Here is a 42,991-nt window from a genome sequence, read left to right as displayed (position 1 = left end):
TCGTCATGGCGCCTGGCCGTGCCGCTCGTCGGTCCCCCGATCGACGTGCGAGCGGCTCCAGGCTGAAGTACATCATCGGTTATCCACCGCCTGTGGGCAAAGGCTGTTGAAACAGCGGAATTCCGCGGTCGAGGCTGGGGATAACTGGTCTCAAACCGTATCGAAAGTCGGCCTGCCCGACAAATGCCGAGAACGTCATCCGTTCATTCGGGCGTGTCGTCGCGGCGTGTCTTCCACAGCGGATCCGCAGGCTCGTGGGATACTGTCGGTTTCGATCCGCGCCTCCCGCACCGGCGGCCGGTTTGACCGCGCGCCGTTCAGGCCGTAGTTTTAATCAGTTGACCGCAGCCCCCAGGGGCACCCTGTTTTCCCGACGTACGCACATGTGACGCGTTCGCTCGCGGAGATCCGAATCGCCGGAGAAGAAGAATGAGCAAGCGTACCTTCCAGCCGAACAACCGCCGCCGCGCCAAGAAGCACGGCTTCCGCCTGCGCATGCGCACCCGCGCCGGCCGCGCCATCCTCGCGGCCCGCCGTCGCAAGGGCCGCACCGAACTCTCCGCGTAGTCCATCGGTGCTCGCCAAAGCCAACCGCATCACGAGCGCCGACGACTATCGCAGTGTCGTGCGCCGTGGAGCGAAGGTCGCCGGTGCCCACACCGTGAGCTACATCCGCTCACGGTCGTCGGGCGCCGACGCGCGCTTCGGCTTCATCGTCTCGAAGAAGGTCGGCACCGCCGTGCGCCGTAATCTCGTCCGCCGACGGCTCAAGGCCGCCGGCCACGAGCTCGTGCGCGACGGGGTGTCGGGCTTCGACCTGGTGATCCGCGCCCTGCCGTCCGCAGCGGACGCGGATTTTCCGTCCCTGCGCGAGGAACTGCGGCACGCTGCGTCGAGCCGCGCCGCCGGCGCAGGTTCGCTCGGGTCGCTCCATGCGTGACATCGGCCGGTTCCTGCTGCTCGTGCCGCGCAACGTCGGGGTGGCGCTGCTGCTGACCTACCGGAAGGTGGTCTCGCCGCTCTACGGCGACGTCTGCCGGTACTACCCGTCCTGCTCGGCCTACGGGCTCGGTTCCATCCAGCAGCGCGGCCTCGTCTTCGGCGCACTGCTCACGGCATGGCGCATCGTCCGCTGCAACCCGTGGACCGCGGGCGGCATCGACGACGTCCGAACCGCCCGGCACGACCGCGATCGCGTGACCCGCTCGGGTTGGGTGCTCCCGGCAGCATGGGTCTCCGACCCGGCACCCGTGTTCCACTCAGCTCCCACCGCCACCCCGGATCACCCGGGGCACCAGCACGAGTCGGACCGAAGCGTGTCCGCCATCGCCCTTCGAAAGGCCTGACCCCTCCCCATGGATCCCATCAGCATCATCCTCTGGCCCATCAAGTGGGTCATCGAGCTGATCCTCGTCGCCTTCCACACCCTGTGGACCACCATCGGCCTCGACCCGGACGACGGTGTCACCTGGGTCCTCTCGATCGTCGGTCTCGTCATCGTGGTGCGTGCGGCACTTATCCCGATCTTCGTCCGGCAGATCAAGAGCCAGCGCCGGATGCTCGAGGTGGCGCCGCAGCTCAAGAAGATCCAGGACAAGTACAAGGGGAAGAAGGACCAGTTCTCTCGCGAGGCCATGTCTCGCGAGACCATGGACCTCTACAAGCGGACGGGAACCAACCCGCTCTCGTCGTGCCTTCCGCTGCTGCTGCAGATGCCGATCTTCTTCGGCCTGTTCTCGGTGCTGAACGACGCCCAGCACGACAAGGCCGGCGTCGGCGTCTTCACGCAGGACCTCGCGAACTCGTTCGCGAACGCGACCTTCCTCGGCGCACCGCTGAAGGGCACCTTCATCGGGGCCGTGAACGGCGAGTACCCGTGGCAGGTCATGGTCGTCGCCGTCGTCATGATCGTCCTGATGACCGCGTCGCAGTTCATCACGCAGCTGCAGATCGTGTCGAAGAACATGTCGCCGGAGACCAAGGCGAGCCCCATGTTCCGGCAGCAGCGCATCCTGCTGTACCTGCTCCCCCTCGTCTTCGCGTTCTCGGGCGTCGCGTTCCCGATCGGCGTGATGTTCTACTGGCTCGTCTCGAACTTCTGGACCATGGGCCAGCAGTTCGTGGTCATCCGCAACATGCCCACGCCGGGCAGCGAAGCGGCGAAGGCCCGTGAGGCGCGCCTCGCGAAGAAGGGCAAGCTCGTCATCGAGGAGCCCGGAGCCGAGGCCGAGGAGCCCGCGAAGAAGCAGCCCACCCAGCGCCAGCAGCCGGTGAGCAAGCAGCGTGCGAAGAAGAACAACCAGGGGAAGCAGTCATGACGGACGTGCAGCAGGAAACGGCCGAGCGGTCGGTCGCGCAACTCGAAGAAGAAGGCGACATCGCGGCTGACTACATCGAGGAACTCCTCGACATCTGCGACCTCGACGGTGACATCGACATCGATGCCCGCAACGGTCGCGCGTACCTCTCGGTGAACGCCGGCGACGGCGCGAACCTCCGCCTCCTCTCGAAGCCCGACACGGTCAACGCGCTCCAGGAACTCACCCGCCTCGCGGTGCAGACGAAGACCGGGGCGTTCTCACGCCTCATCCTCGACATCGGCGGATCCCGCGACGCACGCCGCGACGAACTGTCGGCGCTTGTCGCCCGTGCCGTCGAGCGCATCGAAGCCGGGGCCTCCGAGGCCGCGTTGCCGCCCATGTCGTCGTATGAGCGCAAGCTCGTGCACGACCTCGTCGCCGAGCGGTCACTCCACTCGGAGTCGCGTGGCGAGGGCGCGGAGCGCCACACCGTCATCACCCGCGTCGGCTGACGCTCCGTCCGTTTCACGTGGAACGATGACCGATCGCCTCGACCTCGAACCCGAACCTGCCGTCGCGGCGACGCTGTTCGGGGACCGCATCGCGCTCGGCCGCGCCTTCACCGAGTCGCTCGCCGAGCACGGCGAAGAACTCGGCCTGATCGGTCCGCTGGAGCTCCCCCGGCTCTGGACGCGACACATCCTGAACTCGGTCGTCGTCGCGCCGTTGCTGCGCCCGGGCCTCGTGGGCGACATCGGGTCCGGCGCGGGCCTGCCCGGGCTGGTGCTGGCGATCGCCCGCCCGGATGTCTCGTTCACGCTGATCGAACCGATGGAGCGCCGCGTCGCATGGCTCGAGCGTCAGGTCGACGAACTCGGGCTCGAGAACGTGGACGTGGTCCGAGCGCGAGCTGAGGATTCGAAGCTCCGCGGTCGCCTCGACCAGGTCACCGCGCGGGCGGTCAGCGCCCTTCGGACACTCATCCCGATCACCGCTCCCCTGCTGCGGCCCGGCGGCGAGCTCGTGCTGATGAAGGGCGCGGGCGTCGATGGCGAGATCGGTGCCGCCGAGAAGGTGCTCCGCAAGTTCCATGTGCACGACCAGGAGGTCCTGGTGCTGGGTGAGGGTGAACTCGACGAGGTCACCCGGGTGTTCCGCGCGACCGTCGGCTGAGCCGCCCGAACTCGGTGCAGGCCGGAACGCAGGCCCGTTCTCGGAGACGTTTCACGTGAAACGCCCGCGGTGCGAATCGCCACTCAGGACGTGCGCCGCCCTGCCCGATACGTCGAGGATCCACGCGGATGACCCGGCGTGCCCGCAGTCGACCGGAGTCCCGAATGTTTCACGTGAAACACTGCCCGATGTCGACCTCCACGAGGTCGTTTGCGTCGCATCGACCGCGGATCCTCGGAACGTCCGAAGTGCCGGTTAGGCTGTTGTCTCAGGTCCGTCGAACCGCTCCGAGGACGTCGGGCTCGGCACGACGGACACGGCGGGAGAGTCGGGAATGGCGCAAGGCGGGGGACGCGGCTGGTTCCGCAGACGGACGGCGTCCGCGCCGACGAATCCCGAACCAGCAGCGCACGAACCCGAGGCACCCACGACGATGAATCCCCCACCACCGACGATCACGCCTGCGCAGGAGCACCCCCTGGTGCAGCCCGCTCCGCCGACGAGTCCGAGCCTTGGTCCGGCGGCTCCCACTCCATCGGAAGCGCATGTCACGCCTGCCTACCCCCAACGATCTGAATCGGCTGTGCCGCCGATGAGCGAGCCCTACGCAGCCGGCGGAGCACCTGTCGGCGGAGGCGCAGGCGGCGATGGACCCGACCGTTCTGGGATTCTGCCTCCGGCCCTCGCCGATGCGCCCTCGAGCGATCTGCCCTTCACGACTCCGCCAGGTGTTTCCGCCGTCGCCGGCGATCATGCTCAGGTTGCTCCCCCGCAACCGTCGTCCGCGCCGTCGGCCCCGCCCACGAACGGCCCGCGGCCGGCTGGCGGCACAGCCGCGCCTACGACACGGCCCATCGACTGGGATGCCGCGACCGCGGCCGCCCTCGCCGGCGACGGATCGCTCGACCAAGATGTCGACGCCGGTTGGAAGCAATTGACCAGGCCCGCAGGCGCCGACGCGATGCTAGAGGATCTCATCCGCGAGATCGTCGGTGATGCCGCCGCGGACACGGTTTCCGCACTGCAGCATCCGGCCGCAGAGCAGGCTGTCCGAGCCTCGGACACGACAGCGGATGCAGTCGCAACCGCGGATGCAGTCGTACCCGCGGATGCAGTCGCACCCGCGGCGCCGTCACCCGACGCTGCAGGTGGTGCGATCGACGCGTTGCCCGATGCCGATGTCGAGGACCACGAGTCGGTGCCGCGGTCCACTGACGGTGAGCCGGCTCGCCAACCCTTGCAGGTAACCCAGGGCGAGCAGCCCGCTCAACCGGTGGAGGTCGCTGCTTTCGAGGTGTCATCGGTCGGCACGCGGTATGCGGGCCCGGTTGCGGAGGCGCAACCCGAGCAGCACACCGTGCCCGAGGCCGATGTCCACGGAGCTTCGGGCCCAGCACCCGCGGTCGAGGCGCCATCCGTTCCGCCCGCATCGCCGCATCCGTCGGACGCCGGTCAGCCGACCCCGCCCGCTGATCCGCAGGTGCCGCTCACAGGCGCGCCCGCTGCGGTGCACGCGCCGTCCGCCGCCGCACTGCACGCGCCGCCGGTCGCGTTGCACGCCCCTCCGGTCGCATCGCCGCCACAGCTCCCCCATCCCGATGTTTCACGTGAAACATCACTGACCACTGGAGGCACTCCCCTGGCCGACGAACTGCTCGACGAGACCCGTCGACGAATGGCGCTCGAGGAATCGGTACTGCCGCTGCCGCCGGCGACCCGCATCTTCACCATCTCGAACCAGAAAGGCGGCGTCGGCAAGACCACGACTGCCGTCAACCTGGCGGCGGCGCTCGCTCGGTCGGGCGCGCGCGTGCTGGTGATCGATCTCGATCCGCAGGGTAACGCCTCGACCGCGCTCGGTGTCGACCATCAGTCGGACCAGCAGAGCGTCTACGAAGTCCTCGTACAGGATCTCTCGCTCACGGAGGTCGTGCGGCCTTCGACCGAGCACGAGCGGCTGGACTGCGTACCCGCCACCATCCACCTCGCGGGTGCCGAGATCGAGTTGGTTTCGATGGTCGCGCGCGAGCAGCGACTCAAGCGGGCGCTCGACGCGCACCTCGCGTCGATGAACGAGCCGTACCACTACGTCTTCATCGACTGTCCTCCGTCGCTCGGGTTGCTGACGATCAACGCCTTCGTCGCGGCTCGTGAGGTGCTGATTCCGATCCAATGCGAGTACTACGCGCTCGAGGGCCTCTCCCAACTGCTGAGCAACATCGAGCTGATCGAGAAGCACCTCAACCCGGTACTCCGACTGTCGACGATCCTGCTCACGATGTACGACTCGCGGACGAACCTGGCGCAACAGGTGGCCCAGGAGGTCCGCCAGCACTTCCCCACCCAGGCCTTGCAGACGATCATTCCGCGCTCGGTCCGGGTGTCCGAGGCCCCGAGCTATGGGCAGAGCGTGATCTCATACGACTTCGGGTCGACCGGGTCGCTGTCGTATCGCGAGGCGGCCGCCGAGATCGCCCATCGCGGCCAAGCAGGCGCAGCGCGTCCTGACGTCAAGGAGAACCACTGATGGCAACCAAGCGCACCGGACTCGGACGCGGCATCGGCGCCCTGATTCCGACCGGAGACGACGCATCGAAGGCGAATCGCCCGGTGGACGTGTTCTTTCCCGAGGCGGATCGCGCCGCTCCGGGCACGGGTTCCCCTGCCGCGGCCGCAGGCGGCGAGTCGCCGGTGGATGCCGGCATCGCGATGGCATCGCCGACCCTCGCGGCGGTCGCCGTCGTCGAGCAGGCCGCGGCGAACGACGGCCTCCTCGCAGTGCCGGGCGCTCGCCTGGCTCGCCTGAACCCGCACGACATCGTGCCCAACGCCCAGCAGCCGCGGTCCAACTTCGATCCCGAGGACCTCGCTGAGCTCGTGCACAGTGTCCGCGAGTTCGGCGTGCTCCAGCCGATCGTCGTCCGTCCCCATCCTGACGAGGCCGGCAAGTACGAACTCGTCATGGGTGAACGTCGACTTCGGGCGAGCAAGGCTGCTGAACTCGACACGATTCCCGCGGTTATCAAGGACACCGCCGACGAGGCGATGCTGCGGGACGCCCTGCTCGAGAATCTCCACCGGTCGCAGCTCAACCCGCTGGAGGAAGCCTCCGCGTATCAGCAGCTCCTCGCGGATTTCGGCATCACCCAGGAGGAGCTCGCGGAGCGAATCGGCCGCTCCCGCCCCCAGATCTCCAACACGCTGCGGCTGTTGAAGCTGCCCGAGGCGGTGCAGATCCGGGTCGCGGCCGGGGTCCTGAGCGCTGGTCATGCACGCGCGATCCTCATGCTGGGCGACACCGAGTCGATGCTCAAGCTCGCCGACAAGATCGTGAACGAGGAACTGTCCGTTCGGCAGGCCGAGGCCATCGCCGCTGCCCAGCCGAAGCCGGGAAAGCAGAAGCCCGCGGCGGGCAAGCGGCAGGAGTTCCTCGACGACCTCGCGGTTCGTCTCGGTGATCGCTTGAACACACGGGTGAAGATCAACCTCGGCGCGCGGAAGGGCACGATCAACATCGACTTCGCGACGGTGCAGGATCTCCGGCGAATCCTTACCGACCTCGGCGAAGAGCTCGAGGGCGTCTGAGCATCTGCTCGGCGAGGCCGTCATGCCGGCCGTCACCGCGCTTCTGCGGCGAACGTGAAGGGGTGGAGCGCGATGCGCTCCACCCCTTCGGCGTCAGGTCACGATGTTTCACGTGAAACATGGCCGCAGCCTCCACCTCCGATGTTCAGGGCGTCACCGTTTCACGTGAAACATCCGGAACATGTGTCGGATGCGAGCCTCACCCGCGCGCGTGCACCCGGCGAACCAGCGCATCGTAGAGCGCAGCAGACGTCGTCCCGCTCGCTCCGATCGCGAGCGGGAGCAGCGACGTCTCGGTGTGGCCTGGGAGCACGTTGGTCTCGAGGAACCAGGGCGTCCCCTGCGCATCGACGATGAAGTCCGCCCGCGACAGGTCGCGCAGCCCCAGGGTCCGGTGCACGAGGATTGCTGCCTCGGACGCCGCTGCGGCGACGTCGGCGTCGATCCGCGCAGGAGCGTAGAACGTCGTCTCGCCGGCGTTGTACCTGGCCTCGAAGTCGTAGAACTCCGCGGTCGGCGAGATCTCGACGGGTGGGAGTGCGCGCGGCCCCTCCCCCGTGTCGACGACGGACACCGCGATCTCGGCGCCGACGATCCGCTGCTCGATCACGGCGACGTCGGCGTAGGTGAACGCCTCGACGAGGGCGCGAGGCAGTTCGCCCGGTTCGTCGACGATCGTGACGCCCTGGGCGGAGCCGCCGTACGCCGGCTTCACCACGAGGTCGCCGTCGAACGCCTCACGCACGACGCCGAGAATGCTCGCCGCTCCGAGTTCGCGGAACGACTCGTTCGAGAGGACGATCGAGCGGGGGACGTTGATGCCGGCGTCGCGGGCGAGCGACGTGGCCACCGGCTTCGACCACGCCCGACGTGCTGCTGGGCCGCTCGATCCCACGGTCGGCAGGCGGAGTGCGTCGAGCAGGTACAGGAGCGACCCGTCCTCCCCGCTGGTGCCGTGGAGTGCCGGGAAGACGACGTCCGGGCGATCGGCGGTCAGGAAGGGCAGCAGTCCGGCATCCGAGTCGCGCAGTTCGGCGCGGTGCCCCGCTGCGCTCAGCGCATCCACGACCCGCCGGCCCGAGCGCAGCGAGATCTCGCGTTCGTGGGAGATGCCACCCGCGAGGACGACGACACGAAGACTGCCGGAATCGGATGCGGTGACCGCGCTCGACGCTTCGCGTTCGGCGGGGGCAACAGGCTCTGAGTCAGTCATGATCGGGAGATGCTCCAGTCCAGTTCGACGTCGGATGGGGGGTGTCGGGGTCACTTCAGGTCGGACGGCGGTGCCGAGGACTCGATCTCGAGCTCGTGCGGAGCCTCGAGCGAGCCGGTGCCCGCGAAGGTGTCGCGCAGTGCGAGCTCGCCGTTGATCACCGCGGCCAGCCGCCGGATACCGAGGCGGATCGCATCGGGTGTCGGATAGCAGTACGAGAGACGCATCGCGTGACGTCCACGCCCATCCGCGAAGAACGCCGTGCCGGGGGTGTACGCGACCAGCTCGCGGACGGCGCGAGGCAGCATCTGCTTGGAGTCGAGCGAGTCGGGCAGGGTGAGCCACACGTAGAACCCGCCGTTCGGGTCGGTCCAGCTCAACTGCGGCAGGTAGTCCTCGAGCGCCTGGACCATCGCCTGCTTCCGCTCCCGGTACACGCCGCGGAACGTGTCGATCTGGCCGCGCCAGTCGGCCGTCGAGAGGTACTCCGACACGATCATCTGGTTGAACGACGACGGCGAGAGGATCGCCGACTCGGCGGCGAGGATCAGCTTCTCGCGGATCGCGTGCGGGGCGAGCGCCCAGCCGACGCGGAATCCGGGGGCGAGCGTCTTCGAGAACGAGCCGAGGTAGATGACGCTCTCGGGGTCCATCGACCGGAGTGCATCGGGCGCCGGCTCGTCGAAGTGCAGCAGGCCGTAGGGGTTGTCCTCGAGCACGAGGATCTCGTTCTGGCGGCAGATCTCGAGGATCTCGGGGCGTCGGGCGGCCGACAGGGTGACGCCCGCTGGATTGTGGAAGTTCGGGATCGTGTACAGGAACTTGATCCGACGGCCCTGACCGCGCAGGTGCGCGATGGTCTCACGCAACGCCTCGGGGATCAGGCCGTCGTCGTCCATCGCGACGTGCACGATCGAGGCCTGGTAGGAGCGGAAGACCCCCATCGCCCCGACGTAGGACGGTGCCTCCGCGAGGACGACATCACCCGGGTCGAGAAACAGTTTCGCGACGAAATCAAGCGCCTGCTGCGAACCGGTGGAGGTCACGACGTCGTCGACCGACGCCCCGCGGATGCCCTCGAGCGCCATCACCTCGAGGATGTGCTCGCGCAACGACGGGATGCCTGCTCCCCCGCCGTACTGGAGCGCCGTCGGTCCGTGCTCGCGCATGACCCGCTCCATCGACTGGGCGATCAGCTCCTGCGGCAGCGCGGACACGAACGGCATGCCGCCGGCGAGCGAGACCACCTCGGGCCGCGACGCCACGGCGAACAGGGCTCGAACCTCGGATGCGGCGAAGCCGGCGGCTCGCGCGGCGTAGTTCGCGTACCAGGGGTCGAGGTTGTTGCCGGTCCGCTGCGGGACGCCGTCGGTGGTCACATCACATCCGTTCTGCTCAAGGTCTTCATGCTAGTCACCGCGTCGGGGCCGGAATGACGGATGCCCGCGGCGAGGCATCCGCTCGGATATGCGGAAGGCCCGCCCGGCTTGAGCCGGGCGGGCCTTCACGACGAGGCTGCCGACTACTGGATGTAGGCGGCGAGGTCGGCCTCGAGGGCCGGCTTCGGCTTCGCGCCGACGACGGTCTTGACGACCTCGCCCTTGTCGAACACCTTGAACGCCGGGATCGCGGTGATCTGGTACTTCATCGCGAGACCGGGGTTCTCGTCGACGTTCAGCTTCACGATGTCGAGCTTCTCGGAGTGCTCGGTCGCGATCTGGTCGAGGATCGGGCTCACGGCCCGACACGGGCCGCACCACTCGGCCCAGAAGTCGACGAGGACGGGCTTGTCGTTGTTGAGGACCTCCTGCTCGAAGGTGGCCTCGGTCACTGCGCGTGCAGTCATTGCAATCTCCTTTGGATGGAAGAACCTGGACGAACGGATGTCGTCGAAGAGGTCAGTTGACGGATGCGAGCCGCTCGACGGCCTCGGCCTCGGCTTCGGCTTCCGCGGGCGAGGAGGTGTCCGCGAGCGCCGCGAGGTAGTGCTCGGCGTCGAGGGCCGCGACCGTGCCCGACCCGGCGGCCGTGACGGCCTGGCGGTAGTGCGGGTCGATCACGTCTCCGGCGGCGAACACGCCCGGGAGGCTCGTGCGCGACGAACGGCCGTCGACCCACACGGTGCCCTCGCCGGTGAGTTCGAGCTTGCCGTGCACGAGGTGGGTGCGCGGGTCGTTGCCGATGGCCACGAACAGACCGTCGAGCTCGAGCGGGCGGAGGTCGCCGGTGACGGTGTCGCGGAGCGTCACGCCCGACACCTGGGTCTCGCCGAGGATCTCGGCGATCTCCGCGTTCCAGACGAACTCGATCTTCTCGTTGTCGAACGCGCGCTGCTGCATGATCTTCGACGCCTTGAGCTCCTCGCGGCGGTGGATCACGTAGACCTTGTCGGCGAAGCGGGTGAGGAACGTGGCCTCCTCCATCGCCGAGTCCCCGCCGCCGACGACCGCGATGGTCTTCTGGCGGAAGAAGAACCCGTCGCACGTCGCGCACCATGAGAGGCCGTGGCCCGAGAGGTGCTCCTCCTCCGGGAGGCCGAGCTTTCGGTAGGCGGACCCGGTCGCGTAGATGACGGTCTTCGCCTCTTCGACGCCGCCGTTGCCGAGCTTCACGCGCTTGACCGGACCGTCGAGCTCGAGCTCGACGACGTCGTCGTAGACGACCTCGGTGCCGAAGCGCTCGGCCTGCTGCTGCATCTGCGTCATCAGGTCGGGGCCCATGATGCCCTCGGGGAAACCCGGGAAGTTCTCGACCTCGGTCGTGTTCATCAGCTCGCCGCCGATCTCGACCGAGCTGGCGATGAGCAGCGGCTGCAGTTCGGCGCGCGCGGCGTAGATCGCGGCGGTGAAGCCGGCGGGGCCCGAGCCGATGATGATGATGTCGCGCAACACTGCTCCCTGGTTGTGACGTGCGGTCGTGACGTGGATATGGCATCCGCTGGTTCACGGATGTCACGACATGGTCAACACAGTCTAGGCGGCACCTATTCCGCCGCCTCGCTCCGTTGCGGCGCGCGACGGATGCCGCCGATGCAGGCCGTCGACGCCGCCCGAACGCCGACCGGTCGGAGCGACCGCGTCGCGGACGGAGCGCTCAGCGGCGACGCAGTCGCGCGACCAGCGGTTCCGCGAATCCCCGGAGTTCCGGTGACCGCATCACCCAGAGGCCGCCGAAGTAGAGCGCGGCCATGACGACGCCGATGGCCGCCATGGAGGTGATCGCGCCGACGATGCTGCTCACCGCGAAGCCGCCGGCCTGCGTGCCGCCGAGTGCGATCAGCAGGGCGATACCGGCCGCGACGGGCAGCACGGCAGCCGCGGCGGCGCGGCCGAGAGCGACCAGCACGCGCCGACCGTCGAGCGTGCCGAGGCGTCGCCGCAGCAGGACGAGCGCAACCGCGAGCTGCGCGGTCCCGGCGAGCGTCGTCGACGCCGCGACGCCGACCGCGACCCAGTCGACGGGAAGGGCGAGGCACGCGACCGCGCACGCACTGAACAGCACGGCCTGGAAGAGCGTGAAGAAGAACGGGGTGCGGGTGTCGTGCAGCGCGTAGAAGGTGCGCTGCACGATGAAGAGGATGCTGAAGCCGAGCAGGCCGATCACGTACGCGATGATGACGTTGCCGAGGGCGGCCACGTCGGCGAAGAACTCCCGCGTGAAGACCGCCGCGAACGGGTAGGCGACAACGAGCAGCACGGCGACCGCGAGCACGATGATCGTGCCGACGCCCCGGATCGCGCTCGACAGGTCGTCCCGCACGTCGACGAGGCGGTCGACCGCCGCGTGCTCGCTCATGCGCGTGAAGTACGCGGTGGCGATGGAGACGGTGATGACGGAGTGCGGGAGCATGAAGATGAGCCAGGCATTGTCGATCGCCGCCACGGATGCCGCCGAGCCCGAGACCGAGCTCACCACGAGCGTCTGCACGATGCCGGCGCCCGTCGTGACCAGGAGCATGCCGAACGTCCATCCCGCGAGCCGCCCGGCCGATCGCAGGCCGACGCCGCGCCACGCGAAGTCGGGTCGGTACTTCAGGCCGATGCGCCGCCAGAACCAGAAGAGGACGACGGCCTGCGCGACGATGCCGAGCGTCGCGCTCCCGGCGAGCACCGCGATCATCGAGGGCGACCATTCGGAAGCTGCGCGAGCGCCGATCGGGTCGGCGCCGAAGACGATCGCGAACACCGCGATCCCCGCGAGGGCGACGAGGTTGTTGAGCACCGGAACCCAGGTGAACGGGCCGAAACTCCGGCGGGCGTTGAGCACCTCGCCGAGCAGGGTGTACATGCCGTAGAAGAAGATCTGGGGCATGCACCACCACGCGAAGGCGACGGCGAGGGCGAACGTCTCGTCGGGCAGCGATGCGCCGTAGAGGAACGTGAGCAGTGGTGCCGCGAGGGTCGCGACGACCGTCGCGCCGGCGAGCACGACGAACGCGAGCGTCAGCAGCTTGTTGATGTACGCGCTGCCGCCGTCCGCATGGGCGCCGGCGCGAACGATCTGGGGCACGAGCACGGCGCTCAGCACGCCGCCTGCGACGATCACGAAGACGGTGTTCGGCAGGCCGTTGGCGACGGCGAACGCGTCGGCGCCCTGCGACCCGATGATGCCGATGGTCGAGGCGAGGGCGATCGCCTTCACGAACCCGAGGATCCGCGAGACGAGCGTGCCTGACGCGAGGAAGACGCTCGCGCGGCCGATCCGGTCCTCAGCCATCCGTGCGATCCTCCGTCGTGGGCTGCTGGGCCCTGGGCAGCTCGGTCGCGCCGGGTGCATCGGCGGGAGCTGCGGGGTCCGCAGGCCCCGCGTCATCCGTCGCATCCGCATCATCCGTCGTCGCCGACGCGGATGCCTCCGCCTTCGTGCGCCGGCGACGGCGGACGCTGCGCCAGATGCCGAAGCCGAAGAACGCGACGACGAGCGCTGCCAGGATGGCGGCGCCGATGCCCTCCCAGTCGGCCTGCACGTTCGCGGTGATCTCGATCGGACGGCCGACCTGCACGCCCGCGGCCGAGAAGAGCGAGACCGTGAGCGTCACCTCGCCGCGTCCGACGCCGGCGGCGACGGGCACGATGACGTTGCTGCGCGACTCGGGTGCCACGGTCGTCTCGACCCGCTCCTCGACGAGCAGCCGCCCGTTCGACGGCTGCGCGTCGACGAACACGGTGACCGGGTACGGCAGGAGGTTCTCGACCGTGGTGGGGACCCCGGTCTGGCTCGACAGCACGTTGACGGTGCTGCTCGGCGCGACCGAGATCGCGTTCATGGTGGCCGTCTGGTCGACCAGTCGCTCGCCGACCGCATCCGCCCAGGCGTCGAAGTCGGTGCGCCACGACTCGTCGAGCAGCGCGAACAGGGCGCGTCGGGTCGGCGCGGTCAGCAGCGTCGGGTCGGCGAGCACCGTGGCGAACTGCCCCATGCGCGCGTCGCTGTCGAACAGGCGGGCGAGGTAGTCGAGGCGCGTCGCGTCCTCGGACGTCGAGACGAGCGGGAGGTCCACGGGCGGCGCGCCGATCGCCTCGCTCAGGCTCGCGCTGCCCGCCCAGCCCCACGTGCCGAGCTCGCCGACCAACGACCCCACGCGTGCGCTCTGCGTCGTCGCGCCACGCGGGAACGTCGCGAGCACGATGCCGCCGTCGCCGACGCTCGCGCGCATGGCGAGCTCGGCACCGATCCGGCCGGTGGCCTCGGCCCACGTGATCTCGCCGGATGCCGAGGCCGCGGCACGCAGCGCGTCGGAGATGCCGGCGTCGGCGACGACGACCGATTCGCCCTCGACCGTCGCGCTCGAGTCGGGGGCGGTGCCGGTGACGTTCGCCGCCTCGAGGATCGTCGTCGTGAGGCCTGCGGTGCGGAATGCGGCCAGGTCGCCCGACGCGACGGTCGCCGCAGCCGGCCAGGCGAGGTCCGTGCGGGTGTACGGCCAGGACAGCAGTTCATCGGTCGTCGGGAGCGTGTCGGGGGCCTCGGGCTCGGTCGTCGGTTCGACGCTCGGCGACGGGGAGGCGGATGCCGCGGCGTCCTGCGCGGTGGCACCCTCATCGCCTTCCCCGCCCGCGCCGGTGCCGAAGTCGTCGGGGTCGAGCACGTCGGCGAACGACGGTGCCGGGAGGACCCCGACGCCGGACTGCGTCTGCCCGGTGAGGTCCGCATCGGCGTACGCGAGGGGGAAGACCTCGTTCGAGATCCCGGCCAGCCGGTCGAGCCAGAGGAGCGAGGAGGCCGGCGCCGAGGAGCCCAGCACCCGGATGGACGCGATGATCCGCGGATCGACGGCGACCGCCACCGACTGGTCGGCGACCGCGTCGAGCTCGCGCGAGAGCAGGCCGACCGGTCCGGTCCAGAGTTCGAGGAGGTCGGGCGCGATCAGGCCGTCGGTCTCGGCCGGCACGGTGATCGCGTAGGCGAGCGCGAGGCGGGGCGTCGCCGCGGTCGGCGTGAGGGCCGACGACGCGAAGACCGCGGTCTCCGCGGCGACCGCGCCGCCTTCCACGACGATCTCGGCGCCGACGCCGAACACCGGCCCGATCACCGGGTCGAGCGAGCCGGCCGGTGCGGTGATCGCGACCCGAACGGTGCTGCCGGCTGCGAGGGCCGGCGAGGCGGTCTCGGCGAGGATCTCGGCGGGGTGCTCGGTGCCGTCGTCCAGCCAGGCCGCGAGCTCCGCACGGTCGTCGATCGCGGCTTCGGAGCGGGTCAGCCGAACGATCCCGGCCGGGACGGGCTCACCGGTGCCGTTCGTGATCTCGACGTCGACGGCCACCACCGCCGCCGGGTCCAGCGTCGTTCCGACGGTCGGGGCCAGGTCGATCGAGACGAAACCGGTCTCGGTGGTTTCCTCGGTGGTCGAGGCGGATGCGCCGGCGCCCGCGGCCGCTGCGCCGGCCGAGGCATCCGCTCGGTCCGCTTCCATTCCGAACACGCCGGCGCCCGCAGCGACCGGCGCGGCGAGGGCCGTGGCCACGGTCGCGGCGACGGCGGCCGCGATGATGCCGCGGCGTCGTTCCCGGATGAGTCGGCGCAGTCGAAGCACAGGGTTCGACGCGGCCACCATGCGTGCGATTCTACGGCGTGGCGGCTCCGCGGCCGCTCGACGTCCACAGGGCGCGGACCGGACCGCCGCCTACCATGAGAGGCATGCAGGACGTCGCCTCGGCCCTCGGTCGACTTCGGGAACTCGCGGCCTCGCCGACCGTGTCGACGCTCGCCGACGCCTTCGAGGCGGCCGGCCGCGAGCTCGCCCTCGTCGGCGGGCCGGTCCGCGATGCCTTCCTCGGGCGACCGGTGCACGACCTCGACTTCACGACGGATGCCCGTCCCGACGAGATCCTCGAGATCGTGAAGCCGATCGCGCAGGCGCACTGGGACATCGGGCGCGACTTCGGCACCATCGGCGCGCGCATCCGCGGTGAGCAGGTCGAGATCACGACGTACCGCGCCGATACCTACGACGGCGACTCCCGCAAGCCCGAGGTCGTCTTCGGCGACTCCCTCGAGGGCGATTTGACGCGCCGCGACTTCACGGTCAACTCGATGGCGCTGCGGCTCCCCCGGCTCGAACTCGTCGACCCGTCCGGTGGCGTCGAGGACCTGATGGCGAAGCGGCTCCGCACGCCGTCGCCTCCCGAGGTGTCGTTCGGCGACGATCCGCTCCGGATGCTCCGCGCGGCGCGCTTCGCGTCGCAGCTCGGCTTCGAGGTCGAGGAGGGCACCCGCGCGGCGATGGTCGCCCTGGCCGCCGCGATCGACCGGATCTCGGCCGAGCGGTTGCGCGACGAACTCTCGAAGCTGCTGCTGACGGATGCCCCGGTGCCGGGCCTTCGACTCCTGGTCGAGTCCGGCCTCGCCGACCGGGTGCTGCCCGAGCTGCCCGCCCTGCGGCTGGAGCGCGACGAGCACCACCGGCACAAGGACGTCTACGAGCACAGCCTCACCGTGCTCGACCAGGCGATCGACTACGAGCGGTCGCGGGGCCGCCTCGACTCCCCCGACCTGGTGGCGCGCCTCGCGGCGCTGCTGCACGACATCGGCAAGCCCGCGACCCGGCGGATGGAGCCGGGCGGAGCGGTCAGCTTCCATCACCACGACGTCGTCGGCGCGAAGCTCGCCAAGAAGCGCCTGCGGGCGCTGCGGTTCGACAACGACACGATCGCGGCCGTCGCGCGGCTGATCGAACTGCACCTTCGGTTCTTCGGGTACACGGATGCCTCGTGGACCGACTCGGCCGTGCGCAGGTACGTGCGCGACGCCGGTGACCAGCTGGAACGGCTGCACATCCTCTCCCGCGCCGACGTCACGACGCGCAACCGCCGCAAGGCCAACATGCTCGCCTTCGCCTACGACGACCTCGAGGAGCGCATCGCCGTGCTCGCCGAGGAGGAGGAGCTCGCGGCGGTGCGCCCCGAGCTGGACGGCGCCGACATCATGCGCCTGCTCGACCTGAAGCCCGGCCCCGTCGTCGGAGAGGCGTACCGGTACCTCCTCGAGGTGCGCCTCGACGAGGGTCCGATCGGCGCGGATGCCGCGGAGCAGCGCCTCCGCGCCTGGTGGGCCGCCCGCGGCGCGTGACCGACGACCTGGCCGCGGTGAGGATGGCTCACGGCCGAATGGCGTGGGCGCGGGGCATCCGTTACACTTGACAGGTTGTCTGCGTGCCCGAATCCGGGCCTCCGCAGTTCGACGCCTGACACCCTCCTGTCGCAGAACGTCTGCGACCGCATAGTCCGAAGGAGGTGGGTACGTCATGCACCAGTACGAGCTGATGGTCATCCTCGATCCCGAGATCGACGAGCGCACCGTTGCTCCCAGCCTCGACAAGTTCCTCAACGTCATCCGCAACGATGGCGGTTCTGTCGACAACGTCGACATCTGGGGACGCCGTCGCCTGGCTTACGAGATCAAGAAGAAGGCCGAGGGCATCTACGCCGTCGTCGACTTCACCGCGACGCCTGCGACCACCGCTGAGCTCGACCGCCAGCTGAACCTCAGCGAGGCCGTCATGCGCACGAAGGTCCTCCGCGCCGACGAGGCGATCGCCCAGGTCGCCGCCGTCAAGAAGGCCGAAGAGGCGAAGGCCGCCAAGAAGGCCGCCGCCGCTGCGAAGAAGAAGGACGCCTAGTCCCCATGGCCGGCGAGACCATCATCACCGTGGTGGGCAACCTCACCGCCGACCCGGAGCTGCGGTACACGCAGAACGGGCTGGCGGTCGCGAACTTCACCATCGCGTCCACCCCCCGCACGTTCGACCGCCAGGCGAACGAGTGGAAGGACGGCGAGGCGCTGTTCCTGCGCGCGAGCTGCTGGCGTGAATTCGCCGAGCACGTGGCGGGTTCGCTCACCAAGGGTTCACGGGTCATCGCTACCGGGCGGCTGAAGCAGCGCTCCTACGAGACCAAGGAGGGCGAGAAGCGCACCAGCATCGAGCTCGAGATCGACGAGATCGGTCCGAGCCTGCGGTACGCGACCGCCCAGGTCACGCGAGCGCAGTCCAACCGCGGTGTCGGCGGAGGCTCCAACTACGGTGGGGGCTCCTCTTCGTCCGACGACGCCTGGGCGCCCAGCGCTCCGGCCGCCTCCTCGGGCGGCGGGGACGTGTGGAACACGCCCGGCACCAACTACGGGGACGACACGCCCTTCTAGGCCGGCAGGCCGCGAACGGATGCCTCGCCCGAGACATCCCTCGCACGAATCGTTTTCACAAGACAGGAAAGAACCATGGCTGGAAAGAGCAGCGGCGACCGCCGCAAGCCTCGCGGCAAGGGTGCGAAGAACGCAGCCCCCGCGAAGTCCGTCAAGGTCGGCGTCATCGACTACAAGGATGTCGCCACCCTTCGGAAGTTCATCTCGGAGCGCGGCAAGATCCGCGCCCGTCGCATCACCGGTGTCTCCGTGCAGGAGCAGCGCCTCATCGCCCGCGCAGTGAAGAACGCGCGTGAGATGGCGCTCCTGCCCTACTCCGGCTCGGGCCGCTAAGGAGCACCATCATGGCAAAGGTCATTCTCACGCACGAAGTGTCGGGTCTCGGTGAGGCCGGCGACGTCGTCGAGGTCAAGAACGGGTACGCCCGCAACTACCTCGTCCCGCAGGGTTTCGCGACCCCGTGGACCCGCGGCGGCCAGAAGCAGGTCGACCAGATCAAGGCTGCGCGCGCGTCGCGCGCCCTGCACTCCCTCGAGGACGCGCAGGCGCTGAAGTCCAAGCTCGAAGAGGGCAAGGTCAAGCTGTCGGTCAAGGCCGGCAACGGCGGCCGCCTGTTCGGCTCGGTCAAGACGTCGGATGTCGCGGCCGCGGTCGAGGCCGCCGGTCTCGGCTCGGTCGACAAGCGCAAGATCGAGATCCCGACCCCGATCAAGTCGGTCGGCGACCACGAAGCGAACGTCCGTCTGCACGACGACGTCAGCGCCACGATCACCCTGCAGGTGGTCGCCGCGAAGTGATTTCGCGCACGCACGAACGAGGGGCCCGGGCGATTCGCCCGGGCCCCTCGTCGTGTCAGGACGTCAGTTCAGGGTGAACGTGTACGTCTCGGTGTTGCCGGCGACGTCGTAGACGACGAGGGTGTTGACCCCCTGCACCGCCCCGAAGACACCCGGCTTGATGAAGTTGACGTCGGACCAGGCGTTGTTCGTCAGGTCTTTCACCTTGCCGTTGAGTTCGACCTTGTCGATCTTCCCGGCATCCGACAGCTTGTACGAGATCAGGTCGTACGTGTCGCCGGTCTTGACGGTGAACGACGCGCCGTCCTTGACCGTGGCCTTCGGCTTCGTCGCGTCGATGGTGAACGCGAACGTCCCCGTCTTCGCGATGTTGCCGGCCAGGTCCGAGGCGTTGTACTTCACCGTGTACGCGCCGTCCGGCAGGGTCACCGATGCCGTGTGCGTCGCGGCCTTCGCCCCGTTCGCCGGCGTCTGCGTGCTCTTGACGAGCTTGCCGTCCTTGTAGATGTTCGCGACGACGCGGTCGAGACCACGGTCGTCGGTGGCATCCACCTGTACGTCGAACTTCTGGAAGGGCCCTGCCGTCGTCGGCGTGACCAGCGTGGCGACCGGCTTGATCGTGTCCGCCGGCACCGGCACGTCCGCGCCCTCGGGTGCAGCCCAGAAGATCGCGCGGGCGATGTCGCTGAACGCGCCGACCGGGTGGTTGCGGTACGTCGGGCTGGTGCCGAAGACGAAGGCCTTCGAACCGGTCGGCCCGACCGCGGAGATCGCCGAGGCCTGGCCGGCGGCATCCGCCTGCGAGCGTCCTGCCGAGGCGACCCAGTGGCCGGAGACGAACGGGTCGCCTGCCGCGTAGGTCTGCTCGACCGTGGCGTTGGCGCCGAGGCCCGTGAACCAGGCGAACGACGAACCGAACACGGTGTCCTGCGGGTAGTCGCCGAGGACGCCGGTGGCCGGGGTGTCGACCGTCATGATGCCGTTCGAACCGCTCGTCCCGGTGACGCCCGTCACGGTCGTGATGCCGTACGTGCTCAGGAAGTTCGAACCCGCCGTGCCGCGGCCGACGACGGGCTTGCCCGCCGCGAGGTAGGCGTCGAGCGCGGCACGCCCTGCGGCCTGCGAGGCGTTGAACGTCAGGTTCCCGCCGACGAACAGCAGGTCGATCGTCGACAGGTCGACGGCGCCCGAGGTGATCGTCGCCGCGGTCACGGGGACCGCGTCGGCGAACCCGAGCTTCGCGAGCGCGTCGCGGTCGTCGGAGCTGCTGACGTACCCGACCGTCACCGAGCCGAGCGCGGTGCTCTCCTCGTAGGCCAGCGCCAGGCCGTCGCTCGCGACGAAGTCGACGCCGTACACGTCGGCGACCGCTTCGGCGGCGTCGTACGACGCGGCATCCGGTCCGAGGATGATCGTGCCGTCGGCCAACTGCGAGAGCGCGACGCCCTCGCCGAGCAGCTCGTTGACCGCCTGGTAGTCGGCGACCCCGCGCGGCTGGAACGCGAGGTAGGTCCCCTCGGCGGGGATCGATCCCGTGAGCGGCGCCTCCTCGACGGGTTCGAGGTCCGTCGTGGGAGCGGCATCCATCGTGTCGCCGACGGACAGGACGTCGGCACCCCAGAGGAGCGCGAGGCTCCAGGCGGAGATGTCGTACATCGCCGGGACGCGCTCGGAGATGTCGCTGCCCTCGTCGAGCAGGACGTTCGCGAGGCCGCGCAGCGGCTGGTGCATGTCGACGTAGAACGACCCCGCCGGGTAGGTCACGTCACCGGCCGTGAACGGCGCCGTCGTCTTCGACACCGAGATGCCGTGGACGAGCAGCTGCTGCACGAGCGTCTCAGCGTCGGACGCCGAGCGCTGCGAGCCGTCCGTCGGGATGACGTAGGCGCGCGGGTAGTCGGCGTTGTAGAGGTCGGTCTCGTCCCAGATGTCGGTCCACTCGGTGGGCACCCCGGGCGCGAGGTCCTCGGGCGCGATGTCGGCCGGGATCACCTTGCTCGGCTCGCCCGCGAGCCCGCGGCGGAAGATCTCGATCTGGTTGTCGAGCAGCGAGTCGCGGTGCTCCTGCACGTAGTCCGACACCGTGTCGACGACGATCTCGGCGACCTCGATGTTGATCTTCGACCGGGCGGGCTGGTCGCCCGAACGGCCGAGCGGCAGCTCGACGGTGTTGGTGATCGCGCCCTGGTAGGCGACGTACTGCGGGGCGAAGATCGGGGGCCAGTCGTCCCAGCCGGCGCGCTGGTCGCGGAACGGGATGTTGATGTACCCCGTGTTGGTGTTCACCACGCCGCCGGACGCCGGGTCGTAGTAGGTGTTGCCGGGGATGTTCGCCGCGGTGACGCGATCCTCGATCTCGAGGGCTGTTGCGTAGGCGTGCGGCACGAACAGGTCGTACTCGTAGTTCTCGCCGTGGGGCGGACCGCACGGCTCGACCTGGAGCACATTGGTGTAGCCGTGCAGGTCGACGAAGTACGTCGGCTGGATGATGCTCGCGAGATCGCGGACGACGGATGCCTCCGCGGTCGCGCCCGTGACGAAGTCGCGGTTCGCGTCGTACCCGTTGGCCGTCGCCCGCTGGCCGAGCGCGCGGCCGTCGGGGTTGTTGGTGACCGTGAAGTAGAGCCGGTTCTTCGCGATGAGGTCGAGCACCTCGGGGTCGTCGCTCGTCGCGAGGTCCTCGATGTAGTTGAGGGTCGCGTCGGTGCCCTCCCACTCGTTGCCGTGGATGTTGCCGTTGTACCAGATCGGCACCTTGTAGCCGGCCTGCAGCGCCTCGTCGGCGGCCGCGCCGGCCGGGTCGTACTTCACCTTGTCGCGCCAGGCCGACTGCTGGGTGACCTCGGCGGCCGTCTCGGGCGCCGTCACCGTGACCATGTAGATGTCGCGACCGAGCGCCGACTTGCCGACGACCTGCGCGGAGACCCGGTCGCTGGACTCCATCAGGCCGTTGATGAACGGTGCGATCTCGTCGTACGGCATCACTCCGCGAGCGATCGAGGCATCCGTCGGCAGGTCGGGCACGACCTCGAGCTCGGGCTGCGACGGATACTGCGTGGGCATCTGGATGTACGGCGAGAGCGGTCGGACGATGTCCAGGACCGGCGGCTCCACCGCGGCGAAGGCGGGTGTCGCGACGAGGGCCGACGTCATGACGACGGCCCCGGTGCACACGCCCGCGAGGGTTCGCTTGAGCACGGATTCTCCATTTCAGGTTCAGCCGACCTGGGTCGGGTGGTGCTGCGCCCGCGGCACGGCCTCGGTTCGACGATGAGCCGGGGGCGATGTGCTGGCAAATCTATGCGATGGGATGTTTCGGGCAACAGCCCCTCGGTTACGTTCGCGTGACGGGTGGATGAGTGCCGGCGCCGCCGTGGCGGGCCCTCATCGGTGCGACCGGCCGCCCCCGCTCGATACACCCGCGACCGCCGTCGATGCAAGAGCATCCCTCGGGTTTTCCAGATGGTTGTGCACAGGTGGCGCGGCCCGGCCCGTGGATTTCCAAAGAACTTTTCCCACACAGGTGTGGATTGTGTAAATCCCTGATCAAGTTGAAATTGCAACCGTGTAATTCACACGATTTCCACAGTTCTCCACAGGCGGTGTGCACACGATCACCGGCGTTTCGCCCAGTTTCTCCCCAGAGTTATCCACAGGTGCAGTTGTGTGTGGAGAATCGGTTCCCTAGCCTGAATCAGCGTCTCCCGACCGGCCCCACGGCCAGCCCCCGATTCCGGTGTCGGAAGTCCTTGATAGGACTGATCCGAGAGGCAGACGCGCGCTCGCGCGGGGCATCCGCTCTGCCGGAACCGGAGGTCATGGAGTTGTCGATCGCGCACATCGGACTCGCGGAGCAGCCTCCCGACGACGGTGAGTCCCGCCGCGGCGAACGCACTCCCCCGCACGACCTGCTCGCCGAGCAGAGCGCGCTCGGCGGCATGATGCTCTCGAAGGACGCCGTCGCGGACGTCATCGAGACGATCCGCGGCGTCGACTTCTACGTGCCCAAGCACGAGGTGGTCTTCAACGCGATCCTCTCGCTGTACTCGCACGGCGAGCCGACCGACGTCATCGCGGTCACCGACGAACTCACGAAGAACGGCGAGCTCCAGCGCGCTGGCGGCGTCGAGTACCTGCACACGCTGACCTCGCTCGTGCCCACGGCGGCGAACGCCGGGTTCTACGCGACGATCGTCGCCGAGCGCGCCCTGCTGCGCCGGCTCGTCGAAGCCGGAACCCGCATCGTGCAGATGGGCTACGCCGGCGAGGGCGAGGTCACCGAACTCGTCAACAACGCCCAGGCCGAGATCTACGGCGTCACCGGATCGGTCGAGACCGAGGACTACGTGCCGCTCACCGAGGCCGTGACCGCGGCCATCGACGAGATCGAGGCGGCGAAGCACACCGACGGCAAGATGGTCGGCGTGCCGACGGGGTTCCACGACCTCGACGACCTCACCAACGGGTTCCACCCCGGCCAGATGATCATCGTCGCCGCGCGACCCGCGATGGGAAAGTCGACCCTCGCGCTGGACTTCGCGCGCGCCGCGTCGATCCACCACGACCTGCCGACCATCGTCTTCTCGCTCGAGATGGGCAAGGCCGAGATCGCCATGCGACTGCTCTCGGCCGAGGCCAACGTGCCGCTGCAGAACATGCGCAAGGGCACCGTCGACGGCCGCGACTGGACCACGATCGCGTCGACGCGCGGCCGTATCAACGACGCGCCCCTCTACCTCGACGACTCCCCCAACATGACGCTCGTCGAGATCCGCGCGAAGTGCCGCCGGCTGAAGCAGCGCGTCGGACTCAAGATGGTGATCATCGACTACCTGCAGCTCATGACGAGCGGCAAGCGCGTCGAGAGCCGCCAGCAGGAGGTCTCGGAGTTCTCGCGTGCGCTGAAGCTCCTCGCGAAGGAGCTGCAGGTGCCGGTCATCGCGCTGTCGCAGTTGAACCGTGGACCGGAGCAGCGCGCCGACAAGATGCCGGCCCTCTCCGACCTGCGTGAATCCGGCTCGATCGAGCAGGACGCCGACATGGTGATCCTGCTCCACCGCGAATCGGCCTACGAGCGCGACAGCCCCCGAGCCGGCGAGGCCGACCTGATCGTGGCGAAGCACCGAAACGGACCGACGCGGACCATCACCGTCGCGTTCCAGGGGCACTTCTCGAAGTTCGCCGACATGGCGCAGGTGTAGGGGTTCGCCCTCAGCTCCGCTGCGGCGCCTGCTCCGCCTCGTCGGACAGGCTGTGCCAGGTCTCGAAGGTCAGATCCGACGCCCCCTCGACGTCGCCCGCGACCAGGAGCGTGATGAGCTGTTCGTGGCGTTCCAACGAGGCCCGACCGTCGGCGGCGAACCGTCCACGCTCCGCACGGCGGACGACGGGTCCGAACTGGTCGAGCACGGAGGCGATCGCCGCATTGCCGAGCGCTGTCACCGGCACCCGATGGAAGTCCTCGTCGGCGTCAAGGGCTGCGGCGAGGTCGCCGCTGAGCAACGCCTCGGCGAAGCGCCGGTTCGCGTCCGTCATCCGCTCGATCTGGGCTTCTGTGGCGTTCCCGGCCATCTCGCGGACGGCGAGCACATGCATGGCGGCGACCACGTCCTTCGCGTCGCGCACCGCCTTGGGGTCGATCGTGCTCACGGTCGTGGATCGACCGGGCTTGGCGACGACCAGTCCGCTGGCTCCCAGGCGCAGCAGCGCTTCGCGCACCGGGGTCCGGCTCACCCCGAGCCACTCGGCGAGCTCTCCGTCCCTCAGTTGCTCCCCAGGCAGGAACGTGCCGTCGACGATGGCGTCGCGCAGTCGGCGGAAGACGTCGTCGCGGAGGAGTGAGCGATCCACGCCCGGGACCGTGCGAGGAATAGGCATGCAATATATTGCGCACGCCTTCGACGTCGATTGCAAGTCGCCGGATTCCTTGTCGCACGATCCAGTATGCAATATATTGCGTACTGCGCGCGTTGTACCAGGCACCACCACCAACCCGGCTCCACCGAGCCGCATCTGGAAGGAAGCGTCATGTCGACCAACGGAGAGATCACGAACGTCGTCCTCGTGCACGGAGCATTCGCCGACGGATCCGGCTGGCGCCGGGTCTACGACCTGCTCACCGCCCGGGGCTACCGCGTCTCGATCGTGCAGAACCCGCTCACCTCTCTCGCCGACGACGTCGCCGCGACCACCCGCGTGCTGGACCTGCAGGACGGCCCGGCCATCCTCGTCGGCCACTCCTGGGGCGGCACCGTCATCACCGAGGCGGGCGTGCATCCGAACGTCGCGGGCCTGGTCTACGTATCGGCGCTCGCGCCGGACGCCGGCGAGACCACCTCGCAGCAGTACGAGGGATTCGCCGAGACCCCCGAGTTCGTCATCGACGTCGGCGAGGACGGCTACGGATTCCTGCGCCGCGACAGGTTCCACGCCGGCTTCGCCGCCGATCTGAGCGAGGCGGACGCCGCATTCCTGGCCGACAGCCAGGTGCCGATCAACATGGACGTCTTCGACTCCGTCGTGAGCGCCGCCGCGTGGCGGGACAAGCCCAGCTGGGCTGTCATCGCCACCGAAGACCGGGCGTTCGACCAGGCGATGCTGCAGCACATGGCCGGCCGCATCGGCGCCGACATCACGAATGTCACCGGCAGTCACGCCCTGTTCATCACGCAGGCGGACACCGTCGCCGACGTCATCGTCACCGCCGCGAAGTCGGCCGCCCGGGAATCCGCCGAGGCCGTCGTCAGCTGACGTCTCGCACCCGCCCGGGGTCGGTGCGCAGCCACGGCGAGCCGACCCCGGCCACTCCGGAGGAGCACGATCATGTCGATCACGACATTCCAGGTTGCGCTGTGGGTCGAGTTGCTCGCCGCCGGACTCGGCGGGCTGCAAGGCGCGCTCTTCGCCGCCGACACGCGCCACCGACGCATCGATGTCCTCGGCGTGCTGGTCATCGGACTGATCGTCGCGCTCGGCGGGAGCCTGCTGCGCGACGTCGTCCTGAACCAGCCGCCCGTGGTCATCTGGATGAACTGGTACCTGGTCGTCGCCGGCGGCTCCGCCCTGATCGGGATGACGCTCCAACCCCTGATCGCTCACGCCGGATGGCTGATCACCCTGCTCGACGCCGTCGTGATGGGGCTGTTCGGCGCGATCGGCGCGACCAAGGCCCTCTCCCTCGGTGTCGGAGAGGTGGGCGCGCTCGTCGTCGGCGTGGTCGGAGCGATCGGCGGGGGGATGCTCCGCGACATCGTGCTCAGCATCCCCGTCTCGTTCCTCCGGGTCGGCACCCTCTACGCGGTTGCAGCCGGCTCCGGGGTCGGGGTCCTGGTGCTGCTCGTGGAGTTCGGAGTCGCTGTGCTCATCGCCTCGACCATCTGCGTCGCGGTCACCACCGTCGTCCGGGTCGCCGCGGTCGTCTTCGACTGGAAGTTCCCCGAACAGCGATCACTCCACCGACCGCGGCGACGCTCGCCCGCCTGACGCCGGCCTGCGCACTCACCCGCGCGCTCACCCCCGCTGAACAGCCCAAGCGAGGCTGCCGACGGGCAGGCCGAGCGACCACTCGGCGACGTCGGCCGCGAAGCTTCGGCGGACGGGGTGATCGATCTCGTCGCCGCTGTTCACGTACGAGCCGCTGCCGTCGATGGCGAGGAGGATGCGGATGCTCGCGACCTCGGCGTCGGCCACGTCGAAGTCGCCGGCCGCCCCGCCCGCGGCGATGATCGCAGTGAGCCGCTCGCGGTCGAGAGCGTCCTGCTCCTCGAGGACGCCCGCGAGCGCCGGGCTGAACCGCGCGAGGTGGCGCGCGTTGAGCCAGAGTTGCGCAAGGGGCGCCGATGCGCCGCTCTCGACGTGGTGGAGGAACCGGGCGAGTCGCTCGACGGGTGTGCCGTCATGCGGGAAGAAGCGTTCCCGTTCGACCGATGCCGCGCGCCCGAAGGCTTCGGTGACGAGGTCTTCGGCGGCCGGGTAGTAGTGCGTGATCAGGCCGGGCCGCACGCCGAGCCGGTCGGCGACGGCCCGCAGCGTGACGCGTTCGAGGCCCTCGCCGAGCGCGATGGTCGCGGCCGCTTCGACGATCTCCTCGCGCCGCTCCTCGGGCCGCTTCCGCGTCCGGCGCGATTCCGTGCTTGACGCCATGGCATCCATGTTATTGAATTGGCGACCAATAAGCCATTGGTCAACCGACCAATAAAGGTCGACCGACCAATGAAGTCCGGGAGGGTGTCATGTCCACGACCACCGAGGAACTCGCCGACGTCGCCACGCGCCCCGAGACGCGCGGCATCGAGCTCATCGCCGACGGCGAGCGCCACGGTCGCGCCCGCGACCTCTTCCTCGTCTGGGCGGCGCCCGGGGTGAGCATCCTGAACTTCACGGTCGGAGCGACCCTCATCCTGCTCGGACTCGAACTCTGGCAGGCCTTCGCCGTCATCCTGGCGTCGGCACTGCTGTGGGTCTTCCCCGGCGTCATCGCCGCGAGCGGACCGGCAGCCGGCACCTCGGGTTCGGTCGTCACGCGGGCGATGTACGGCATCCACGGCAACAAGGTGTTCGTCGCCTTCGTCGGCTGGTTCATCGGCGCCGTGTTCCTGTCGCTCACCTGGCTCGCCTCGTCGTTCATGGGATCGGTGCTGCTCGCCCAGGTCGGCATCTCCGATCCCGTCTGGGTGCCGATCGGCGTGACGATCGTCGTCTCGGCGGCCACGATCCTGGTCGCGATCTTCGGCCACGGCCTGATCCTGCGCGTCTACCCATACCTGGCGGCGGCCCTCTTCGCGATCTTCCTCGTCGTCGCCGCGTTCATCCTCCCGACCGCCGACTGGCGGTACGCGGCGCCCGAACCGCTGTCCGGAGTGCCGCTGTGGTCGGCGATCACGATCGGCTTCACGATCCTCGCCTCCACGCCGTTGTCGTTCATCAACAGCCCCGACATCGCCCGTTACCTGCCGCGCTCGACCAAGCCCTCGCACATCGCCGCCGCGACGGCGCTCGGCGGCGCGCTGCCGTTCGCGGTCTTCACCGGGGTCGGCGCCCTCCTGGCCACGGGCCTCAGCGCCGACGGCTTCGCCGCGGGCATCGACGTCGCCCTGTTCACGATGCTGCCCGCGTGGCTGGGCCCGATGCTCGTCATCGGCGTGATCATCAACACGATCGCCCTGAACGCGATGACCGCGTACACCTCGAGCATGGCGCTGCAGGCGATCGGACTCCCCCTGCGGCGCATCCCCGCCGCGATCATCGTCGGCGTCGTCGGCACCGCGCTGACCATCTACCTCGTGCTCTCGTCGAGCCTGCTCGAGGCGGCGAACCTCATGCTCCAGTTCCTCGTCGTGGTGTCGGGCCCGGCGATGGCGATCTTCACCGTCGACGTGCTCCTCCGCCGCTTCGCCTACGACGGGATCGACCTGTTCGACGAGCGACCCGGCGGCCGCTTCTGGTACACGGGCGGCTGGGGCTTCGCGGGCCTGATCGCCCTCCTGCTCGGCGCGGTCGCGACCGCGGTCTGCCTCGCGACGGATGTCTGGGCCGGGCCGGTCGCCGAGTCGACCGGCTTCATCGACCTGTCGGTGCCGATCGGGATGATCGTGGCCGCGGTCGCGTACGCACTGCTGTTGCGCACCCCGCTCGCGAAGGGAGGCCGGCCGTGAGCACGCTGTACGTGGGCCGCGTCTTCACGGCCGACGCCGAGCACCCGTGGGCCGAGGCGTTCGCGATCGACGGCGACACGATCTCGTTCGTCGGCCGCCCCGCCGACGCACCGCGCACCGATCGGGTCGTCGACCTCGCCGGCTCGATCGCCCTGCCCGGGTTCACCGACGCGCACACCCACGTGCTCCACCTGGGCAACGCCCTCGGCGACGTCGCACTCACCGATGCGCGGTCGCTCGACGAGATCCAGGGCCGCCTGCGCGAGGCCAGGGCCGCCGATCCGACGGCGACCGCGCTGCGCGGGCGCGGGTGGCTCTTCGACTCGGTCCCCGGGGGACGGCCGACGAGGTGGATGATCGACGAGGCCGTGGCCGACGTACCGGTCTACCTCGACGCGAACGACTTCCACTCGTGCTGGGTGAACAGCGCCGCGCTCACCGAGCTCGGCATCACCCGCGACACCCCCGACCCCCTCGGCGGCTCGATCGGCCGCGACGATGACGGAGAGCCGAACGGCATGCTCTTCGAGACCGCGGCGACGAACTTCGCGTGGGCCCACCGCGACCGGACCACGACCGACGCCGACCGCGACCTGGCCGTCGAGCGCGTGCTCGCCGCCTACGCGGCGGCCGGGGTCACCGGTGCGATCGACATGGGGCTCGACGAGCTCGGACTCGCCGCACTCCAGCGCGCGCAGGCGAAGCGGGGCGGCGACCTGCCCCTCCGCGTCTCGGGGCACTGGCTCGTCGCGAACACCGGCGACCCCGACGCGAACCTCACCCAGGTCGCGCGCGCCGCCGAACTCGCCGCCGATCCCGCGACACCGTGGTTGAGGGTCATCGGCATCAAGCTGGTGCTCGACGGCGTCATCGACGCCTGCACCGCGGCGATGCGGCATCCCTACGCCGACGGCAGCAACGCCGAGCCGATCTGGCCGCTCGACGCGCTGAAGCCGGTGGTCGCCGCCGCGGATGCCGCAGGCCTCCAGATCGCCCAGCACGCGATCGGCGACTTCGCGAGCGAGATCGCGCTCGACGCGATCGAGCACGCGGTGGCCGTCAACGGCGACCGCCCGCGCCGGCACCGCATCGAGCACCTCGAGTACGCCGCGCCCGGCACCGCCGAACGGATGGCGCGCCTCGGGGTCACGGCCTCGATGCAGCCCGTGCACGCCGACCCCGCGATCTTCGCGAACTGGGCCGAGATGCTCGGCGACGACCGAGTGGACCGGGCGTTCCCCTGGCCCGAGTACGAGGACGCCGGTGCGCTGCTCGCCTTCTCGACCGACGCCCCCACCGCGCCCCACGACCCGCTCGCGAACCTGTACGTCGCTTCGACCCGGGCCTCGGCTCTCGACCCGACGGTCCCCGCGACGCATCCCAAGTACGCGCTGCCGCTCGAGCGCGCACTCGGCCACGCCACCCGCGACGCGGCGGCATCGGTCGGCGATGGCGCGTGGCGGGGACGCATCGCCCCCGGGTACGCCGCCGACGTCGTCATCGTCGACACCGACCCGTTCACCGAAGGCGAGGGGGCGCTGCTGACGGCCCGCGTCCTCGAGACCATCGTCGCCGGTCGGGTGCAGTTCGCGGCCGACGCCGGGCCGACGAGCGGGTAGCCCCGGGAACACCGGACGGTACGGTTCGACGCGGCCAGTCGTCGGCGCAGGTCGACGGCGTGGGCGATCGGGCCACAATGGGAACATGCTGAACCGACTCGATCCCGGCATGCGGGTCGTGGTGCGGTACATCCTGCCGACCGGCCAGGCGACGGATGCGCTGGGTCCGCTCGTGTCCATCGACGAGCGTGAACTCGTGGTCGACGGCAAGCGCGGTCTCGAGACGATCCCCCGCGGCGCGGTCGTCGCCGCGAGGGAGGTTCCGCCTCCACCGGCTTCACGTCGCCGCGGCTGAGCCGCGGAAAGCACAGGATTGACCTACTGTGCGGCGCTATGTACTGTGTGTCGAATGGCAGATAGCGGCGCACAGCTCGCCAAGCTGGAGCAGGACCTCCGCAAGGGCGTCCTCGTGCTCGCCGTGCTCTCCCAACTGCGCACGAAGCAGTACGGCTACTCCCTCCGGCAGGCGCTCGGCAGGCGCGGGATGCCGATCGAGGAGGGGACGCTCTATCCGCTGCTGCGGCGCCTCGAGAGCCAGGGACTCCTGGCCTCCGAGTGGCACGCGGAGGACGGTCCGCCGCGCCGCTATTACGAACTCAGCGCGGAGGGCACTCTGCTCTTCCATGAGCTGACCTCCGCGTGGGGGTCGTTGGCGTCGGTCATGGACCGGCTTCTGAGCGAGGAGGACTGATGGACCCGAAGGCCATCATCGACAGCTACGTCGGCGACGTGGTGCGACACCTTCCGCAACGGCAGCGCACCGATGTCGCACTCGAACTGCGCTCGCTGCTCGACGACGAACTGGCCGGCCGAGCGACCGATTCCGATCGGGCACCGGATGCCGCGATGACCATGGACCTGCTCACGGCATTCGGCGCCCCGCAGGACGTGGCCGACCGATACCGTCCGGCCGGCTTCACCGTGATCCGTCCGTCGGATGCCCCGCGATTCACCTGGCTCGCCCTCGGTGGAGTCGGCGTGATCTGGGTGGTGTCGCTCGCGGGCTACCTCTCGGGCGCCATCCCCGTCGTCGGCTGGGACTACGGTGCAGACGCGTGGTGGGGCCGGCTGACGGTGTGGTGGCTCGGCCCCGGAATCGGTGCGTTCTGGTGGCCGGGGCTCCTGATCACCTACACCCTGCTCGCCGCGCTGGCGAACCGACGACGCGACGCATCCTCCGAGTCCTGGACTCCTCGAGCAGCGCCCCGCATCCCAGCGCAGACGATCGATCGCGATCTGGTGAGCCGCACGGGATTGGTCGTCACGATGGCGCTCAGCCTGCTGGGAGCGACGACACTCCTCGCGCTGCCCGGACTGCCTTCGGTGGCACCCTGGCTCCCCCAGCCGGCGCTGGACGCACTCGCCCTCGACGAGCAGTTCCTCGCCCTCCGCGCTCCATGGATATTGCTCGTGGGAGCCGCGTACGTCGGGCTGGGGATCGCGCTGCTGATCGCGGGCCGTTGGTCTCCGCCGCTGCATCGCCTCCACGGGTGCTGGATGTCGCCACGTTCGCGGTGATGCTCTGGTGGATCCTCGGCGGTCCGATCTTCGTCTCCCCGGAGGCGGATGCCACGTGCAAGGCCCTGCTCGCGATCTTCGTCCTCTACCTTCCGGTGGACGCGGTGCTCGCCTTCCGTCGCGCCACGATCGCGGCGGTGATCCGACCGATCAGGTCGTAGGGCACGGGGGCGGAGTGCGGGAACACGACCGAGTCCTTCTCCGTGCGGTGCGGCGCGACCTCCGACTCGAGGAGTTCGTCGAGGGTCGGCACCGGATAGATGCCGATGTGCTTCTTCCAGCCGGCGAAGTGCAGGGCGTACCGGCCGCCGAGCATGACGGCCGGCATCCCGTACCGGATCCGCTCCTCGGGATCGGGGACTTCCGCCTCGATCACCTCGCGGATGCGCTGCAGGCGCTCCGCCACCTCGGGAGGAACGGTTGCGAGGTACTCGTCGATCGTCGCTGGACCGGTCATGCGGGCAGTGTACGCCCGTGCCTCCCGCCGACGCACTCACTCCCCGACGACGTCCTGGAACTCGTCGAGGAGCGGGAACATCGGCCCGTCGAGCTCGACCTGGGTGAGCAGGATCGCGATCGTGCCGTCGGGTTCGACGAAGAAGTCGGTGCCCTGCCCGCCCGACCAGCCGTACCTGCCCGCGCGCGGCCCCGAGGTCTGCACCCCGACCCCGAAGCCCCAGCCCATGCCGTCCCAGAACCCGGGGTAGAAGCTGTCGTCCGTCTTCACCCGGGCGGGGGCCTGGTCGCCGGTCATCGCCGCGAGGTGTTCGGCCGAGAGCATTCGCTCACCGTCCACCGTGCCGCCGAGCGCGAGCATCCGCAGGAATCGGAGGTAGTCCGTCGCCGTCGACACGAGCTCGGCGTGGTCGACGTCGAACGGTGGAGTGCCCGCGTAGAACCCGCCCCCGGCGGGCTCGGTCTCGACGAGCCCGCCGCCTTCGTGACGGTACGCGGCGGGCAGCCGGTGCGCCTGATCGGCGGGAGTCCAGAATCCCGTGTCGACCATGCCGAGCGGACCGAACAGGTCTTCGGCGAGGTGGTCGCCGGTCGGCCGGCCGGTGATCCTGGAGATGAGGATGCCGAGGATGCCGAACGAGTGGTGGTACCGCCAACCCTCCCCCGGCTGGAAGGCGAGCGGCAGCTCCGCGAGGCGGGCCAGCCACTCGCCGGCGCCCAGCGCGACCGGCTCGGCATCCGCTGCGGTTCCGTTGTCCTCCATCGCGCGCTGCAGCGGCGAGTCGACCACGATGCCGCCGTACCCGCTCGTGTTCGTGAGCAGGTGCCGCAGCGTGATCGACCGTCGCGCCGGCACCGTGTCGTCGAGCGGCGCGGTCGGCGAGGTGAGCACCCGTCGGCCGCGCAGCTCGGGCATCCACTCGTCGAGCGCGTCGTCCAGGCCGACGCGACCGGCTTCGACGAGCCGGAGCGCCGCCACCGCGGTGATGGCCTTCGTCATCGACTGGATGCGGAAGATCGCATCGGGCGTGATCGGCGGGCCCTCGATCGCACTCGCGCCGACCGCGACGACCTCGCTCTCGCCGTCGGCCGGCGCGAGGATCGCAACCGCGCCGGGGATGGTCCCGCGCTCGAGGTGCCGCTCCAGCAGGTCCTTCAGCCCGGTGGTCATGGCGCGAGTCTGACACACCGCTCGTCGGCCGTCAGCCCGCGACCAGTGTGATGACCCCGACGCTCACGGCGGTCGTGAACGCGGTCCACAGGACGATCGCGACGGCCTGCCAGAGCAGGATCCAGCCCTTCGAGACGCCGGAGGCGACGAGCATCGCCGAGGTGATCTGCGTCGGCAGCGCGAGCGGGCCGAGGATGCTCGCCCCGGGCACGCCGAAGCGGACCAGGAAGCGGCGGAAGCGCTGGCGGCCCTTCGATTCGGCCTTCGCCGACGTCGCGGATGCCTCGGGCTGATCCGGCTCGACGAGTGGAGCGGCATCCGACCCGCTCGCGCCGACCATCGCCGGGACGCGTTCCGGCGCTCGGCGACGCGCCCGCGCCGCGACGATGGCGGCGCGGATGCGCGCCCCGAACACGACGACGACGAAGACGGAGAGGAAGTTGCCCGTGACGGCTGCCGCGAAGGCGACGAACGGGTTCAGGCCCGCCCAGACGCCGAGCACCGACGCGAGCTCGCCCTCGACGAACGGGATGGCTGCTGCGGCGGCCACGATCAGCGGCTGCACGAGCAGGGGGACTTGGGACATGAGGTCTTGGAGTGCCTCGATGAGGTTCACGACGGTCCTTTCAGCGGTTCGGTCAGGTAGTGGTTCGGTCAGGTAGTGGTTCGGTCAGGTAGTGGTTCGATCAGGTCGGCGGTTCGGTCAGCGGCCCGACACGACCCCCGCGGCGATCACGGCGTTGACGACGACGGCGGTCATCGTGCGGGTGACGGCCTGCGCCGCGGCATCCGCGCCGAAGTCGCCGCGCTCGAGTTCCTTCGCGCGGGTGGCGACGGCAGACCCCCAGGGGATCTCGCGGTGCAGCGTCGGCAGCGCGCCGCTCGCCGAGAGCAGGGCGGCGAGCGCCGCGGTGCGCGCGGTCGGCTCGGCGCCGTCGACGAGGGTCGCCCGGACGGCGGCGACCAACTGCTCGCGCCGGCCGGTGTCGCCGAGTTCGATCGTCTCGGTCGGGATGAACCCGAGCACCCTGCCGCGCTCGCGCCGCAGGTCGCCGCGGGCGACGAGCCGGTCGAGCACGGGTTCGCGCAGGCGCGGGCCGATCGCGGCGAGTGCGGTCTGCACGCCGCGCGACTTGTCGGCCAGGTACTCCCACATCGGGAGCAGGAGTTCGTCGTCGGGTGCGGTGTCGCCCGCTGCCGCGACGACGGTGCCCCGGGCGCCGCGGTCGTCGACCGCCACCGCGTCCTCGAGCGCGAGGTCGGTGAGCACCGCCCCCGCGAGCACGTAGAACAGCGTGTTCTCGCCGGAGACGGTTCCGGACGCCGGCTGGAAGAGGAGCAGGAGGAGGTCGTCGGCGACGCCGTATCGGGTGGTCGTCGCGTCGTGTCCGGCCTGGTCGGTCATGAGCTTGCCTTTCGCTGGAGTGCATGTCTCGCTAGTACAGCGTACTAGCACACTGTACTAGTACGCTGTGCGGGTCGGTAGTATTCCCTGAGACAGGAGGTGGTGACCATCGGCACTCGCGAGCGCATCCTCGACGCGGCGAAGGAGATCACGCGCGAAGCGCTCGAGCGACCCAGCGTGCGCGCCGTCGCGGCGCGGGCCGGCGTCGGTGCGAGCACCCTTCGCCACTACTTCCCGACGCAACGCGCGCTCATCGACGCGGTGCTCACCGACATCTACGCGGAGGCGATGCCCGACGCCAGGATCCACGACACGTCGGTTCCGCCTCGCGAACGGCTCCGAGAGAGCCTGTGGGCCCTCCTCGAACCGTTCACAACGGAAACCCAGGCGCGAGAGACCTGGCAGACGATCTACGAGGCGTTCATCTCCCCGGAATCGACCGACGAGGCGCGGACGGGATACCTCGTGCTCATCCGGCAGGCCGAGCTCCGCGTCGAGTCCTGGCTCGCGATCCTCGAAGCGGAGGGAGCGCTCGCGCCGGGCGACACCCGGGAACGCACCCGCTTTCTCATGGCCGTCATCGACGGGCTCTCGCTCGACCGCGCGATCCTCCCCGCGTCCGAGCGCCTGAAGTTCGAGGCGTCCACGCTCACGATGGCGATCGACGCCGTCTTCGGCGGCCCAGAGCACTGAGGCGCGCCGGGGGCGGCCCCGCAAGGCCCGGATGCGTCAAGAATCTCCAATCCGGTGAGCTGCCGGCGGCGGCATCATCTCGACATGGACCTCGTGATGAACCCGCTCGCCGTCGGCCTCGCGGCCGTCGCCGCCTTCGTGGTCGGCGGCATCTGGTACTCGCTGTTGTTCGCGAAGCCGTGGCAACGCGCAGCCGGGGTGAGTGACGAGCAGCTGCGCACGGGCATGGCGCGTATCTTCATCGGCTCGTTCCTGCTCGCCGTCGTGATGGCCGCGAGCCTCGCCGCCTTCATCGGCGCGGGCGGCCTCGCGTTCGGAACCGTCGCGGGCCTCGCGGCCGGGCTGACGTGGGTGGCCGCCGGCCTCGCCATCACCTACCTGTTCGAACGCCGCCCGTTCGCCCTCTGGGCGATCGATGCGGGGTACCACGTCGTCACCTTCACCGCGATGGGCGCCATCATCGGCGGGATGCAGGCCTGAATCCGGATGCCGCTACGACGCGGGCACCTGGTCGAGCGGCACGAAATGCGCGACCTCGGGCCCGTGCTCGGCGACGAGCCGGTAGTACTCCGCGGGTGTCCAGCCGCTGAACCGTCGGAACGCCCGGATCACGTCGGGCTGGTCGTAGTAGCCGGATGCCGCGGCGAGGCCGGCCCAGTCCGGTCGGCCTCCGGCGGCGTGCACCGCGTCGATGAACCGGTGGAACCGCTGCACCTGCGCGTGGTGCTTCAGCGTCGTGCCGGTGACCGCTCGAACGCGGGCGAGCAGCGCACGGTGCGAGACGCCGAGTCGCATCGCGAGCGGACCGATCCGGATGTCGGGATCGGTCCGGACCTCCTCGAGCGCTGCCTCGACCAGCGGGTAGCGAGGGCCGCCGGCAGCAGGAGTCCGTTCCTCGGCGAAGTCGAGCAGGGCGTCGACCGCCTCCGTCGGGCGATCGATCGTCCGCAGCCGCTGCACCAACTCGTCGACGCCGCCGAACACCGCGCGCGCATCCGTGACGCGCCCCGCCGTCGCCGCGGGCGCCGCCGCTCCGAGCGCGTGGAACCCGGTCGGCGCGAGTTCGAGGCCGACGTGCCGGATGAGCGCGGGCGACTCGATCACGAGGTATCCGGACTGCAGACCCGACACGAACGCATCGGACACCTCGGTGGCGACGCCGCCGGCATCGAACTGTCGGTACGAGGTCGAGAGGTTGACGATCAGGTGCGCGAACGGCATCGGCAGGATCTTCTCGAACCGCCGAGCCGGCTGCGTCTCGAGGAACCACGCGCGCACGACGATGCCCGCCAGCTTGCTCGGGGGGTCGCGTTCCTCGTGGATCACACCGTCACGGTACTGCGCCGGGCCGGCCGACCGTACGCCGCGGGCGGCGTCATCGCGGGATTCGCGGTCGTGCGGACCCGATTCGACCGCGAGTATGCTGTCGCCCGACCGGCGGGCGGAGCCGCCGGCTGCGCCCCCGGGGGGAGGGCACGTGAACTGGTTCTACGACACGAGCGTGTGGATCACGCTGCCGGTGTTCGTCGGCGGGTTCGTGCTGGCGTCGTGCCTGATCGCGCTCGGCCTGCGCCCACTGGTGCGCCGCTTCGTCGACGACCGAAAGCAGTGGGACCGCGCCCTGGCGCACGTGATCGGCACGTTCGGCGTCTTCTTCGGCATCCTCCTCGCACTCGTCGCCGTCTCCGTCTACGAGAACTACGCCAGCACGCACGCGGCGACCCTCGACGAGGCGGTCGACCTCGGAGCGCTGCACCGCGGCACCGACGGCCTGCCGGAGTCCATCGGCGAGGAGATGCGCGATCGGCTCGACGCCTACGTGCACGTGGTGATCAACGAGGACTGGCCCGACCAGCGCGAGGGCCTGATCCCCGAGGCGAGTGCCCCCCACGTCGACGAGTTCGATCGACTCCTGCACGGGTTCGAGCCCGAGACGGCCGGCCAGGAGGCGGTGTACCTCCAGCTGCTGGCGACCTTCGACGAGTTCGTCGAGGACCGCCGCGAGCGGATCGACGCGGTGACGCTGCAGCTCCCCCTGCTGTTCTGGCTGGTCATCTGGGTCGGCGCGATCATCAACGCGGTGCTGATCGGGCTGATCGACGTGTCGAGCCGGCGCATGCACGTGTTCATCGCGGGGATGCTCGCCCTGTTCATCGGGCTCGTCATGTTCGTGACCGCCGACATGGACCACCCGTACGCCGGGACCATCTCGGTCGGTCCGGGCGCGTTCGAGCGCGTGGACGTGCAGCTGCTCGACGACTGAGCGGCCGCGCCACTGCCGGGCGAGCCCGCGATACCGTTGCCGAATGCGCTGGGGTCGGGTGTACTTCGCCGTGCAGGCGGCTGCCGGCGCCGCATGGTGGGTCGCCGTCTTCACCGTGCCGTTCGTGCGCGAGGCGACGCTCGGAAGCCTCGATCCCATCGTGATCGCGGCGCTCGACCTGCCGCTGTTCGTCCTCGCCTCGGGGATCGCCGCGGCCGGTGTTCGATGGGCGGCGTTCATCGCGACGGGATGGACGCTGCTCGTCGCGCTCGGCCTCGCGGGCTACGCGACGTTCACCGGGGAGGCCGGGTGGGGCGTGCTCGCGATGGCGGCGGCATCCGGTGGTTCGATGCTCGCGCTGTGCCTCGTGACGCTCGGCAGGGTGCCGACCGAATGGCTGATCCGAGGTCCGTTCGAGTTCCGGCCGGCCGATCGGCGTGGAGACGCCCGCGCGCACCTCGCCGGGACGGGCCTCGAGATCGTGGTGTTCTGGGGGCTGTTCCTCTGCGTCATCCCGATCGTGATCGCGTGGTTCGAGTCCAGGTGGCGGCTCTCGGTCGACTTCCCGCCGCCCGCCGTGCCCATCGGCATCGCCGTGCTGCTGCTCGCCAGCGCGCTCGGCATCTGGGCGGCGGTCGCGATGTCGGTGCGCGGGGACGGCACGCCGCTGCCCGCCGCGATGCCGAACCGCCTGGTCGTCGCCGGCCCCTACCGGTTCGTGCGCAATCCGATGGCCGTCGCCGGGATCATGCAGGGCGCCGCGGTCGGGCTGATCCTCGGCTCCTGGCTGGTGGTGGTCTACGCCGTCGCCGGCGCCGTCCTCTGGGATCACGTCATCCGCCCGCACGAGGAGGCCGATCTCGAGGCGCGCTTCGGCGACCCGTTCCGGCGATACCGCGCCCAGGTGCGCTGCTGGTGGCCTCGCCTTCGCCCGGTCGCCGTCGGATACGGTGGCAGCCATGACCACACCTCCTGAGGCGATGCCGACCGTCTCGATCGTCATCCCGGCGTACAACGAGGAGGCGAACATCCGCCGCTGCCTCGAGGCAGCCCTTGCCCAGACGGTCGCGGCGCACGAGATCGTCGTGGTCGACAACCGCTCGACCGACGGCACGCGCGCGGTCGTCGAGGACGTGCAGGCGGAGCATCCCTCATCCGGCATCCGCATCGTGGCGCAGGATGCCGAGCAGGGCATCACCCCGACCCGGAACGCCGGCTTCGACGCGGCGACCGGCGAGGTGCTGGGGCGGATCGACTCCGACTCGATCCTCGAACCCGACTGGGTCGAGCAGGTGCAGCGCGCCTTCGCCACCGGGCAGTTCGTGGCCGCGAGCGGGCCCGTCGGCTACTACGACATGCCCATGCACCGCCTCGGCGAACTCGCCGACGACGCCGTGCGGCGTGTGCAGGTCAAGCTCGCCGGCGAGTACGTCTTCCTCTTCGGCAGCAACATGGCGATCACGAAGGAGGCGTGGCTCGCGGTGCGCGCCGACGTCTGCCCCGACCGCGAGGACCTCATGCACGAGGACCTCGACCTCGCGCTGCACCTCGCGCTGAAGGGCCTGCGCGTCGGCTACGTCTCGTCGATGGTCGCGAACATCTCGGCGCGACGCCTCGACTCGAAGCCGCGCGACTACCTCTACTACGTCGAGCGGTTCAAGCGGACGTACGAGGCGCACGGCATCCACGACCTCCGGCCGCTCGCGCCGATGATCACCCTGCTGGGCATCTACCCTGTGCTGCACGCAGAGCGTGCCGCGCACGGCCACCGCACCGCGCAGCAGTGGGGCGGTGCGCCGAAGCAGGCCGAACCAGCCGAGCACTGATCATCTCGCTCACGGGCTCCGGAGCTTCGATGCTCGCCGAGTCGAATCGATTCGACTAGGATGGTCGGTCGGCACCCATCGTCGATCCGCCGTGCCGCACCACATCCCCTGATCCAGCCTCTTCCCGCGAGCCTCCATGTCCACGACCCTCATCACCGGGCGCCCCTGGCGCGTCATCCTGCTGTTCTCGGTTCCCCTGCTCATCGGCAACGTCGTGCAGCAGCTGTACCAGTTCGCCGACGCGCTCGTGGTCGGCCGGCACCTGGGCGTCGACTCGCTCGCCGCCGTCGGTGCGACGGGCAGCCTGCTGTTCCTGCTCCTCGGCTTCGCCTGGGGCGTGACCTCGGGGTTCGCGATTCCGACCGCGCAGGCGTTCGGCGCCGGCGACCACGCGGCCGTGCGGCGTTCGGTCGCCACGGGCACGCTCCTGACCGGCGCGATCAGCCTCGTGCTCACGGTCGGCGCACCGCTCATCGCCGAACCCGCCCTGCGCCTGCTGCAGACCCCGCCAGAGCTGCTCGCCGAGGCCACGGTGTACACGCAGATCAGCTTCCTCGGCGCTGCCGCGATGATGGGCTTCAACTTCCTCTCGGCGATCATCCGGGCCATCGGGGACTCGCGCACGCCGCTGGTCTACCTGACCGTCGCGTGCGTGCTGAACGTCGTGCTCGTCGTGCTCATGGTCGGCCCGCTCGGTTGGGGCGTCGCAGGGGCTGCCGCGTCGACGGTGATCGCGCAGGCGATCTCGGTGGTGCTCTGCCTCGTGCACGTGCGCCGCCGGCTGCCCGTGCTGCACGTGCGCCGCGCGGACTGGCGGATCTCGCGCGGCGACATCGTCGAGCACCTGCGGCTCGGCCTCCCGATGGGGTTCCAGGCCTCGATCATCGCGATCGGCACGCTCGCGGTGCAGGTCGCGCTCAACTCGCTCGGCGCCGACGCGGTCGCCGCGTACACGACGGCCTCCCGCGTCGACGGGCTCGCGGTCGCACTCCTGCAGTCCTTGGGCCTCGCCGCATCGATGTACGCGGCGCAGAACATCGGCGCCGGCCGCCCCGACCGGGTGCGCCGCGGCGTCGTCGAGGCGACCTGGATGGCGCTCGCCGCCTCGCTCGTGCTGGGGGTCGTGCTCGTGCTGTTCGGCACGTTCCTCGTGCGCCTGTTCGTCGGCGAGGGATCCGACGAGGTCGTGCGGATGGCGGCCCTCATGCTGTTCATCAACGGTGCGAGCTACTCGGCGCTCGGCGTCCTGTTCGTGCTCCGCGGCACGCTGCAGGGCCTCGGGCACACCCTCGTGCCGACCGTGACCGGAATCATCGAACTCGTCATGCGCGTGGGCGCAGCGGTCGTGCTCGGTGCGCTGGTCGGGTACGTCGGCGTGGTCTGGAGCAACCCGCTGGCGTGGCTGGGCGCCGCGGCGATGCTGGTCCCCGCGTACGTGCGCGAGCACCGCCGACTCGGCCGGATGCCCGTGAACCCGACCGTCGTGACCGAGACGACGGCGGTGCCGATCATCGGACCGACCGACGGCTCGATGGTCGTCGACGCGGTCGTCACGCAGTCGATCCCCGTGGTTCCGGCGCGCGACGCCGCTGCGGATGCCGCCGCGCGCGGTTCGTCGCCCGGATCCGACGCGTCGCGACGCGGGTCGCGGATCAGTGCTCCGCGGTCGGGCCGCCGCAGCCGTCAGCCGCGCTGACCCGCCAGTTCGATGTCCTCCGCAAGGAGGTCGGAGTTGATCGCCCCCGCGATCAGCGACCCCGCGCCCATCGAGACCGGGACGTTCGACCGCTGGTCGACGACGTTGCCGACCGCCCAGACACGGTCGACGCTCGTGCGTCCGTCGGCGTCGACGTCGACCCACTCCCCTGCGCGGCCCGGCTGGTCGACCGAGACGGATGCCCCGAGCGCGCGCAGCAGCGCGTCGTTGGGCCGCAGCGTCGGCGGGGTGAAGATCACGTCGACCGCGACGTGACGGCCGTCGACCTCGACGCCGGTGACCCGATCGTCGGCATCGACGACGAGCCGGGTGACGACGCCCGGCTCCACCCGGATGCCCCGCTGTCCGAGTCGCTCGAGGTCCTCAGGACTCGGGTCGCCGATGCCGTTCGGCAGGTACACGACCCGGTCCGACCACTGGCGCAGCATCTGCGCGCCCTCGTGGTTCGCGGGCATCGAGGCGAGGAGCCCGATCACGTCGTTCCGGTGCTCCCAGCCGTCGCAGTACGGGCAGGTCACGACACCTCGACCCCACTGCTCGCCGAGGCCCGGGATGTCGGGGAGCTCGTCGGTCAGCCCGGTCGCGACGAGCAGGCGCCGGGCCCGGAGCATCCCGTCGCCGGTTGCGTCGTCGGCGGTTGCGACCTCGATCGCCGGGTCGGCCAGCCGGATGTCGCGCACCTCGCCCGTGACGATGCGGCCGCCGTACCCCTCGATCTCGGTGCGGCCGAGCTCGAGCAGGCGCGTCGGTGGCAGGTGGTCGTGGCCGAGTACGCCGTGCATGTGCGCGGCGAACCGGTTGCGCGGGCGGCCGGCGTCGACGACGACCACACGTCGGCGGGCGCGCACGAGCGAGAGCGCGGCGCTGAGTCCCGCTGGTCCGCCGCCGATGACGACGACGTCGAGGAGCCCGTTCGAGGAGTCGCGGTCTTCGCTCACCGCGCGCACGTTACGCGGCCGGCGCCGCCACGGCCAGAGGAATTCCTGCCACGCGTGGCATGCTTTCGGGATGTCCGACCTCGAGCTGGCGACCATTCCTGCCGGAGCGGTGACCCTGCACGACGCCAGGCGCAAGCTGCATCGGACGGTCGAGCTCGAGGCGTTCGAGATCGGTGTCTACCCGGTCACTCAGGAGCAGGTCGGCGAACTGCTGGGCATCACGGCGAATCATCCCCGGCGTCCGGCGACCGACGTGAGCTGGTTGCGGGCGGTGCGATTCTGCAACGCGGCATCCGAGTGGGAGGGACTCGACCCCGCCTACACGTTCGACGGCGAGCAGGTGCACTGGCACGTCGACGCCGACGGGTTCCGCCTGCCGACAGAGGCCGAGTGGGAGTACGCGTGCCGCGCGGGGTCGACGGCACCGCACTACGGTCCGCTGCGCGAGGTCGCATGGACGAGCGCCGACGGCGTGACCTCGCCGCAGCCGATCGGCGGGAAGCATCCGAACCTCTTCGGCCTGTTCGACACGCTCGGCAACGTCTGGGAGTGGTGCTGGGACCTGCTCGACCCGGCCCGCTACGACGAGTACCGGGTGTTCCGAGGCGGCGGCTTCGCCGACGACGCCTGGAGCGTGCGGGCGTCGGTTCGGCGCGGCGGTGCGCCGCGCATGCACCACGAGGACGTCGGCCTCCGCGTCGCACGCGGCGGGTTCGATGCCACGGATGCCGCGCAGGGCTGGTCGGCGGCGGCAGATCTCGCGCGCGGGGAGGTCGACGGGCCGATGCCCGCCGGGTGGACTCCGCGCGGCCGCTGACACGCGCATCGGGCCGCGGCGTGCACGCGGCGGATACGGTGGGAGCATGACGCGTGGTTCGCACGACCTGGTGCTCCTCGACGGTGGCACCTTCACGATGGGGTCGGAGGAGTTCTACGCCGATGAGCGGCCGGCCCATCAGCGCGAGGTCGCGGCGTTCCGCATCGCCCGCCACGCGGTGACGAACGAGCAGTATGCCGTGTTCGTC

44 protein-coding genes (1 of these 44 running past the window's edge) are annotated in these 42,991 nt (G+C 69.9%); 29 read left to right on the top strand and 15 right to left on the bottom strand.

Annotation, left to right across the window (positions count from 1 at the left end):
• The first annotated feature begins 429 nt into the window (after positions 1 to 429).
• From rpmH to ELQ40_RS18605, 8 genes are all read left to right on the top strand, one after another.
• On the top strand, positions 430 to 567 hold the full coding sequence (gene rpmH / locus ELQ40_RS18640) for a 50S ribosomal protein L34 (protein ID WP_021010601.1): 138 nt from the start codon (positions 430 to 432) through the stop codon (positions 565 to 567).
• Positions 568 to 574: 7 nt separating this feature from the next.
• Positions 575 to 940 carry a ribonuclease P protein component gene (gene rnpA / locus ELQ40_RS18635; protein ID WP_127795036.1) on the top strand — a complete coding sequence of 122 codons (366 nt, stop codon included), beginning with the start codon at positions 575 to 577 and terminating at the stop codon, positions 938 to 940.
• Entirely contained in the window at positions 933 to 1,346 is a 414-nt protein-coding gene (gene yidD, locus ELQ40_RS18630) for a membrane protein insertion efficiency factor YidD (RefSeq protein ID WP_127795035.1), read from the top strand. The genes rnpA and yidD overlap by 8 nt, the downstream gene beginning before the upstream one ends.
• Positions 1,347 to 1,355: 9 nt before the next feature.
• The gene (gene yidC, locus ELQ40_RS18625) at positions 1,356 to 2,318 is read left to right on the top strand and encodes a membrane protein insertase YidC (protein ID WP_127795034.1); all 963 of its coding nucleotides are present in this window, start codon (positions 1,356 to 1,358) and stop codon (positions 2,316 to 2,318) included.
• Entirely contained in the window at positions 2,315 to 2,812 is a 498-nt protein-coding gene (locus ELQ40_RS18620; protein WP_127795033.1) for a R3H domain-containing nucleic acid-binding protein, read from the top strand. The genes yidC and ELQ40_RS18620 overlap by 4 nt, the downstream gene beginning before the upstream one ends.
• A gap of 25 nt (positions 2,813 to 2,837) precedes the next feature.
• Positions 2,838 to 3,473 (top strand): 16S rRNA (guanine(527)-N(7))-methyltransferase RsmG, encoded by a 636-nt coding sequence (gene rsmG, locus ELQ40_RS18615; protein WP_127795032.1) that lies wholly within the window; start codon positions 2,838 to 2,840, stop codon positions 3,471 to 3,473.
• A 1,675-nt stretch (positions 3,474 to 5,148) separates the two neighbouring features.
• Complete coding sequence (locus ELQ40_RS18610; protein ID WP_127795409.1) at positions 5,149 to 6,000, top strand: ParA family protein; 852 nt, start codon at positions 5,149 to 5,151, stop codon at positions 5,998 to 6,000.
• Entirely contained in the window at positions 6,000 to 7,058 is a 1,059-nt protein-coding gene (locus ELQ40_RS18605; RefSeq protein ID WP_127795031.1) for a ParB/RepB/Spo0J family partition protein, read from the top strand. Before ELQ40_RS18610 ends, ELQ40_RS18605 begins: the two co-directional genes overlap by 1 nt.
• Before the next feature lie 199 nt (positions 7,059 to 7,257).
• Here ELQ40_RS18605 and ELQ40_RS18600 read toward each other — a convergent pair whose 3' ends face one another.
• The 6 genes from ELQ40_RS18600 to ELQ40_RS18575 form a co-directional block, all read right to left on the bottom strand.
• Complete coding sequence (locus ELQ40_RS18600; RefSeq protein WP_127795030.1) at positions 7,258 to 8,271, bottom strand: D-alanine--D-alanine ligase; 1,014 nt, start codon at positions 8,269 to 8,271, stop codon at positions 7,258 to 7,260.
• A 50-nt stretch (positions 8,272 to 8,321) separates the two neighbouring features.
• Positions 8,322 to 9,650 carry a PLP-dependent aminotransferase family protein gene (locus tag ELQ40_RS18595; protein WP_127795029.1) on the bottom strand — a complete coding sequence of 443 codons (1,329 nt, stop codon included), beginning with the start codon at positions 9,648 to 9,650 and terminating at the stop codon, positions 8,322 to 8,324.
• A gap of 143 nt (positions 9,651 to 9,793) precedes the next feature.
• The gene (trxA, locus tag ELQ40_RS18590) at positions 9,794 to 10,117 is read right to left on the bottom strand and encodes a thioredoxin (protein WP_127795028.1); all 324 of its coding nucleotides are present in this window, start codon (positions 10,115 to 10,117) and stop codon (positions 9,794 to 9,796) included.
• A gap of 52 nt (positions 10,118 to 10,169) precedes the next feature.
• On the bottom strand, positions 10,170 to 11,159 hold the full coding sequence (gene trxB / locus ELQ40_RS18585) for a thioredoxin-disulfide reductase (protein ID WP_127795027.1): 990 nt from the start codon (positions 11,157 to 11,159) through the stop codon (positions 10,170 to 10,172).
• Positions 11,160 to 11,364: 205 nt separating this feature from the next.
• On the bottom strand, positions 11,365 to 12,987 hold the full coding sequence (gene murJ, locus ELQ40_RS18580; RefSeq protein ID WP_127795026.1) for a murein biosynthesis integral membrane protein MurJ: 1,623 nt from the start codon (positions 12,985 to 12,987) through the stop codon (positions 11,365 to 11,367).
• Entirely contained in the window at positions 12,980 to 15,325 is a 2,346-nt protein-coding gene (locus tag ELQ40_RS18575; RefSeq protein WP_127795025.1) for a DUF6049 family protein, read from the bottom strand. The genes murJ and ELQ40_RS18575 overlap by 8 nt, the downstream gene beginning before the upstream one ends.
• Positions 15,326 to 15,408: 83 nt before the next feature.
• On the opposite strand from ELQ40_RS18575, the gene ELQ40_RS18570 reads away from it, so the two are divergent.
• From ELQ40_RS18570 to rplI, 5 genes are all read left to right on the top strand, one after another.
• Positions 15,409 to 16,839, top strand: a complete 1,431-nt coding sequence (locus ELQ40_RS18570) for a CCA tRNA nucleotidyltransferase (protein ID WP_127795024.1) — start codon at positions 15,409 to 15,411, stop codon at positions 16,837 to 16,839.
• 175 nt (positions 16,840 to 17,014) lie between these two features.
• Complete coding sequence (rpsF, locus tag ELQ40_RS18565; RefSeq protein WP_127795023.1) at positions 17,015 to 17,389, top strand: 30S ribosomal protein S6; 375 nt, start codon at positions 17,015 to 17,017, stop codon at positions 17,387 to 17,389.
• A gap of 5 nt (positions 17,390 to 17,394) precedes the next feature.
• On the top strand, positions 17,395 to 17,910 hold the full coding sequence (locus ELQ40_RS18560; protein WP_127795022.1) for a single-stranded DNA-binding protein: 516 nt from the start codon (positions 17,395 to 17,397) through the stop codon (positions 17,908 to 17,910).
• A 75-nt stretch (positions 17,911 to 17,985) separates the two neighbouring features.
• Positions 17,986 to 18,243, top strand: coding sequence for a 30S ribosomal protein S18 (gene rpsR, locus ELQ40_RS18555; RefSeq protein WP_092673953.1), 258 nt, complete (start codon positions 17,986 to 17,988; stop codon positions 18,241 to 18,243).
• 11 nt (positions 18,244 to 18,254) lie between these two features.
• Entirely contained in the window at positions 18,255 to 18,707 is a 453-nt protein-coding gene (gene rplI / locus ELQ40_RS18550) for a 50S ribosomal protein L9 (protein ID WP_127795021.1), read from the top strand.
• Between the two features lie 63 nt (positions 18,708 to 18,770).
• On the opposite strand, the gene ELQ40_RS18545 is transcribed toward rplI, so the two are convergent.
• The gene (locus ELQ40_RS18545) at positions 18,771 to 21,905 is read right to left on the bottom strand and encodes a M14 family zinc carboxypeptidase (RefSeq protein ID WP_127795020.1); all 3,135 of its coding nucleotides are present in this window, start codon (positions 21,903 to 21,905) and stop codon (positions 18,771 to 18,773) included.
• A 626-nt stretch (positions 21,906 to 22,531) separates the two neighbouring features.
• On the opposite strand from ELQ40_RS18545, the gene dnaB reads away from it, so the two are divergent.
• Complete coding sequence (gene dnaB, locus ELQ40_RS18540; protein WP_127795408.1) at positions 22,532 to 23,908, top strand: replicative DNA helicase; 1,377 nt, start codon at positions 22,532 to 22,534, stop codon at positions 23,906 to 23,908.
• Between the two features lie 10 nt (positions 23,909 to 23,918).
• Here the strand turns inward: dnaB and ELQ40_RS18535 are convergent, their stop codons facing one another.
• The gene (locus tag ELQ40_RS18535) at positions 23,919 to 24,620 is read right to left on the bottom strand and encodes a GntR family transcriptional regulator (RefSeq protein ID WP_370296512.1); all 702 of its coding nucleotides are present in this window, start codon (positions 24,618 to 24,620) and stop codon (positions 23,919 to 23,921) included.
• Between the two features lie 114 nt (positions 24,621 to 24,734).
• Here ELQ40_RS18535 and ELQ40_RS18530 point away from each other — a divergent pair, with 114 nt between their 5' ends.
• Both ELQ40_RS18530 and ELQ40_RS18525 read left to right on the top strand, forming a co-directional pair.
• Entirely contained in the window at positions 24,735 to 25,457 is a 723-nt protein-coding gene (locus tag ELQ40_RS18530; RefSeq protein WP_205649385.1) for an alpha/beta fold hydrolase, read from the top strand.
• A 72-nt stretch (positions 25,458 to 25,529) separates the two neighbouring features.
• Positions 25,530 to 26,189, top strand: a complete 660-nt coding sequence (locus tag ELQ40_RS18525) for a trimeric intracellular cation channel family protein (RefSeq protein ID WP_127795018.1) — start codon at positions 25,530 to 25,532, stop codon at positions 26,187 to 26,189.
• Positions 26,190 to 26,216: 27 nt separating this feature from the next.
• On the opposite strand, the gene ELQ40_RS18520 is transcribed toward ELQ40_RS18525, so the two are convergent.
• Positions 26,217 to 26,849 carry a TetR/AcrR family transcriptional regulator gene (locus ELQ40_RS18520; protein ID WP_127795017.1) on the bottom strand — a complete coding sequence of 211 codons (633 nt, stop codon included), beginning with the start codon at positions 26,847 to 26,849 and terminating at the stop codon, positions 26,217 to 26,219.
• A gap of 89 nt (positions 26,850 to 26,938) precedes the next feature.
• Here ELQ40_RS18520 and ELQ40_RS18515 point away from each other — a divergent pair, with 89 nt between their 5' ends.
• The 5 genes from ELQ40_RS18515 to ELQ40_RS18495 all read left to right on the top strand — a co-directional run bounded on the left by ELQ40_RS18515 (position 26,939) and on the right by ELQ40_RS18495 (position 31,497).
• Positions 26,939 to 28,360, top strand: a complete 1,422-nt coding sequence (locus tag ELQ40_RS18515; RefSeq protein WP_127795016.1) for a cytosine permease — start codon at positions 26,939 to 26,941, stop codon at positions 28,358 to 28,360.
• Complete coding sequence (locus tag ELQ40_RS18510; protein ID WP_127795015.1) at positions 28,357 to 29,979, top strand: amidohydrolase; 1,623 nt, start codon at positions 28,357 to 28,359, stop codon at positions 29,977 to 29,979. Before ELQ40_RS18515 ends, ELQ40_RS18510 begins: the two co-directional genes overlap by 4 nt.
• A gap of 85 nt (positions 29,980 to 30,064) precedes the next feature.
• Complete coding sequence (locus ELQ40_RS18505; protein WP_127795014.1) at positions 30,065 to 30,274, top strand: hypothetical protein; 210 nt, start codon at positions 30,065 to 30,067, stop codon at positions 30,272 to 30,274.
• Between the two features lie 54 nt (positions 30,275 to 30,328).
• Complete coding sequence (locus ELQ40_RS18500) at positions 30,329 to 30,670, top strand: PadR family transcriptional regulator (protein WP_127795013.1); 342 nt, start codon at positions 30,329 to 30,331, stop codon at positions 30,668 to 30,670.
• Positions 30,670 to 31,497 (top strand): hypothetical protein, encoded by an 828-nt coding sequence (locus ELQ40_RS18495; RefSeq protein ID WP_127795012.1) that lies wholly within the window; start codon positions 30,670 to 30,672, stop codon positions 31,495 to 31,497. The genes ELQ40_RS18500 and ELQ40_RS18495 overlap by 1 nt, the downstream gene beginning before the upstream one ends.
• 85 nt (positions 31,498 to 31,582) lie before the next feature.
• Here ELQ40_RS18495 and ELQ40_RS18490 read toward each other — a convergent pair whose 3' ends face one another.
• The 4 genes from ELQ40_RS18490 to ELQ40_RS18475 all read right to left on the bottom strand — a co-directional run bounded on the left by ELQ40_RS18490 (position 31,583) and on the right by ELQ40_RS18475 (position 34,529).
• The gene (locus ELQ40_RS18490) at positions 31,583 to 31,954 is read right to left on the bottom strand and encodes an iron chaperone (RefSeq protein WP_127795011.1); all 372 of its coding nucleotides are present in this window, start codon (positions 31,952 to 31,954) and stop codon (positions 31,583 to 31,585) included.
• A gap of 36 nt (positions 31,955 to 31,990) precedes the next feature.
• Positions 31,991 to 33,124, bottom strand: a complete 1,134-nt coding sequence (locus tag ELQ40_RS18485; protein ID WP_127795010.1) for a serine hydrolase — start codon at positions 33,122 to 33,124, stop codon at positions 31,991 to 31,993.
• 31 nt (positions 33,125 to 33,155) lie between these two features.
• Complete coding sequence (locus ELQ40_RS18480; protein ID WP_205649384.1) at positions 33,156 to 33,740, bottom strand: small multidrug efflux protein; 585 nt, start codon at positions 33,738 to 33,740, stop codon at positions 33,156 to 33,158.
• Positions 33,741 to 33,827: 87 nt separating this feature from the next.
• Positions 33,828 to 34,529, bottom strand: a complete 702-nt coding sequence (locus ELQ40_RS18475) for a GPP34 family phosphoprotein (RefSeq protein WP_127795009.1) — start codon at positions 34,527 to 34,529, stop codon at positions 33,828 to 33,830.
• A 102-nt stretch (positions 34,530 to 34,631) separates the two neighbouring features.
• On the opposite strand from ELQ40_RS18475, the gene ELQ40_RS18470 reads away from it, so the two are divergent.
• Complete coding sequence (locus ELQ40_RS18470) at positions 34,632 to 35,222, top strand: TetR/AcrR family transcriptional regulator (RefSeq protein ID WP_205649383.1); 591 nt, start codon at positions 34,632 to 34,634, stop codon at positions 35,220 to 35,222.
• An 84-nt stretch (positions 35,223 to 35,306) separates the two neighbouring features.
• The gene (locus ELQ40_RS18465) at positions 35,307 to 35,702 is read left to right on the top strand and encodes a DUF1761 domain-containing protein (RefSeq protein ID WP_127795007.1); all 396 of its coding nucleotides are present in this window, start codon (positions 35,307 to 35,309) and stop codon (positions 35,700 to 35,702) included.
• A gap of 12 nt (positions 35,703 to 35,714) precedes the next feature.
• On the opposite strand, the gene ELQ40_RS18460 is transcribed toward ELQ40_RS18465, so the two are convergent.
• A complete protein-coding gene (locus ELQ40_RS18460; RefSeq protein ID WP_164863700.1) occupies positions 35,715 to 36,548 on the bottom strand; it encodes a helix-turn-helix domain-containing protein in 834 nt (277 codons plus the stop codon).
• Positions 36,549 to 36,699: 151 nt separating this feature from the next.
• On the opposite strand from ELQ40_RS18460, the gene ELQ40_RS18455 reads away from it, so the two are divergent.
• The 4 genes from ELQ40_RS18455 (at position 36,700) to ELQ40_RS18440 (ending at position 41,007) form a co-directional block, all read left to right on the top strand.
• Positions 36,700 to 37,485: a DUF4239 domain-containing protein gene (locus tag ELQ40_RS18455; RefSeq protein ID WP_164863699.1), complete on the top strand. Its 786-nt coding sequence runs from the start codon at positions 36,700 to 36,702 to the stop codon at positions 37,483 to 37,485.
• Between the two features lie 43 nt (positions 37,486 to 37,528).
• Positions 37,529 to 38,461 (top strand): isoprenylcysteine carboxylmethyltransferase family protein, encoded by a 933-nt coding sequence (locus tag ELQ40_RS18450; RefSeq protein WP_127795004.1) that lies wholly within the window; start codon positions 37,529 to 37,531, stop codon positions 38,459 to 38,461.
• Positions 38,445 to 39,311 (top strand): glycosyltransferase family 2 protein, encoded by an 867-nt coding sequence (locus tag ELQ40_RS18445; RefSeq protein ID WP_127795003.1) that lies wholly within the window; start codon positions 38,445 to 38,447, stop codon positions 39,309 to 39,311. The genes ELQ40_RS18450 and ELQ40_RS18445 overlap by 17 nt, the downstream gene beginning before the upstream one ends.
• 136 nt (positions 39,312 to 39,447) lie before the next feature.
• Positions 39,448 to 41,007, top strand: coding sequence for an MATE family efflux transporter (locus ELQ40_RS18440; protein ID WP_127795002.1), 1,560 nt, complete (start codon positions 39,448 to 39,450; stop codon positions 41,005 to 41,007).
• Here the strand turns inward: ELQ40_RS18440 and ELQ40_RS18435 are convergent.
• A complete protein-coding gene (locus tag ELQ40_RS18435) occupies positions 40,995 to 41,966 on the bottom strand; it encodes an NAD(P)/FAD-dependent oxidoreductase (protein ID WP_205649382.1) in 972 nt (323 codons plus the stop codon). The genes ELQ40_RS18440 and ELQ40_RS18435 overlap by 13 nt on opposite strands.
• Before the next feature lie 70 nt (positions 41,967 to 42,036).
• Between ELQ40_RS18435 and ELQ40_RS18430 the strand changes: the two genes are divergently transcribed.
• Positions 42,037 to 42,783, top strand: coding sequence for an SUMF1/EgtB/PvdO family nonheme iron enzyme (locus ELQ40_RS18430; RefSeq protein ID WP_127795000.1), 747 nt, complete (start codon positions 42,037 to 42,039; stop codon positions 42,781 to 42,783).
• A 46-nt stretch (positions 42,784 to 42,829) separates the two neighbouring features.
• Positions 42,830 to 42,991, top strand: partial view of a formylglycine-generating enzyme family protein gene (locus tag ELQ40_RS18425; protein WP_127794999.1) — the beginning only. The gene runs 750 nt beyond the window's last position; only the first 162 of its 912 coding nucleotides appear in the window; the start codon lies at positions 42,830 to 42,832; its stop codon lies beyond the right edge, outside the window.

Origin of the sequence: Agromyces sp. LHK192, from assembly GCF_004006235.1 — a bacterium.
Taxonomy (GTDB): Bacteria; Actinomycetota; Actinomycetes; order Actinomycetales; family Microbacteriaceae; genus Agromyces.
The sequence above is the reverse complement of the archived record's forward strand: the minus strand, read 5'-3'. Positions and strand labels throughout refer to the sequence as shown.

Excerpts from the sequence above, each read along its gene's own strand:
- rpmH (WP_021010601.1), top strand. The coding sequence starts at position 430 with ATGAGCAAGCGTACCTTCCAGCCGAACAACCGCCGCCGCGCCAAGAAG.
- yidD (WP_127795035.1), top strand. The coding sequence starts at position 933 with ATGCGTGACATCGGCCGGTTCCTGCTGCTCGTGCCGCGCAACGTCGGG.
- yidC (WP_127795034.1), top strand. The coding sequence starts at position 1,356 with ATGGATCCCATCAGCATCATCCTCTGGCCCATCAAGTGGGTCATCGAG.
- ELQ40_RS18620 (WP_127795033.1), top strand. The coding sequence starts at position 2,315 with ATGACGGACGTGCAGCAGGAAACGGCCGAGCGGTCGGTCGCGCAACTC.
- rsmG (WP_127795032.1), top strand. The coding sequence starts at position 2,838 with ATGACCGATCGCCTCGACCTCGAACCCGAACCTGCCGTCGCGGCGACG.
- ELQ40_RS18610 (WP_127795409.1), top strand. The coding sequence starts at position 5,149 with ATGGCGCTCGAGGAATCGGTACTGCCGCTGCCGCCGGCGACCCGCATC.
- ELQ40_RS18605 (WP_127795031.1), top strand. The coding sequence starts at position 6,000 with ATGGCAACCAAGCGCACCGGACTCGGACGCGGCATCGGCGCCCTGATT.
- ELQ40_RS18600 (WP_127795030.1), bottom strand. The coding sequence starts at position 8,271 with ATGACTGACTCAGAGCCTGTTGCCCCCGCCGAACGCGAAGCGTCGAGC.
- trxA (WP_127795028.1), bottom strand. The coding sequence starts at position 10,117 with ATGACTGCACGCGCAGTGACCGAGGCCACCTTCGAGCAGGAGGTCCTC.
- murJ (WP_127795026.1), bottom strand. The coding sequence starts at position 12,987 with ATGGCTGAGGACCGGATCGGCCGCGCGAGCGTCTTCCTCGCGTCAGGC.
- ELQ40_RS18575 (WP_127795025.1), bottom strand. The coding sequence starts at position 15,325 with ATGGTGGCCGCGTCGAACCCTGTGCTTCGACTGCGCCGACTCATCCGG.
- ELQ40_RS18570 (WP_127795024.1), top strand. The coding sequence starts at position 15,409 with ATGCAGGACGTCGCCTCGGCCCTCGGTCGACTTCGGGAACTCGCGGCC.
- rpsF (WP_127795023.1), top strand. The coding sequence starts at position 17,015 with ATGCACCAGTACGAGCTGATGGTCATCCTCGATCCCGAGATCGACGAG.
- ELQ40_RS18560 (WP_127795022.1), top strand. The coding sequence starts at position 17,395 with ATGGCCGGCGAGACCATCATCACCGTGGTGGGCAACCTCACCGCCGAC.
- rpsR (WP_092673953.1), top strand. The coding sequence starts at position 17,986 with ATGGCTGGAAAGAGCAGCGGCGACCGCCGCAAGCCTCGCGGCAAGGGT.
- rplI (WP_127795021.1), top strand. The coding sequence starts at position 18,255 with ATGGCAAAGGTCATTCTCACGCACGAAGTGTCGGGTCTCGGTGAGGCC.
- ELQ40_RS18530 (WP_205649385.1), top strand. The coding sequence starts at position 24,735 with ATGTCGACCAACGGAGAGATCACGAACGTCGTCCTCGTGCACGGAGCA.
- ELQ40_RS18525 (WP_127795018.1), top strand. The coding sequence starts at position 25,530 with ATGTCGATCACGACATTCCAGGTTGCGCTGTGGGTCGAGTTGCTCGCC.
- ELQ40_RS18520 (WP_127795017.1), bottom strand. The coding sequence starts at position 26,849 with ATGGCGTCAAGCACGGAATCGCGCCGGACGCGGAAGCGGCCCGAGGAG.
- ELQ40_RS18515 (WP_127795016.1), top strand. The coding sequence starts at position 26,939 with ATGTCCACGACCACCGAGGAACTCGCCGACGTCGCCACGCGCCCCGAG.
- ELQ40_RS18505 (WP_127795014.1), top strand. The coding sequence starts at position 30,065 with ATGCTGAACCGACTCGATCCCGGCATGCGGGTCGTGGTGCGGTACATC.
- ELQ40_RS18500 (WP_127795013.1), top strand. The coding sequence starts at position 30,329 with ATGGCAGATAGCGGCGCACAGCTCGCCAAGCTGGAGCAGGACCTCCGC.
- ELQ40_RS18495 (WP_127795012.1), top strand. The coding sequence starts at position 30,670 with ATGGACCCGAAGGCCATCATCGACAGCTACGTCGGCGACGTGGTGCGA.
- ELQ40_RS18490 (WP_127795011.1), bottom strand. The coding sequence starts at position 31,954 with ATGACCGGTCCAGCGACGATCGACGAGTACCTCGCAACCGTTCCTCCC.
- ELQ40_RS18485 (WP_127795010.1), bottom strand. The coding sequence starts at position 33,124 with ATGACCACCGGGCTGAAGGACCTGCTGGAGCGGCACCTCGAGCGCGGG.
- ELQ40_RS18475 (WP_127795009.1), bottom strand. The coding sequence starts at position 34,529 with ATGACCGACCAGGCCGGACACGACGCGACGACCACCCGATACGGCGTC.
- ELQ40_RS18465 (WP_127795007.1), top strand. The coding sequence starts at position 35,307 with ATGGACCTCGTGATGAACCCGCTCGCCGTCGGCCTCGCGGCCGTCGCC.
- ELQ40_RS18450 (WP_127795004.1), top strand. The coding sequence starts at position 37,529 with ATGCGCTGGGGTCGGGTGTACTTCGCCGTGCAGGCGGCTGCCGGCGCC.
- ELQ40_RS18445 (WP_127795003.1), top strand. The coding sequence starts at position 38,445 with ATGACCACACCTCCTGAGGCGATGCCGACCGTCTCGATCGTCATCCCG.
- ELQ40_RS18440 (WP_127795002.1), top strand. The coding sequence starts at position 39,448 with ATGTCCACGACCCTCATCACCGGGCGCCCCTGGCGCGTCATCCTGCTG.
- ELQ40_RS18430 (WP_127795000.1), top strand. The coding sequence starts at position 42,037 with ATGTCCGACCTCGAGCTGGCGACCATTCCTGCCGGAGCGGTGACCCTG.